Raw genomic sequence first — 57671 nt, 5'->3', positions numbered from 1 at the left:
GCCGCAGTGCGACTTTGCCACGCACGACCAAGGCGCGATTCCGCCCGACGAAACGCATGATTAGACACCAGCGTCAGCACCAGATAACAGGCGCCGCCGATCAGATAGAAAGTGAAGTAATCGCGTGTGGATCCGGCCGCAACCTGGCTGGCGCGCATCAGCTCGACGATGCCGGTGACCGACACCAGCGCCGAATCTTTCAGGCTCATCTGCCACACGTTCGACATGCCCGGCAGCGCATAACGCACCACCTGCGGCAGCAGAATGCGTTGCGCGATACGCCAGCGCGGCATGCCAATCGCCACCGCAGCTTCCACCTCGCCTTTCGACAGCGCCAGACGTGCCGCGCGATACACTTCACCCTGATATGAACCAGAGATGAGCCCGATAGCCAGCGCACCAATCAGGAACGGCGGCGCTTCGATAAAGCCATCCGCGCCGAACATCTGCCCAACCAGCGTAATCAGGCCGGATCCGCCGAAATAGAACAGGTAGATCACCAGCAGTTCCGGGATGCCGCGAAACACCACCGAATAGCTTTCACCCAACCAGCGCAGCCAGCGCTGAGGCGATAATTTGGCGGCCGCCACACCGGAACCGACCACCGCACCAATCATCAGCGCCACCAGCGACAGCAGCAGCGTGGTGCAGGCGGCACTCAGGATCAGGCGGCCCCAACCATCAGCACCAAAACTCAGCAGGCTCATCATCTTTCACCTCACTTACGGGGTTACGTCAGTTTTAAACCACTTCTCACTGAGCTTTTTCACCGTGCCGTCAGCCAGCGCAGCATGAATCGCCTCATCCAGCTTGGCTTTCAGATCGTTATCCGCCATGCGCACGCCCATCGCTTCGCCTTCGCCCCAGATTGGGCCGCCGAGCTGTGGACCGCTGAAGATCAGATTGTTGTTCTCTTTGCGCGCCAGCATCGATTGCGCAAAGGTCACATCATCGAACACCGCATCAATACGGCCCGATTGCAGATCGAGCATCGCGTCCGCCGACGAGGTGTATTCGCGTACGTCAGCATCGCCTTTGAAGTACTTATCGATAAATGGCGTGTAAACCGTGCCGGAGGCGATACCGATGGTTTTACCCTTTAGCGCCGCTTTCAGCGGAGCAATCGCCGCATTGATCTCTTTCTCATCGTCATGCAGCTTGATGATGTTGTGATCGGCTGGCAGCAGCGGGCTATCTTTGGTTGTAATGAAAGTGGCAGGCGTTGAGGCATATGGCGTGGTGAAGTTGACCACTTTTTTACGATCCGGCGTGATGACAATCGCATCCATGATCACGTCATATTTACCGGCGTTGAGGCCGGCGATCATGCCGTCCCAGTTCTGCACCACCAGCTTGCACTGAATGCCCATGCGCTTGCACAGGTCTTCCATCAGTTCAGGTTCAAAGCCGCCTAACTTGCCGCCCGGCAGCGTCAGGTTCCAGGGTTCATAGCTGCCTTCGGTAGCGATGGTGATCGATTTCCACTCTTTCGCCTGTACGGCAATGCCGCTCATCATCAGGCTGGCAAACAGGGTCGTGAGGCAAAAACGGCGAATCTGAACACGGTGCGTCATGCGGCTTCTCCTGGCTATTAATCGAGTTTGTCAGTCTCTGCTTGTGCAATATTTGCAGATGACCTTTCATGTATATACAAGTTAGCGTGCGGCAGATCATTGTCGGCATAAGCTTTTTGTGAGCCAGCCAGTATAAAAATTGATAATCGCTGCGTGGTCTTTACTTGTACATACAACCTAGCAAGCGCTATGCCAAATCGGCAAAGCCGCAAAATCAGGGGGATTGTCACGGGATGGACGTAATGTTGCACTGTGGTGTAGCAGAGAATGCATTGCGATGGTGCAAGGTAGGGTCGCCATTAATGGCGACCGTCTAAAATGTACTCACAGCATTAATTGGTCGCCATGAATGGCGACCCTACGAATGTGGTTTTATTGGGGTTTACCCGCTTCTAAAAAGGCCTGCATCAGCGGTTTCAGCACCTTCTGCAGCTGCGCAGCGCGATCCTGCTGCCAGGCAAATGGCGGGGTTTCATCCATATAATTAAGCTGCGCCAGCTCCAGCTGCACCGCCTGCACGCCCTGCTCCGGCTGGCCGTAGGCGCGGGTAATGTAGCCACCTTTAAAGCGCCCATTCGCGATCCAGCTGTAATCTTGCTGCTCGCTGCAAACTTGCTTAATCGCCTCGATCACCGCCGTTGAACAACTGGCACCATCGTTGGTCCCGATGTTGAGATCCGGCAAACGTCCCTCAAACAGGCGCGGGATCACCGAGGCGATTGAGTGCGCATCAAACAGCAGCGCGTAACCGTGCTGCGCTTTCAACCGCGCCAGCTCCTGCTGTAGCTGCTGATGATACGGTTGCCAGATGGTGTCCAGATAACCCTGACGCACCTCGGCGCTCGGCGTTTTACCTGCAGCAAAGGTTGGGCTGCCGTCAAACAAGGTTTCCGGATACAAACCGGTGGTCGCCGTGGTGTAGAGCGGCTGATTATCCGCCGGGCGATTGAGATCGATAACAAAACGCGAATAGTGACCAATCAACACGCTGGCACCAAGATCGCGCACAAAGTCATACAGCAGCGGCAAGTGCCAGTCGGTATCCGGCAGGCCGCGCGCGGCGTCGCTCAAACCGGCATCCACTTCCGGCGTTAATTGCGTACCGGCGTGCGGAATGCTGACCAGCAGCGGAATCTTACCAGCGGTGAAATGAAAAGGTGTCATTGCGCTTCTCCACGATAAATAACCTGGCACGGCAATTCGCCGCCCAGCCAGTAAACCAGCTCTGCCGGACGCGCCAGCGGCCAGTGAACAAAATTCGCGACCTTGCCCGCTTCCAGCGAACCGTGCGAGTGCTGTAATCCCAGCGCTTTGGCGCCCCACAAGGTCACGCCCGCCAACGCCTCTTCCGGCGTCAAACCAAATAGCGTGCAGCCCATATTCAGCATCAGACGCAGCGAAAGCGCCGGTGACGTGCCCGGATTGGCATCGCTGGCCAGCGCCATCGGCACGCCGTGTTCACGGAACAGCGCCACCGGCGGACGCTGGGTTTCGCGTAACAGATAAAACGCGCCCGGCAGCAATACAGCAACAGTGCCATGTTGTGCCATCGCCTGCGCGTCGGCTTCGGTAGCGTATTCCAGATGATCGGCGGAGAGCGCACCGTAACCGGCCGCCAGCGCCGCGCCGCCCAGCGCCGAAAGCTGCTCGGCATGCAGTTTTACCGGCATGCCCAATGCTTTGGCTGCATCAAATACCGTGCGAACTTGCTCAGGAGAAAAGGCCAAATGCTCGCAAAACGCATCGACCGCATCCGCCAAACCTTCGGCTTTCACCTGCGGCAGCAGGCGCTGGCAGATGATATCGATCCAGCCTTGCGGATTGTCTTTAAACTCCGGCGGGAAGCCGTGCGCGGCCAGGCAAGTAGCTTGCACATCGGCGGGCACCGTTTCCGCCAGCTCACGAATGGCACGCAGCATGGTGAGCTCGCTGGCTTCATCAAGACCGTAACCGGATTTGATCTCCACCGTGGTGACGCCTTCCGCCAGCAGGCGATCCAGCCGCCAGCGCGCACTCGCTACCAGCTCTTGCTGGGAAGCGGTGCGGGTGGCGCGCACCGTGGAGAGAATGCCGCCGCCCTGTGCAGCGATTTCTGCATAGCTCACGCCATTGAGACGCTGCTCAAACTCCTGGCTGCGATCGCCGCCAAACACCAGATGCGTATGGCAATCCACCAAACCAGGCGTGATGATGCCGCCGGAAAATTGGTGCTGTTCACGCGCGGCAAAAGCCGGGCATTCGCTGCGCGGCCCCACCCAAATCAGTTTTCCCTGATCGACCGCCAGCGCGCCGTTGGCAATCAGATTGTAGTGTCCGTCACGCATCGTAACGATGTCGGCCCCCAGCCACAGGCTGTCGATCTGCTCTGTTTCTGCCATCCCACTCCCCTTCGCGTTCGGCGATTTACACCAGGCTTCAAAGTATGTATATGTATATACAACCTTTCGCCATGCAGGATCAACCATGACAACCTATTTTGCCCCACGCGCGCTGCTGGCCGACGGCTGGCATGAGCGCGTGCTGATTACCACCAACGCAGCTGGACAGATTACACAACTCGCGCCCAACAGCGAGCCCGGCGAGGCCACGCGTCTTGCCGGACCGGTAATTCCAGCGATAGCGAATCTGCATTCACACGCCTTCCAGCGCGCGATGGCAGGACTGGCCGAAGTGGCGGGCGATCCGCAGGACAGCTTCTGGACATGGCGCGATCTGATGTATCGCATGGTGCAGCGCCTGTCGCCCGAGCAGGTTGGCGCCATCGCCACGCATCTCTATATCGATATGCTGAAAGGCGGCTACAGCCAGGTAGCGGAATTCCACTATTTGCACCACGATGCGCACGGCAAACCCTACGCCGATGATGCTATGCAGCTGGCGTTGATGGCGGCGGCAGATAGCGCGGGCATCGGCCAAACCTTGCTGCCGGTGCTCTACAGCTACAGCGGTTTTGGTTCGCAGCCGGCCAGCGACGGCCAGCGCCGTTTCATTCAGCAAACCGACGCCTATCTGCAACAGCAGCAGCGCGTGGCAAGCTGGAGCGCGGATAAGCCGCTGCTTAATCATGGCATCTGCTTCCATTCGCTGCGCGCGGTGAATGAAGCGCAGATGCACGAGGTCTTAGCCGCCTGCCCGCAGGATGTGCCGGTGCACATTCACGTCGCCGAGCAGGAGAAAGAGGTTAACGATAGCCTGGCGTGGAGCGGCGAGCGTCCGGTGGCGTGGCTGCTCAACCGTTTCAAGGTCGATCAGCGCTGGTGTTTAATTCACGCCACCCATCTTGATGACGATGAAATTCAGCGCATGGCGGCGAGCGGCGCGGTGGCGGGCTTGTGTCCGACCACCGAAGCCAATCTCGGCGACGGCATTTTCCCGGCGGTGGAATACATCGCGCGCGGCGGTCGCTGGGGCATTGGCTCCGACAGCCACGTGTCGCTTAGCGCATTAGAAGAGCTGCGCTGGCTGGAGTACGGTCAGCGACTGCGCGATCGTCGTCGCAACCGCATCACCTTGCCCAATCAACCTTCCGTCGGCGATCTGCTGTGGCAGCAAGCCGCACAGGGTGGTGCGCAGGCGTGTGGCTTATCGGCGGGTGAACTGGCGATTGGCAAACGTGGCGACTGGCTGGTGCTGGCAGAAGACGCGTTCCTCAGCAGCGTCAGCAGCACATCGTTGTTAAACCGCTGGCTGTTTGGCGGACAGCGCGAACAGATCCGCGACGTGTTTGTGGCGGGCAAACAGGTGATTCGTGCAGGCCATCATGCGGCAGAAGAGCACGCAGCGATCCACTTCGCTGAGGCGATGAGGGCATTACAATGAGAACCCGTTTTGCCTATGACCAGCTTCCGGTCAGCCGCTGGCGCAACGGCGGCGGTGAAACGCGGGAAATCGTCAGCTATCCGCCGGGCGACGCACAGTTTGCCTGGCGCGCCAGCATCGCCACTATCTCCGCCGACGGGCCGTTTTCGCCCTTCCCCGGCATCGATCGGGTGATTACCTTGCTGCATGGCGACAGCGTTTTACTTGAGAGTGAACAGGCTCAGCAGCACTTAACTCCGCTGCAGCCGTGGGCGTTTCCCGGTGAATGGGCAATTGAAGCTAAAATTTCGGGCAGCTGTCAGGATTTCAATATCATGACGCGGCGCGACAGCTGGCGTTCTGCGGTGAGCATCGCCCAGGAAGCGGTCAGCAGTGAAAACGGCGTGGCGTGGGTGGTAGCGGGCACATGGCAAACATCGGCCGGAGAAACGCTGGCGGTGGATCAGGGGATGTGGTGGCTGGATGAAAAGCTACAGCTGGCACCACAAACGTCGGATGCCAGACTGTTATTTGTCACGCTTAACCGTGTCCTCTAAAGCGACCCAGCAACTTATAGCGCGATCCTGGATAAAGCAGGCGCGCGTAGGTCACAATCTTGTTGTCGCTCCACGTCTGACGACGAATCAGCAAGCACGGCTCATGTTCATCCAGCGCCAGATGCTTACGCTGGCGCAGATCCGGCAGCACCGCTTCAACAATATGCTCACCGGCGGTCAGCGGGGCGACGCGCATCAAATAGGTGTACGGCGTCAGCTGATGATAATCCTGACTGAGATAATCCGGCGCCACCAGCGGATTGACCAAACGATCTTCCAGCTGCACCGGCAGATCGTTTTCGTAATGCACAATCAGCGAATGGAACAGCGTTTGCCCGGTAGATAATCCAAGCACCGCCGCCTGTTCTGGATCGGCCTTCATCTGCCCAATCGACAAAATCTTGCAGCTGTGACGATGTCCGCGCTGCGCAATCTCATCGGCGATGTTGTGCACTTCCAGCATCGCGGTGTAGCCCTTCATCTCAGCGACAAAGGTGCCTACGCCCTGCATGCGCACCAGAAAACCTTCGCTGGTGAGCTCACGCAGCGCGCGGTTAATGGTCATGCGACTGACGCCCAGCTCGTTCACCAGTTCACTTTCAGACGGCACGCGCTGATTGGCTTTCCAGTGGCCTTCACGGATCTGGCTAACGATCGCCTGCTTCACCCGCTGGTAAATCGGCGCAGGCTCATCGCCCATCGCCGCAGCCAGCTGTGCTACTGCTGTTTGCTCCGCCATTTCCTGTTCCTTTAAAGAATAATGCCCAAAGTTTACTGTCTCAGCCGGTAAATGTATATACATCTAATTGTGCAATCCGCCCAGCATTGGTGCAGCATTCGTGCCATTCCGGTGCAATCACGCTGCGGTTGCGCCTCTTTCACCGCTTTGCGCCGCATTTCACAGAACAAGAACAATCTGGCATAGCGCTTGCTACTTGTATAGACAAGATTAGACACTTATGCTTCACTCATCGCAATCCACGGCAAATCGGACAGCCACATCGCAAAATATCGGCGTCCAATTCATGCCAGATCACTTGTATAGACAGGAGTAGACTATGTCAGGTTCGGTTCAGGAAATTCGCCTCGTTCCCGGTGAAGTGGACCTCGCGACCTTGCGCTGCATTTATCAAAGCAAGGTAACGCTCACGTTGGCCGATGAAGCGCGCGCAGCGATTGCCCGTGCCCATGAAACCGTTGATGCCATCGTCGCATCCGGCAAAGTGGTTTACGGCATCAACACCGGTTTCGGCAAGCTGGCGCAGACGCAGATCCCTTCGGCGCGGCTGGCAGAGCTGCAGCGCAATCTGGTGCTGTCGCACAGCGTTGGCCTGGGCGATTTACTACCGGACAATGTGGCGCGGCTGGTGGTCGCCACCAAAATTATCAGCCTGGCGCGCGGTCACTCTGGCGTGCGCATCGAACTGATTGAAGCGCTGCTGGCGCTGTTCAACGCGGGCGTGATGCCGTGCATTCCGGAGAAAGGATCGGTTGGCGCGTCAGGCGATCTGGCGCCGCTGGCACATCTTTCCTTGATGCTGCTGGGCGAAGGTCAGGTACGCGTCGAGGGCGAATTGATACCCGCGACTGAAGGCTTAGCGCGCGTTGGCCTGCAGCCGATTGTGTTGGGCCCTAAAGAAGGTCTGGCGCTGCTCAACGGCACGCAGGTCTCTAACGCGCTGGCGCTGCGCGGTCTGTTCGAAGCGGAAAACCTGTTCGCTGCCGGCCTGATGGCCGGTGCGCTGTCGCTGGAAGCCATTAAAGGTTCGGTGAAACCTTACGATGCGCGTATTCACGAAGCGCGCGGCCAGGTTGGACAGATCAACGTTGCCGCCGCCGTCTCCTCTTTATTATCCGGCAGTGAAATCCTCGGCTCGCACACCAACTGTGGTCGCGTGCAGGATCCCTACTCGATTCGCTGCGTGCCACAGGTGATGGGCGCCTGCCTGGATAACCTGACGCACGCCGCGCGCGTATTACAGATTGAAGCCAACGCCGCCTCCGATAATCCGCTGGTGTTCAGCGACAGCGGCGATGTGATTTCCGGCGGCAACTTCCACGCTGAGCCGGTGGCTTTCGCCGCCGATATTCTGGCGCTGGCGATTGCCGAAATCGGCGCGATCTCCGAGCGTCGTCTGGCGCTACTGCTGGATACCGGTCTTTCCGGTTTGCCGCCGTTCCTCGTCAATGATGGCGGCGTTAACTCCGGCTTTATGATCGCCCAGGTCACTGCGGCGGCGCTGGCGTCTGAGAACAAATCGCTGGCGCATCCCGGCAGCGTTGACAGCCTGCCGACCTCCGCCAACCAGGAAGATCACGTTTCGATGGCGACCTACGCAGCCCGCCGCCTCGGCAGCATGTGCTTCAACACCGCCGCCGTAGTGGGTATTGAAGCGATGGCCGCTGCACAAGGCATCGATTTCCATCGTCCGCTGCAGAGCTCGCCGACGCTGGAACAGGAGATGAGCCGCATCCGCGAGAACGTGGCCTTCCTCGATCACGACCGTTTACTGGCGCCGGATATCGAATCCATGCGTCTGTGGGCCAGCGCATCCGCATGGCCTGAATCCCTTACCGCGCTGCTGCCAAGCCAGCGTAAGACTGTTAATTAAGGAATCGATGATGAGCGAAACTTTGACTCAGGCTGTAGCCCGTGAAATCCGTGCGCCGCGCGGTAATGAATTACACTGCGCCAACTGGTTGATTGAAGCGGCTTACCGCATGATCCAGAACAACCTCGATCCTGACGTGGCAGAGCGCCCGGAAGATCTGGTGGTATACGGCGGCATCGGTAAAGCCGCGCGTAACTGGGAGTGCTTTGAGCAAATCCTGCGTTCCCTGCGCGCGCTGCAGCCGGAAGAGACGCTGCTGATCCAGTCCGGCAAACCGGTGGGCGTGTTCCGCACTCATGCCGATGCACCGCGCGTGCTGCTGGCTAACTCGAATCTGGTGCCACATTGGGCCAACTGGGATCACTTCCACGAGCTGGATCAAAAGGGCCTGATGATGTACGGCCAGATGACCGCCGGTTCGTGGATCTACATCGGTGCGCAGGGCATCGTGCAAGGTACTTTTGAAACCTTCGCCGAAGCCGGTCGCCAGCATTACGACAGCAATCTCAGCGGCCGCTGGATCCTCACCGCCGGTTTAGGTGGCATGGGCGGCGCACAACCGCTGGCTGGCGTGTTGGCCGGTGCCAGCGTGCTGGCGATTGAGTGCCAGGAATCACGCATCGATTTCCGTATCCGTACTCGCTACGTTGACCACAAAGCCTACACGCTGGACGAAGCGCTGGCGCTGATTGACCAGGCAAACAAAGAGAAGCGCGCCATTTCTGTTGGCTTGCTGGGTAACGCCGCTGAAATCGTGCCGGAGCTGGTGAAACGCGCCAAAGCGGGCGGCATGAAGCCGGACATCGTCACCGATCAGACTTCGGCGCACGATCCGATTAACGGTTATCTGCCGGTCGGTTGGGATGTGGCGCGCTGGGAAGCCGAGCGTGTCAGCAACCCGAAAGCGGTGGAGAAAGCCGCGCGCGCCTCAATGGCGGTGCATGTGCAGGCGATGCTGGACTTCCATCACATGGGCGTGCCGACCGTGGATTACGGCAACAACATCCGTCAGGTGGCGCTGGATGAAGGCGTGAAAAATGCCTTTGATTTCCCTGGCTTTGTGCCAGCCTATATTCGTCCTCTGTTCTGCGAAGGCAAAGGCCCGTTCCGCTGGGTGGCGCTTTCAGGCGATCCGGAAGATATCTACAAAACCGATGCCAAGCTGAAAGAGCTGTTCCCGGATCATCAGAATCTGCACCGCTGGCTCGACATGGCGCAAGAGCGCATCGCCTTCCAGGGCTTACCAGCGCGTATCTGCTGGCTGGGTCTCGGCGAGCGTCACAAAGCGGCGCTGGCGTTCAACGAGATGGTGCGTAACGGCGAGCTAAAAGCGCCGATCGTCATTGGTCGCGATCATCTGGATTGCGGTTCCGTGGCGTCACCGAACCGTGAAACCGAAGCGATGAAGGATGGCTCGGATGCCGTATCCGATTGGCCGCTGCTGAATGCCCTGCTGAACACCGCCGGCGGCGCGACCTGGGTGAGTCTGCATCATGGCGGCGGCGTCGGTATGGGCTTCTCGCAGCACTCAGGTGTAGTGATCGTGTGTGACGGCACTAAAGAAGCCGATGCGCGCTTAGGCCGCGTGCTGTGGAACGATCCGGCCACTGGCGTAATGCGTCACGCGGATGCCGGTTATGAACTAGCGCAAAGCTGCGCACAGGAACACGGCTTAAACCTGCCGATGCAGAAATAACGTTCACCTCGCGCATTATCATTGTAGGGTCGCCATTCATGGCGACCTCTTTTATTAAAACCCGCATATTCCATTCCGCTATACCCTATAGCCAAATTATTCCGTTCCGCGATAGACGCCGCCATGCGCTTGCCACTACAGTAAATACATTATTTTGCAGCTCACGCTGCTAATGGAGAGCCTTACTTTATGAGCCTGCCTGCTGCACTGCTGGAAAACGCCCTCGACTGGCGTCGTCAGTTACACCAACATCCTGAACTGGGTTACCAGGAGCAGCAGACCAGCGAGCTCGTTGCAAAGGTACTCACCGATGCCGGATTACAGGTATTTCGTGGCTTAGCCGGCACCGGCGTGATCGGCACCTTAGAGAACGGTCCCGGACCGGTTATTGGCCTGCGCGCGGATATGGATGCGCTGCCGATCACCGAAAAAGGCGCGCCAAAGTGGAAGTCGCAAAAAGCCGGCGTTATGCACGCTTGCGGCCATGATGGTCACACTTCTATGCTGCTGGCTGCGGCCTGTCAGCTGGCGGCCACGCGCAACTTCAGCGGTACCATTCACTTCATCTTCCAGCCCGCCGAGGAGAATCTGGGTGGCGCGCGCAAGATGGTAGAAGAAGGTCTGTTCCAGCGCTTCCCGATGGATGCGGTGTACGCCATGCACAACTGGCCGGGCATGCCGGTGGGCACGCTGGCGGTGAACCCGGATGCGATGATGGCATCTCTCGATTCGTTCGAAATTACGTTGCACGGTAAAAGCTGCCATGCGGCGATGCCGGAGAGCGGTGCCGATCCAATGGTGGTAGCCGCCGAACTGATTCTGGCGCTGCAAACCATTCCGTCGCGTCGTCTGTCGCCGCTGGCTTCGGCGGTGGTGAGCGTGACGCAGATTCACGGCGGTGAAGCGATTAACGTTATTCCTGAGCAGATTGTGTTGCGCGGCACGGTGCGATGTTTGCAGACCGACGTGCGCAATCGCGTGCGCGGTCTGATTGAGGATTTTGTCACTACGTTGCCGCGCCCGTTTGGCGTTAGCGGCGAGATTCACTGGTATCCCGGTTATCCGGTCACCGCCAACCATGCAGAGCAAGCCGAACAGGTGCGTACGGTGGCGGTTGATGTGCTCGGCGAGTCGCAGGTGCATTGGCAGGTGAACCCTTCAATGGCTTCGGAAGATTTTGCCTGCATGATGGAAGCCTGTCCCGGCGCCTATTTCTGGCTCGGTGCCGATGGCGCAACGCCTTCCGCCCCGCTGCATAACGCCCATTACGATTTTAATGATGAGCTGCTGCCGATCGGTATTACCTTCTGGCAGCGGTTGGTGGAGAGCGTGTTAGCGAAAGCGTGATTACGTGTTTGCGGTCGCCATAAATGGCGACCCTACGAAAACCTTGCGATGCGCCTGACAGAACTCAGATTCCCGCCTGTTTTAACCGCCCTTCCGCGTCCGCCATGCTGGCAGATTCCCCGGTCGCCACCAAACAACACGCCAGCTGCAAACGCAGCGCCTGTGGGACCGCGCGTTCCCCGACTAACACCTGATTGATCCACACAGCGGTATCCTGCGCGCTTTTGCTTTCCGGCAGTTCCACACTCACTTCCGGCTGGCGCTCAACCCATACTTCCGCTTCTGCACCCGCACCGCGAATGTAGTTAATCGCCGGGCAGCGCTGCGGATTGGCATACACCTCGCCTTCGGTACCGTTGAGCAGAATTGCCGGTGCATCGATATCCTGGAAGAATTTCCCCACGCGCGGCACATATTCCGGATGCGAGACGCTGGCCAGGCGCAGCGCGGCGCGTTCGGCAAACGGCGTCGCCAGTTTCGCCAGCGTATGCGCGCTGTTACGCACGCCCATGCGCCAGCGCAGCGACAGCTGTTGCGCCATCGGCGCACACAGATGATCAATGGTGATAAATGCCAGCTCGCCGTTATCCAGCTTCGCCTGCGCCTGTGCGGCGGAGGTCACGGGCGCGATGTCCAGCGCCGCCAGCACCGCTTCGGTGGTGATGCGCGTGGGATCGTCGCTAACGCCGTGCAGCAGCACCGGGAAGCCAAGTTTCACCAGCAGCAGCGCCAGCAGCGGCGTCAGATTGCCCTGACGACGCGCACCGTTGTAGCTGGGGATAACAATCGGCATCGGACGATGAGCCGGTGCCTGCAACTGCATCATCTGCTGCTGCATCGCGTGGTAAAAACCGCGCATCTCCTCTTCGCCTTCACCCTTGATGCGCAGCGCAATCAGCACGCCACCCAATTCCAGCTCCGGCACTTCACCGGCCAGCATCGCGCTGTAGAGCGCCTGCGCAGTGTCGAAATCGATATCGCGCGCGTGATTTTTACCGCGCCCAATCTCTTTAATGATTTTATTCAGTTCCATCAGGCATTCCCGCTTCCAGGGCGCGCCGCCGTGCGGCTGCCAAAGTTAGATTTTCTTACTGCGACTTTTTTTCGGCTTGTCACTGCTGGCTTCCGGCATCGGCGGTTGCTCAATCGGGAACACCGGTAATGCGGCCAGCAGTCGGCTGCCATAAGCTTTGTTGAGCAGGCGGCGATCGTAAATCACAATTTCGCCAAAGCAGCTGTGGCTGCGAATCAAACGTCCTACCTGTTGAATCAAGGTAAAGGAGGCGCTCGGCAAGCTCTGCACCTCGAACGGATAACGTTTCAGGCTCTTCAGCCATTCGCCCTCGGTCAAAATTACCGGACTGTCCACCGGTGGAAAAGCGATTTTATGGATATGCACCTGCGACAGCAGATCGCCTTTCAGATCCAGCCCTTCGGCGAACGATTGCAGCCCGACCAGGATACTGGTTTTACCAGCTTCAACGCGTTCCCGGTGCAGCGCCACGAGGCGCGAACGTGGCTGGTCACCTTGCACCAGCATTGATAAACGCAGCTCCGGAATGTGCGCGACAAACTGCTGCATCGCGCGGCCGCTGGCGAACAGCACCAGCACGCCTTTGTGCTTCTCTTCGGCTATCTGCTGACGGAAGAAGCGCGCCATCTCCGCAATGTGTTCCGCTTCCTGCGCCATCTGCGGCTCAAACTGCATCTGCGGAATCACCAGCTTGCCCTGATCGATATGGTTAAACGGTGAATCCAGCGCCACAAAGCGGTCGCCGGCTTTCTCGCTCAACCCCGACATCTCTTGTAGCCGGTTGAAGCTGTTAAGCGATCGCAAAGTGGCGGAGGTCACCACCACATGCGGGATTTTACGCCACAGGATTTTTTCCAGCTGATCGCTCACGCGAATGCCCGCGCAGTGGAACAGCAGATGCGCCTGGCCTTCACGGATCTCACGCGTAATCCACTTCGACACCGGCGCATTCGAGGCTTTCTCCATCGCCGCCAGCCGCCACAATTTACTGATTGATTCGAACCAGCCAAAATGGCGATTGAGCTGAATAATCGCTTTATGCAGCCGCATGATGTCAGCTTTACCGGTTTGATCGCCCAACTCATTGAGCAGGCCTTCGCTCAGGCCACGCAGCGCATCGCTCAATTTGAACAGCCGCGCGCACAGGCTCAGCAGCTCTTCCGGCAATTCGCCCAGCACAAAGCGGAACTCGCCCGGCTGATTATGGCCAGGCAGCAGCGGATTGAGCGCATCGCAGAGAATCTGCAGCAGCTCGCGCATTTCATCGCAGTGGCTTTTCAGGCGTTCTGGATTGGTGAGCGGCGGCGGCGATTTCGGGCGGAACTGCGCCATGATGGTTTCCACCAGCCGCACAAACAGATCGAGTTGTAAGCTGCTCCAGCCAGGCGTGATCTCTGCGCTCATCTCCAGCGCATCGCGCGCCACTTCCGGCAGATGATGGCCTTCGTCCAGCACCAGCATCAGGTTTTTCGCCGGTGGCAGCACCGATTCATTCTCCATCGCCGCCATCACCAGCGCATGGTTGGCGACCACCACATCCGCCTGCTCAATTTCTCGACGCGCGACAAAGAACGGGCATTCACGATACCAGCGGCAGTGATGGCCGAGGCAATTGGCTTTGTCGGTGGAGAGGCGTTGCCACAAGCTGTCGTCAATGTTGACATCGGTGTGATCGCGCAAGCCATCCCAGCGGTAGCTGCTGAGCTGCTTCTCCAGTTTGGCGCAGAATTTCTGCTCCTCTTTCGAGCCGGTGACCGCCTCTTCATCAAGATAGAGCAGCAAATCGCCCTGCTGATCTTCGGTCGCCGCCAGCGCCGCAAGGTTGCGCGGACAGACATAACGTCCACGGCCAAAGGCGGCGGTAAAAGTAAGATCGGGGATGATTTTCTTCAGCAGCGGCAGATCCTTGGTGAAGATCTGATCCTGCAACGCCACGTTGGCGGTGCTGATCACCAACCGCTTCTCCTCGGCGCGGCTCACCGCAATGCCGGGAATCAAATAAGAGAGGGTTTTGCCGACGCCGGTTGGCGCTTCAATCGCCAGATGACGCCCTTCGTCACCGGCCAGACTTTTCGCCACTTCGGCAATCATCTGGCGCTGCGGCGCGCGCGGGATAAAGTCAGGAACCTGCTGCTGCAGCGCCTTATACCATTGCGCAATCTGGCTTTTTATCGCTGCTGTCAGGGCCATTTTCGTTACTGTTTGCTGAATTGGCCTGTATTTTTACACAGTATTGGCGCAGCGTCAGCTTTCGCTGCTATTTTTTCGCGCTGGATTCAGAATTTCACGCATCGCGCGGATCAAGGTTTCGCGCGCGCGCCCACGGCGAAACGCAAAAGAGAAAGGCGCGCGGAAGTGGAAATGGTGCGGCAGCAGACGGCGCAGCGCGCCCTGCTGTTCCCAGCTGCGCGCATAGTGTTCGGGTAAATAGCCAATGAAGCGGCCGGAGAGAATCAGCGTCAGCTGCGCTTCGATGCTCTCAACCGATGCGTTGCTCTGGCGGAAGCCGCGCTTGTTCAGCTCCTGCTGATTCCAGTAGCGCCGCGTCACCATGCCGGTTTGCTGCACGGTGCGCACATCCGGATGACCTTCAGCCAGCGGATGTTCCGGGCTGCAATAGAGCCAATGCTGCTCTTCATACAGTGGAATGGTCACCAGATTGCTGGCGCGCAGCGGGAAGTGACCAATCGCCAAATCGAGCCGATCCTCCAGCAACTGCTGCTGCAACTCATTGGGATCGCGCACGCTCAGATTAAAAAACACCGCTGGAAAGCGCTGATTAAAACGCGCGATGGCAGCGGGCAGATCCAGCGTGCTGTCGGTGACGGTGGCGTCCACCACGCCAAGCGAAAAAGTGCCGCCCTGCGCGCTTTTCAAGGTTTCCACCTGCTCCTGCCAACCCGCCAGCGTCGCCAGCATCTCCTGACTGTAGCGATAAAACTGCTCGCCTTTGCTGGTCAGGGTAAAGCCGCCGCGTCCGCGTTGACAGAGGATAAAACCGAGCTGAGTTTCCAGCTCGCTCATGTAGGCGCTGATGGCGGGCGTGGTCATGTTCAGCGCCTGCTGCGCGCGCGAATAGCCCTGATTTTCCACCACGCTGGCGAACACCTGCAGCAGTTTAAGGTTGGGAAGCGTCTGCACCGATTTTCCTTCAGTGATTGCTGACTAAAGTTAAGTAATCTCTGAAGTGATTATCTGCTGTCAAGGATTTTTCCGGCGCGCGTGCTGGGTAATGATGGGTTTCACCTGACTGAAGGAGTGCGTGATGACCGATTTCCCCCAGCCGCAAGGCGGCAACGAGATGCCCCGTTTTGCCGGACGCGGCACCATGATGCGTTTGCCCGCCGCTGACACACCGGCCAATTTGGATGTGGCGTTCGTCGGCATTCCGCTGGATATTGGTACTTCGCAGCGCAGCGGCACGCGCTATGGCCCGCGCGCCATTCGCGCCGATTCAGTGATGATCCGCCCGTACAACATGGCCACCGGCGCCGCGCCCTTTGATTCGCTGCGCGTCGGCGATCTCGGTGATGTGCCGATCAACACTTACAGCCTGCTGAAATCGGTTGATATCATCGAAAACTATTATACCGAGCTGAATACCTGGCCGATTATCCCGTTAACGCTAGGCGGCGATCACACGCTGACGCTGCCGATTTTGCGCGCGCTGGCGAAGAAGCATGGGCCTATGGGGCTGATTCACATTGATGCGCACACCGATACCAACGACGAGATGTTTGGCGAGAAGATCGCGCATGGCACCACGTTCCGCCGCGCGGTGGAAGAAGGCCTGCTTGACTGCCAGCGCGTGGTGCAGATTGGGCAACGTGCGCAAGGCTACGCCGCCGATGATTTTCAGTGGGGCGTCGATCAGGGCTTCCATCTGGTGCCCGCCGAGCAGTGCTGGTATCGATCCATGACGCCGCTGATGGCCGAGGTGCGCGCGCGTATCGGCAACGGTCCGGTGTATCTCTCTTACGACATCGACAGCTTCGATCCCGCATGGGCGCCCGGCACCGGTACGCCGGAAGTGGGCGGTTTGACGTCGATGCAAGGGCTGGAGATCGTGCGCGGCTGCCGTGGACTCAATCTGGTGGGCGGCGATCTGGTAGAAGTCTCGCCGCCGTATGACATCAGCGGCATGACCTCACAGCTGGCGGCCAATATCCTTTATGAGATGCTGTGCGTGTTGCCCGGCGTCCGTTACACAGAGAACAAGTGATGACACAACAGAATCTGGTGTTCCCGGCGCGCGTGCTGCGCGGTGCGGGCGTGATCAATCAATTAGGCGCGATCTGCGCCGGACTGGGCCAGCGTGCGCTGCTGATTGGCGGCCATCAGGCGTTGCAGGCGGTTGAAGCGCAGGTTCGCGCGCAGCTGCTGGCAGCCAACGTCACGCTGCTGGCGCAGGAGTGGTTTGGCGGCGAAACCTCGATCAATCACATCAACCGTTTAGCGGCGCTGGCAACCGAACTGCACGCCGAGGTGCTGATTGGCGTCGGCGGTGGTAAATCGCTGGATACGGTGAAAGCGGTTGGCGCACAGCTCGGCTTGCCGGTGGTGACGCTGCCGACCATTGCCGCCACCTGTTCAGCGGTAACGCCGCTGAGTATTCGTTATGACGACAACGGCAATTTCTTCGATATCTTCCCACTGCCGCAGGCACCAGCAGCAGTAATTATCGACAGCGAGCTGCTGGCAAAAGCGCCCGCCCGCTGGCTGGCCGCCGGGCTGGGCGATACGCTGGCGAAGTGGTACGAATTCCGTGCGGTCAGCGCACACCATCCGGCACGCGACGGCAATGCGCTCTCGTCACTGGCGCACAGCCAGATTTGTTATGACGTGATTGCCGAACACGGCCCGGCGGCCTACGCCGCAGTGCTGCGCGGTGAGAGCAGCGCGTCGCTCGATCAAGTGCTGGATGCGATTTTCACCTGGGCAGGATTAACCTCGCTGATGAGCAACGGCGCACACGCGGCAGCTTCGCACGCGATTTATGAAGGTTTTACCTTCTGCGATAAAACTCGCGAGTTTGGTCATGGCTTGCTGGTCGGCTTCGGCAACCTCTGTTTGCTGGCGCTGGAGAACCGCGCCGATGAAGAAGTGCTGGATGAGATGCGCCTGGCGCGCGACTGCGGCGTGCCGCTGACGCTGAGCGAGATTGCCGAGCTGGATGAGCATGAGCTGGCGCTGATTGTGCGTGAATCGGTGCATGCGCCGGATATGGAGAACATGGCCGAAGCGGTGACCGAAGCGCGATTGCTGGCGGCGATGGCGCGGATCGAGGGTTTGGCGGGCAGGGTTTAATCGCGGTCGCCATTAATGGCGACCCTACGCTGAAATGTGCGGATTTTGTAGTGTAGGCATTCATGCCGACCTGACTGAGCGTGAGCTTGCGGCGATGGCGCGGATCAAGAGGTTGGCGGGCAGGATTTAAAGCGGTCGCCATTAATGGCGACCCTACGCCGAAATTGCGTGGATTTTGTAGGGTCGGCATTCATGCCGACCTGACTGAGCGTGAGCTGGCGGCGATGGCGCGGGTTGAAGGGTTGGCGGGCAGGGTTTAATAGCGGTCGCCATAAATGGCGACCCTACGCCGAAATGCATAGATTTTGTAGGGTCGGCATTCATGCCGACCTGGTTTTACCTCAGCGCCAACAACCCCACCACTTCCCTTACATCCGCCACTTCATCCAGCTCCAGACACACCGCCTCGAGCCGTTCGACCTGATCCAGCGGCAACACGCGCGCGGCCAAACTGCGGTACTTCGCCAACAGCGCATCCAGCGTGAGCGGATTGGTCGGCGCGCCTGACGGCACCGGCACGTGCTGCTGCCACTGCGCGCCCTGCTCGGTTTCCAGCCGCACCCACGGCTCGTCGTCGCGGCCCTGCTGCGCATCGATCACCAGCTCAATACGCGCCAGCAACGCTTCCACATCAGGATGCAGCCGTTTGGCGTCGTCATAACTCGCCAGCTCGGCCGAGCCGTAAAGCGCACGTGCCGCCAGCGCATATGGCAGGCTCATCTGCGCCGCCGCCAGGCTGTGTAACTCACGTCCGCCACACATCTCCAGCAGGAACGGATTCACGCCCACCACGATGCGCGCGATCTGCTCTGCGCGCACATCATGCTGTTGCAGCATTATTCCCAGCGCATCAATCGCCGCGTGGGTGCCACGGCATGAAGCGTAAGGTTTGATCGAGCAGCGCGCCAGTTTCCACACGTCGCCGAGATCCGCCGTTAAGGCCTGCGGCTGCTGAGTATCTGCCGCTAAGGTTTGCAGGAAGCCGCCCCAGCGCGGTTCAAACACCTCAGAAGGACCGCTGATACCGCGTTGTGCCAGCAATGCGGCTTGCACGCCACCTTCTGCGGCGCGCGCGGCATGCAGTTTTTTGGTGTGCGAGCCGTCGTGGATAAAGCCCCACAAACCGCCGCTAAAGCTGGCGGCTATGCCCAGCGCAGACGCGCATTGTGCGCGATCCAACTGCAGCAGTGAACACACCGCCGCCGCCGCACCAAACACGCCGCAGCTGGCGGTAGAGTGCCAGCCTGCGCCGTTGTGCGCCGAGTAACCGCCGCAGGCTTCTAACACGCGGCGGCCGACGTCATAGCCGATCACCATCGCCACCAGCAGCGCTTGTCCGTCCACCGGCTGCGTCGCCAGTGGCAAAGCCGCCAGCAGCGACGGGATCACCACTGCGCCGGAGTGATCGCAGCCGCCAGTGTCGTCGAGTTCATACATATGCGCCGCCACGCCGTTCAGCCACGCCGCCTGGCGCGGATTGGCCTGTTGCGCGCTGCCCCAAATCTGCGCCTGCTCGCGTCCACCTTCGGCCTGCACCAGCGCCAGACATTCGCGCCAAATCGGGCTGTCGCAGCCCGCCAGCGAAGCACCGAGCGTATCAAGCAAATGACGTTTCGCCTGCTCCACCAGCGGCGCAGGCAGTTGTGCAAAACGCGTCTCGGCGATAAAGGCCGCCAGTTGATCAAGCGTGCTCGCCATGCGCACCTCCGATGATGCGAGTAAACACTTCCGCCGGATGGGAGACATCGTTATCCGGCTGCGTCTGCCAATGCGCCGCCGCCTGCTCAGCGGTGGCGATCCACACGTTGTGCTGTTGCAGCGTGTCGAGCAGCGCCCGCAGCAGGCCAATACGTCCGGCGGTGCCAATAATTTCCGGATGCAGGCGCAGCAAGTAGCACAGACCAAAGCGGTGGAAGCCGTGGAAATCCTGCGTCATATTCGCCAGCGTTTCCGCATAAGGCGCGATACGCGATTGCCCTGGCGGAATCGCCGGGCTGAGGTTGAAGGCGAAATAAGGCTCATCTTCCAGCGTGTAGTGCATTGGCAGTTCCACCAGGCGCGTGCCGGGATGGAAGTACGGCAAATCGTCGCCGCGCCAGCTGGATGACCAGCGAATACCGCGTTCTATCAGCGCCTCGGCCAATCCCGGTTTCCACTGCCCGGCGGGCGTGCGGAAGCCGATAATTTTGCGCCCAGTAATTTGCGCCAGTTTGTCGCAGCCGCGCGTCACGCTGGCAATTTGTTGCTCCAGCGTGAGCAGCGAGAAATCTTCATGGGTATCGCCGCTGCAGGCAATTTCATGGCCGTCGGCCACCATACGCTGCACCAATTCCGGCTGCTCTTCGGCGACAATCGCCGGCATACACCAACTGGCTTTGAGCTGTTTTTCCGCCAGCAGCGCCAGCAAGCGATCAACGCCGCGCAGCGTGCCGTAGCGCCATACCGATAGCGTTTTATCGCGCCCCGCCACCGCCGGCGCCTGAGTGAGAATGCCGTGAATGTCGTTGAAGTCGATGGTGAGGATCGCCGCCGACTGGAAGCCCAGCGGCCAGCGTGAAGGTTCAGTCATGCTGTTGCTCCTGCAAATACCACTGCGCCACTGCATCGCAGCGCGCGAACCACACGTCGTCGCGCGCCGTCATATGTTCAAACAGCTGTTCGAGCAGCAAAATGCGTCCCGGCTGGCCGGAGATTTTCGGGTGGAACAACGTGGTGAGGCACAAGCCTTCATCCATCGCGCCATCGAACTCGCGCTGCCAGTTATCGCGCGTGTGCGCATAGCTGGCGATGCGGTCGCCGCCTTTGGGGAAATCGGGCTGGCGCGTGTAGGCCAGCGAGGCGTAATCATCCATCTCCCATTTACCGGGGATCTCCACCAGCGGCGTATGACCCGCCACCGGAATGCTGTAAGGACGATCGTCGCCGCGCATGCTGCTGGAGTAGATCACGCCCGCATCGCGCAGGATTTGTGGCGTTTCGGCATGCCAGTCGCCCGACGGCGTGCGAAAACCGCAGGCGGTGATGCCAAGATGTTGTTTAAAGATTTCAGCGGATTTCTCCATCACCGCACGCTGTTCATCCGGTGAAATCGCCCAGAAGGATTCGTGGCGATAGCCGTGATAGGCCACTTCGTGGCCCTGTTCGATAATCGCCTGACACTGCTGCGGCCACTGCTCCACCACCCACGCCGGCACAAAGAAAGTGGCGGGAATATTGAAGGCGCGCAGCAGGTCAAGCAGACGCCCGAGCGCACGGTACGGCCCGTAGGCCCCAAAGGTAAAATACTCTGGCGTTGACCACAGGCTGCCATTCAGCATGGCATCGCCGGTGGGACCGTCGAGGTCAAACGCCAGCGCCATACAGCCGCGTTTACCCTGCGGCCAGCGCACTGCACCCGGTTGTTGCATCTGCGCGCTCCTTAGCCCTGGTTAACGGTAGCCTTCGCCACGCCGTTGTCTGCCAGGCCCCATTTGCCGAGGATTTTCTGGTAAGAGCCATCAGCAATCATCGCGTCGATCGCCGCCTGAATCGCCGTGGTCAGTTCGCCCGCATCTTTACCAATCGCCATGCCGGTGTACTGGAAGGAGAAGGCTTTATCCAGCGCCTTATATTTGCCCTTTTCCAGATCCATGATGTACGGCAGGGTTTCGCTGCCCTGCACCACGCCATCCAGACGGTTCTGGCGCAGCTGAGTACGCGCATCGGCGGTGCCTTCGGCGCCTACCACAATGATCGCCGGCTTACCGGCCGCTTCACAGTGCGCTTTTGACCAGTTGGCAATTTCCAGTGGGAAGGTGGTGCGACGGCTGGTGCCAACTTTCTTGCCGCACAGATCCATCGCGCTGTTGATATCGCTGCGCGCGGATTGGGTGTAGAACTGCGGGCCGGTTTTGAAGTAGTCGATAAAGTTAACCACCTGCTGGCGCTCTTTGGTGTCCGTCATGCCGGACATCACCAGATCGACGCGCTTGGTCACCACCGCGTTCACCATCTGCTCGAAGGCGATCTCCTGCCAGTTGATCTTCACGCCGAGCTTTTCACCAATCGCCTGGCCGAGATCGTAATCCACGCCGGTCAGCTGGTTAGTGGCCGGATCTTTGAAATCCATTGGCGGATAGTTCGGCATGATCGCCACGGTCAGTCCTTTCTCTTTGATCGCAGCAGGTACGGCGATATCTGCCCAGGCAGAGGATTGCAGCAAAACGGCGGCACTGATGGCACTCAATAACAGCTTTTTCATATTCACCCCGGTAATGTTAAAGAAGAATCGCGTTAATAAAGTTTTTCATCCGTGGATTTTGCGGGTTCAGCAGAATGTCTTCCGGTGCGCCCTGCTCGATAATGCGTCCCTCGTCCATAAACACCACCTGATTGGCCACCTCACGGGCAAAGCCCATTTCGTGCGTGACCACCAGCATGGTGGTGCCCTCTTTTGCCAGCTGACGCATCACCGCCAGCACTTCGCCCACCATCTCCGGATCCAGCGCCGAAGTGGGTTCGTCAAACAGCATCAGTTTGGGTTTCATTGCTAACGCGCGGGCAATCGCCACGCGCTGCTGCTGGCCGCCGGAGAGCGACTGCGGATAGTCGTGCGCTTTGTGCGCCAGACCGACGCGATCGAGCAGCGCCATGGCTTCTTCGCTGGCTTCGCGCCTTGGACGCAGCAGCACGCGACACGGCCCTTCGATGATGTTCTCCAGCGCAGTTTTGTGTGGGAACAGGTTAAAGCGCTGGAATACCATGCCGGTTTGCAGGCGCTGACGCGCAATCTGCTTGTCGCTCAGCGCGTGCAGTTTGTTACCGGCGATGCGATAGCCCGCCAGCTCGTTGTCGACCCAAATTCCGCCTTTATCGACCTTCTCCAGCTGATTAATGCAGCGCAAAAAGGTGCTTTTGCCGGAACCAGATGGACCGAGGATGCACATCACCTCGCCGTAGTTAACTTCGAGGCTGACATCCTTCAGGGCGTGGAACTGGTCGAAATATTTGTTCACCTTGACGGCGCGCACGATGTTTCTCATGTTGGGCTCCTGATTACTGACGCTGACGATGGCCGCGTGAGAAATAACGTTCCAGTCGGCTCTGTCCAAACGACAACACCGTGACCACAATCAGGTACCAAATGCCTGCCACGAACAGCAGTTCCATTACGCGCGCGTTGGCGAAGTAGATGGTTTGTGTGTTGTAGAGCAGTTCGGAGTACTGAATCATGCTGGCGAGACTGGTGGTTTTGATCATGCTGATAAATTCGTTGCCGACCGGCGGCAGAATCACGCGCATCGCCTGCGGCAGAATGATGCGATGCAACGCCTGCAGACGCGGCATGCCGATGGCTTTCGCCGCTTCGTACTGTCCGGTATCCACCGACAGCAAGCCCGCGCGCACCACTTCCGAGGTGTACGCGCCCTGATTGATGCTCAAACCGAGCAGCGCGGCGAGGAACGGCGTCATGATGGTGACGGTTTGCACGCTGAACACGCCGGGAATGCTGATGGTGGGAAACACCAGCGCGAGGTTAAACCACAGCAGCAGCTGCAGAATCAGCGGCGTGCCGCGAAAAATCCACGCATAGCCCACGGCGATGTAGTGCAGCACCGGATTGGGCGACATGTACATGATGGCGGTGATGACGCCAAACAGCACGCCAAGCCCCATAGCCAGCACCGACATGATTAGCGTGTTGACCACGCCGTTAAGAATCGCCTGAGCGGTAAAGAACTGGCCGACAAACGACCATTCGATATTGCCGTGGGCAAAGGCGTTCACCAGCAGCGCCAGCAGCACCAGAATCACCGCCGACGCGGTAATGCGGCCATAATAACGGCGCGGCACCACCTGATAACGATCGAGATCGTAATGCGTCTGCTCGCGGCTGTTGTTCAAACCCGGCTCAATCGGCGTTGATTGCGACATAGAGCTCTCCTCAGGCGCGTGGGCCAGCGTAATCTTCGGTCCAGCGCTGCTGGTCCTGCATCAGGGTTTGCAGACGTGCCAACTGCTCACGCACGCGTGCCGGTGCGGTACCGCCGTAGCCGCTGCGGGCCGCCAGCGCCGCTTCCAGCGTCAGGGCGCTGCGTACGTCCGGCGTTAAGCGGGCATCCACCGCGTGCAGCTGCGCATCGCTGAGATCCGACAGACCGCAGTTTTCGCGCTCGCACAGCTGCACCAGCTGGCCGGTGATCTCATGCGCCTCGCGGAACGGCACGCCGCGCATCGCCAGCCAGTCGGCCACTTCGGTCGCCAGCGTGAAGCCATCCGGCGCCTGCTCGCGCATCACGTCGGTGTTGAATTTCAGCGTCGCCATCATGCCCGCCATCGCTGGCAGCACCAGCAGCAGCGTATCCACCGCATCAATCACGTTGCGTTTGTCGTCGCTGAGATCGCGGTTGTAGGAGAGCGGCATCGCTTTCATGGTGGTGAGCAGCGCCATCAGGTTGCCGACCAGGCGACCAGAGCGACCGCGCGTCAGTTCGGCGATGTCCGGGTTTTTCTTCTGCGGCATGATGGAACTGCCGGTGGCGTAGCTGTCGTGCAGCTCAACCCAGCGGAACTGGCGGGACGCCCACATGCACACCTCTTCGCACAGGCGTGACAGGTTGATGCCGATCATGCTGGTGACGAACAGGAATTCAGCGGCGTAGTCGCGGCTGGCAACGGCATCGATGGAGTTCTCACACGGCGCGAGATAAGCGAGATCGGCGGCGGCTTGCTCCGGCTGACGCGCAATGGCAGAGCCGGCCATCGCCGCCGCACCGAGCGGACAGCGTGCGCTGCGGCGATCCCAATCCTGCATGCGTTCAATATCGCGGGCAAAAGATTGCGCATGGGCCAGCAACTGATGGCCGAACACAATCGGCTGCGCCTGCTGCAAATGTGTGAAACCGGGCGCGACGCTTTCGGTGTGCTGCGCCGCCTGCTCGACCAGCGCCTGCTGCAGCGTCAGCAAGGCGCTGACCACCTTGCGTCCGTTGTCGCGCAGATAGAGACGCAGGTCGTTAACGGTTTGATCGTTGCGCGAACGCCCGGCGCGCAACTTGCCGCCCAGCGGGCCTAAACGCTCGGTCAGCGCGCGTTCGATAAACGTGTGCACATCTTCGTCGGCGGCAATTGGATGCAGCTGACCGGCGCGATAATCGGCGTCTAACGCGTCAATGGCGTCCAGCATGGTGCTGAGCTCTTCGGCGCTCAGCAGTTCGCCGCGCGCCAGTTCACGGGCATGCGCCCGGCAGCCCGCCAGATCGTAAGGTGCCAATGCAAAGTAATAATCCGGGCTACGAGACAGCGCGGTTAAACTCGCCGCCGGTGCCGCTTTGAAACGCGCGCCCCATAACAGTTCGGCATTATCAGACATGCTATTTCCCCTTACAGATAATCATCAGCGATATGAAAAAGATATGGTTGAGCCAGTTGAGATAATAAAAACTTATTTTATGGCTACACTGGTAAATAGGGCCTATTTCAGGTTCACTGTACTTTCACCGCAATTATTCCGGAGTTGAATAGCAAAAATGGAAAGTAAAGTTTCCCAGTCCGGAAACAATGCAAATAATCGCAGCGATAATGCGGTTCTGGCACTGAGTAATATCGATTTAAAATTACTGCGGGTATTTAAATGCGTGGTGGAAGCCGGCGGATTAACCGCTGCCAGTCACGAACTCAATATTGGTTTGGCGGCGATCAGTAAACAGGTTTCCGATCTGGAAATTCGTCTCGGCATGACGTTGTGCAGCCGTGGACGCGAAGGTTTTGAGCTGACGCAATACGGCATCAACGTCTATCAGGCCACGCTGGAGCTGTTCGTCTCGCTGAATCTGTTTCGCGAGCGGTTGCATAACAGCCGCAACGAACTGCTGGGCGACATTGCGATTTGCGTGGTGGATAACACTATTTCGGATCCGCAATCACCGGTCACCGCGGCGGTGCAACAGCTGCACCAGAAAGCGCCAAAGGTACAAATTCGACTGCAAACCGCGCAATTAGATGATATTGAACGTGGCATCAGTGAAGGCCGTTTTCATTGTGGCATTGCACCGGTTTATGAAATGAAAAGTGATTTTGATTACTTCCCGCTTTATAAGGAATATTCAAAATTATATTGCTCCATGTCACATCCTTTATATTCCGGCTCGTGTGATAAAAATATCTCACTGGAAATATTACGTGAGCAGAAAATCATTAATCATTTATATGTGACGCCACGCGACGATCGTCGCATCATTCCGTTGCAGGACAGCGGTGCGCAGGCAGTTCAGGTTGAATCTGTCGCCATGTTGATTTTAACCGGCCATTTTATTGGTTATTTACCGGATCATTATGCCGCCGCGTTTATTGCGCGTGGTCAGCTGTGTGAGTTGGGCGATGATTCGATTCGCCGTGAAAACCCGTTTTGTTTGATGATGAAGAAAGGCCGCAAAATAAACCCGATTATCCGGCTGTTTATGCAGGCGCTGGGCGTGGCAGAGGGAGAGGCGGCGCACTGATTTGGTGCAGAGTTTTGCAGAGGTCGCCATTAATGGCGACCCTACGTAGGGGCGGCATTTATGCCGACCTGGTCAACGCAGCAGCTTAAACATCACCGTGGTCGCATCCAGCACACCTTCAGTTGACTCGGCATACATTGGAATCGACCCCGCAATCTGCCAATCCATCGACAAATACAAATCCGTCGCCACGTCGCCGCTGCGCGTGTCCAGCACCAGCAAGGTTTTGCCCTGCTCTGCCGCCAGTTGTTCGGCCTGCTGCATCAGGCGGCGCGCAATGCCCTGCCGTCTGGCGCGCGGATGCACCAGCAGCTTGCTGATCTCCGCCCGATGGCGACCGTTCGGCATCGCGCTGAATCCCACCATTACCGTCGCCACAATCACGCCCTGCTGATACGCCACCAGCAACTGATTGTCGCCGCTCGCCAGACTGTAAATTTTGTCCTGCCAGAAACGCTCAATGGCCGCGCGATCGCTGGCATCAATAAAGCCCACGCTGGCGCCGTCGGCGACGCAGCCCTGCAGCACATCACACAATGCCGCCAACAGCGGCTGCGCCTGGGTGGCGCTGAGACGTTCGATGTCAATCATGGTTTGCATACCACCAAAATGTAGCGCGCGCCGCCTTCGGCATGGGCGGCAAACGCGGATTTACCGGTGAGATGGAAGCGCAGACAGTCACCCGCCTGCAGGGTCCAGTGTTGATCGTCCATGCTGATAGTCAGCTCGCCCGATTGCAGCCAGATGTGCTGCTCCAGTCCCTGAATCGGCGGCGCGTCGTAATCAATGCGCGCGCCGGGACGCAGCACGCCTTCCACCACTTCCGCTTTAAAGTGGCTGGCGGGCGGTGATACGTTGCGGCGCTGGAAACCGCTGGCGTCGTCGCGCCACACCGGCTGTTGCTCTGCTTTTAGCAGCAGCGCGGCCTCCTCTTCCACCTCGCTGAGCAGGCGCGACATGGTCAATCCATAAGCAACACACAGCCGGTTAAGCAAAGCGGCTGTGGGGCTCGTTTCAGCGCGTTCAATGCGCGACAATGACGCCCGACTGATGCCGGTCGCCATCGCCAAATCATCTAATGACCAACCGCGCTGTACGCGTAATTCGGCCAGTCGTGCCGCCAGTCGATCGTCAGTATCAGAAGCAGACATCTTCACCTCTCATTTATGGGAAATAAATCTCATATATGAGATAACACTACGAATCCTAAACAAGGTCAAGTTGTACAACTAAAAAATCGTTGTACAACCCAAGCGTGGGGGTTAAGGTGTTGTTATGCAGGTCAGTATTTTCGAGGAGTCTATGGCCTTATACAGTATCGGGGATGTGGCCGAACGCTGTGGAATCAACCCGGTAACGCTTCGCGCCTGGCAGCGACGTTACGGTCTGTTAAAACCCCAGCGCACCGAAGGTGGTCATCGGCAGTTTGATGATGAAGATGTTCAGCGTATCGAAGAGATAAAACGCTGGATAGAGAGCGGCGTGCCCGTCGGCAAAGTAAAAGCGTTGCTGGAAGGCGCCACCGTCAATGTACATGACGGTTGGTCGGCGCTGCAGGAAGAGTTGATGAGCGTGCTGCGTCACGTTCGCCCGGCGAAACTGCGCGTCAAAATTGCCACCATTGGCCGGGAACATCCGGTAGATGCGCTGATCGATCACGTGTTCGTGCCGGTTCGTCAGCGTCTCGGTTTAGATCAAAATACTGCGCGCACCATGTGCAGCCTGCTTGATGGCGCGCTGATTGATTATGTGGCGTTTTGTCTGGCCGGTGGGCGTAAAAAAGCCGGTAAAGATGCGCTGATGATTGGCTGGGCGGTGGAAGATCGTACCCGCATCTGGCTGGAAGCCTGGCGTTTGTCGCAGCAAGGCTGGCGCATGGATGTGTTGGCAGAGCCGCTGGATATGCCGCGCCCTGAGTTATTCCCCGGACAAAACCTGTTTATCTGGACCGGAAAAAAGCCGACGCGTCGTCAGGTCGAGCAGTTTGAGCACTGGCAGGCACAAGGTTTTGCCATTCACCTGCACGATCCCGCGTAACTAAAAATCGCACACACGGCCTTTGCCTGGCGTGGTGTGCGCGTTATCATGCCGCCCTAAATTTCTTTTCTCAGGTCTTCACATGAACTGGAATAAACTCCTCATCGGTTCCCTGTTTGCCATCATGGCGCTTGGCGGCATGGGCGGCATGATGCTGGTCGGCTACAGCCTCATTGTGCATACCAACTAAGTTTGCGCTGCACGCGCTCTAACAGGCGATCGCAGATCAACGCCAGCAGCGCCACCAGCAGCGCGCCCTGAATCACATAGGCGGTGTTAAAGCCGCTCAAACCGATAATCACCGGCGATCCCAGACTCTCCGCGCCCACCGTGGAAGCGATGGTTGCCGTGCCGATGTTGATCATCACTGAGGTTCGCACGCCCGCCATAATCACCGGTGCCGCCAGCGCCAGCTCAATCTGCCACAAGCGTCGCCACGGCCCCATGCCAAGGCCGACCGCGATTTCACGATTGCTGGCCGGTACGCTATCTAAGCCCGCCAGCGTGCCCTGTAAAATCGGCAGCAAGCCGTAGAGAAACAGCGCCATCACCGCGGGCGTCGCACCAAATCCCATCACCGGCACTGCAATAGCCAGCACCGCTACTGGCGGAAAAGTCTGCCCGGCCGCAGCCACCGTTTCCAGCAGCGGACGAAAGGCGCGACCGGCGTGACGCGTAGCAAACACCGCACAGCCAACGCCAACCAGCAACGCCAACAGGCTGCCGCTGACCACTAACGCCAGATGCGCCAGCGCCAGCCGCCAGAAACTCTCCTGCTGATAGAGCGGACGCTCCAGCTGCGGAAACCAGTGGGCAAACAGCGGACCGCTGTGCGGCAAGCCCCACAGCAGCAGCAGAAAAGCCGCCAACAGCCAGTAAAGCGGATCGCGTAACAGCCGCATCAGCTCGCCTCCCGCTGGCGCAGCAGATCGCTGAAGTGCAGCACGCCGAGCGGCTGCTGATGCTGATCGATCACCGGTAATTTGTCGGTGCGGCGCGCAATAAACTGCGACAGCGCTTCACGCAGCGTCAGCGATGCGGCAATTGGTTCGGCGTCAAGCCATTCACCGCGCCGCGCCGCACTGCCCGCACGCCCCAGCGCCAGCAAACGCACGCCCAGCTCGCTGCGACCAAAGAACTCGCGGGCAAAATCATTCACCGGCTGCGTCAACAGATCGATCGGCCTGCCCTGCTGCACGATTTCGCCGCCGTCCATCAGCACCAGTTGATCGGCCAGCGTCAGCGCTTCGTCGATGTCGTGCGTCACCAGCACCACGGTGCGGCCGGACATTTTCTGGATGCGCAGCATCTCGTGTTGCAGCGCCAGACGGTTAACCGGATCGAGCGCGCCGAAGGGTTCATCCATCAGCAGCAATTCGGGATCGGCCGCCAGCGCACGCGCCACGCCGACGCGCTGCTGCTGTCCGCCCGACAGCTGATGCGGCATGCGCGTCGCCAGATGGCTATCGAGATTGAGCAGCGCCAGCAGCTCCTCGACGCGTTGGTTGATCTTCGCCTGCGGCCAGCCGAGCAGTGACGGCACCGTGCCGATGTTCTTCGCCACGTTCCAGTGTGGAAACAGGCCAATCGACTGAATGGCGTAGCCGATGCGGCGGCGCAGCGCGCGCGCATCCATGGTTTCGATGGCTTCTCCGGCAAAGCGGATTTCGCCGCTGTCGTGTTCGACAAGCCGATTGATCATCTTCAACGTGGTCGATTTGCCGGAACCGGACGTGCCGATTAGCACGGTAAAACTGCCCTTCTCAATCTTCAGCGACAGGTTACGTATCGCCTCTTTGCCGGCGAACACTTTGCTCACCTGGTGAAATTCAATCATGACGTCTCTCCAGCAGTGCCGACAGTAGACGCAGCAGTGCATCAAAAATCACCGCCAGCGCCACCACCGGAATCACACCCAGCAGCACCAGATCCAGCGCGCTGCTCAGTAATCCCTGAAAAACAATGGCGCCGAATCCGCCTGCCCCAATCAGCGCTGCGACCACCGCCAGGCCAACGGTTTGTACCACCACCACGCGCAGCCCGGAGAGCCACACCGGCAGCGCCAGCGGCAGCTCGGCGTGCCAGAACTGTTGCCACGCGCTCATGCCCATGCCGCGCGCGGTTTCACGCACTTCCTGCGGCACCTGCTGCAAACCGGCCACCACGCTGCGCACCAGCGGCAATAACGCATAGAGCACCAGCGCAATCAAGGCCGGTGCGATGCCGATGCCGCTGATGCCCCAACGGGCCAAAACCGGGAAATGCGCCACTAATCCCGCCAGCGGCGCTATCAGTAAACCGAACAGCGCCACCGACGGCACGGTTTGGATCAGATTGAGCACGCTAAACGCGGCGTTTTGCCAGCGCGGACGGCGTGCAATCGCCAGGCCGAGCGGCAAACCGATGATTACCGTCGGCAGCAGCGTGCCGCCCAGCAGCCACAAATGCTGCGTGAAGGCCGCGTCAAACACCGCCGTGCGATTGGCGTACTCTTTCATAAGCGAGAGACGATCAAGATGACCGCTGAGTAACAGCGCCAGCGGCAATAGCCAGATTTGTAGATTGAGCACAATGCGCCACGGCGTACTGCGCGTGATTTGCCGTATCGCTTCCGCCGCCAGCAGCAGCGCCAGCGCCGCCGCGCACCACAAGCCGCTACCAAACGCGGTACGTGCCAGCGGGCTGCCGCTGTTCGCCAGTTCGCTTGCTTGCTGTCCGGCCAGCCAGATGAGCAAGGCCAGCAGCAACTCCGCCGCCAGCAGCACCGTTATCGCGTGGATGCGGCGCGGCGACCACCACAAGCTCTGCCAAAGCCACAGCAGGGGAATCAACAGCAGTGCGCTGTTCGTCACCTGCCAGAACGTTAGCGGCTGGCCGGAGACCAACCGATTGGCAGCAAAGCTCAGCAGCGGTAAGGCAAACAGCGCCAGCGTAATAAGCGTGATTAACACCAGCAGCACCGGCTGCTGGCGCGGTCTGAGTAACAACGACGACACTGCTTACAGCAACTTATTGGTCTGTAACCACTGTTTCGCGACCTGGCTGGCATCCTGACCATCCACCGCGATCTGCGCATTTAGCTGCTGCAGGGTTTTCTCATCCAGCTTGCTGAAGACCGGCTGCAGCCAGTTGCCGATGTCAGGATATTGCTTGAGCACGCTTTCGCGGATTACCGGCGCAGGCGCATAAATCGGCTGCACGCCTTTCGGATCGCTCAGCGTTTGCAGGCCTAGCGCCGCCACCGGACCGTCGGTGCCATACGCCATCGCCGCGTTCACGCCAGAGGTTTGCTGCGCCGCCGCTTTAATGGTCACGGCGGTGTCGCCACCGGCCAGCGACAGCAGCTGCGCCTGCTCCAGCTTGAAGTTGTAGGCTTTTTCAAACGCCGGTAAGGCATCGCTACGTTCGATAAATTCCGCCGAGGCGGCCAGCTTGAAGGTGCCACCTTTTTTCAGGTAGGCGCTGAGATCGTCCAGCGAGTTGAGGTTGTTCTTCTGCGCTACGTCGCCGCGCACCGCAATGGTCCAGGTATTGTTGGCCGGCGCGGGCGTCAGCCACACCAGATGATTTTTCTCGGCGTCGAGTTTCTTCACTTTCTCGTAGCCCTGCTGGGCGTTTTTCCACGCGGTATCTTTCTCATCGTTGAAGAAGAACGCGCCGTTGCCGGTGTATTCCGGGTAGATATCCAGCTCGCCAGCGGTGATCGCACCGCGTACCACTTGCGTAGTACCGAGCTGGATTTTATTGACGGTTTTTACCCCGTGTTTGTCCAGCACCTGCAGGATGATGTTGCCGAGTAGCGAGCCTTCGGTATCAATCTTGGAACCGACTTTGACCGGTTCCGCCGCCTGCGCTGCACCCACGCTCATTGCCAATGCAATCATTCCCAATAAACCCTGCTTTATCATCTCGCTTCCCTCATTTGTTTTCATTGTGTGACTATCAAGCGTAGCCTGGCGAATCGGGATGGGCGCGGTCAAGCGGCTTACTTCGTGCTTTTTTTGCTATCAATATCGCAACGGTTATAACCAAAACGCAGCACATATAATTAAATGGAATTTTCGATGCTTCGGTGGCGGCTTATGCTCACAGTCCCACTCATTACAATAAATTACAAAACATCATGACCGACTTAGCTTCTCCGGCGCACGTCGCGCAGGCAGGGAATACACCAACCGGCGAGACCAAATGGATCCGCAGCGCGGCCGATGTCTCCGGGCTAGTGAATAACAGCGACGAATCGCGCAGCAACGCGCGTATCGTCATCGCCATTGCGCTGGGCGGCGTGTTCCTCGACGCCTACGATCTCGGCGCATTAGCCTTTGGCATCAAAGACGTGACGCGTGAGTTCCAGCTTACGCCAGCGGGCACCGGCATGGTGGCATCGGCGATTACCTTTGGTGCGATTGTCGGGGCGCTGATTGGCGGCTATCTCACCGACAAAATCGGCCGCTATCGTGTGTTTATGGCCGATATGTTCTTCTTCGTGGTGGCGGCGTTAGCCTGTGCGTTTGCGCCAAACGAGTATGTGCTGGCCGGTGCGCGCTTTGTGATGGGCCTCGGCGTTGGGATCGATTTGCCGGTGGCGATGGCGTTTCTCGCCGAGTTTTCCAAGCTGCGCGGGCAAGGTAATAAGGCTGCCAGCGTGGCGATGTGGTGTCCGACGTGGTACGCGGCGATCAGTATTTCCTATCTGCTGGTCCTGCTGCTGTATGCGGTGTTGCCCGAAAGCCACACCGATTGGCTGTGGCGTTTGATTCTGGGTTTTGGTGCGGTGCCTGCGCTGCTGATCATCGCCATTCGCAGCCGCTATATGAGTGAATCGCCGATTTGGGCGGCCAATCAGGGTAACCTGAAGGGCGCGGCGGAGATTCTGCGCAACTCTTACAACATCAACGCGCAGGTGGCGGATGACGCCGATTTGACGCCGCAGAAAGCGGTGCGCAAAGCCAGCTGGCGCAACTACGGCGCGCTGCTGCAGGGCGTTTATCGCCGTCGTACGATTCTGGCTACCGTCACTTCGATCGCCTCGTCGTTTGCCTATAACGCGGTGGCGTTTGGCCTGCCGGTGATTATCTCCAGCTTCTTTGCACAATCGATGCTGACCACCATTCTGGTGTCGCTGGCGCTGAATCTGCTGTTTGCCTTTGTCGGCGGCTTGCTGGCGGTGCGGCTGGTGCCGCGTCTTGGCGCGTGGAAGATGTCGGTGGCCGGTTACGCCTGTCAGTGCGTGGCGCTGCTGGGATTAGCGCTGATTGGTCGTCCGGAGGGCGGCGAACAGGCGGCGGTGGCGATTGCCATGCTGGCGCTGTTCCTGTTTGGTCAGGGTTTTGGTCCCGGCTCGCACACCATGACGTTTGCCTCGCTGAGCTATCCGGCTTCTCTGCGCGGTGTCGGCGTCGGCTTCAACCAGACGCTGATGCGCGGTAGCTCAACCGTGTCGCTGTTTGCTTTCCCGCTGCTGGTGGCGGCGTTTGGTACCGGCGTGTTCTGGGTGATTTTCCTTGCACCGCTGATTGGCTTACTGGCGCTGCTGGCGATTCGCTGGGAGCCGTCGGGTTACGACGTGGATGCGGAAGATTTTCAGTGATGGATTAACAGAGGTCGCCATAAATGGCGACCCTACTTATTACGCCGTCAGGCGAAACTCACCAAGCGTATGGGGGATGCGCGGGAAGGTGTGCAAAAACCACGGCGTGAACTGCGCCGGATTCTCCTGCATCTCCTGCTGAATCTGCGCTATCGAACGGTAGCACCACGCGTCTGCCTCTTCCGGATTCAGCACCGGCTGCTCGTCGCTGATGGCGAAGAACACGTGGCCATATTCATGCTCGGTTAACCCGTTGCTCAGCGGCAGGTTGTAGCTCAGCTCAAACACCGGTGTTAACGCCACATTCATGCCCATCTCTTCACGCAAACGGCGCTCGGCGGCGTCGCGTGTTGATTCCTGCGGATAGGGATGACTGCAGCAGGTATTACTCCACAAGCCACCACAGTGATATTTACTGCTGGCACGGCGTTGCAGCAGCACTTCATGGCGCGAATTGAACACGTAAACCGTCACCGCGCGATGCAGCAATCCTTTTTCATGCACTTCCAGCTTTTCCATTTTGCCGATAGGACGATCGAGGTGGTCAACGAGAATAACTTCAATGGCGGGCATGACAACTCCTTCGGAAAATTCGCAGCTATTGTACACAACCTCCACAGGGTTGATGGAGGAAATAGCGCACATTCCGTGCGTTAACGTGGGCACATTAAAGCGTAGCAGCCGGCGGGCAATTCAGCATAAAAAGGCGGGGAACGGCGTTAATGGAGGAGATGTGTGCGGAGGGTGAGAAGGTCGCCATAAATGGCGTAATGCCGATCAGTTAAGCTCAGAGCGACTTTCGTTCGCCTCGTGCTGAGGCAGTTGCAGCACCTCCGTGCGGCGACCGAGCAGAGGACGCCTGGCCGCGCCCTCTGCACTCCCGGGCCCTGCGCCAGCCCAACCCGCCGCTTCGCGGTGCCTTCACTCATTCACGATTCCTGACGGACCGGTGTCGATTCGCTCCTGCTCAGCGCCACCTCTCGCCGCATCCATGCGGCTCGCCCTGGAATCCCTCATTCCCTCAGCGGTTTAGGATGTCGCCTCTACACCCGTGCTGCAGCAGTCGTGTGTATTCTTAACTCAAAATCGCTATAAATCCCGTAGGGTTGCCATTCATGGCAACCTGGTGCGCATGAATGCGCACCCTACGAAAAAACCAATTCGGGCACGGTTATCATAGGCGGCGGTGTTGAGCGCCATCCGCAGCGCCGAGCGAAGAGCGACGGCCAGGATGAGCCGACAGGACGTCGGCGAAAACGCGGCATGAGCCAGGAAGGCGAATCCGCGTGGTCCGTAGGACGGAGCGATAAGCGAGGGAACAGCGAGGACGGCGCAAGGCGCGGATTGCTAAGGTCCGCGCATTCGGACCTTAGCCCGGCCGCCTGCTTTTGGCATTCTGAAACTGCCAGATGCTTAGCGGGCGGAATCCCTGCGATTTCAGCGCACTGCTTATCTGACATGCATTACGCCATAAATGGCGGCCTTACGTGGGATTGGTGTAGGGGCGCCATTTATGGCGACCGCTTCCACAAAACTTACAATTTAAAGCTCTGCACCACCTGCTCCAGCTGCACGCTCTGCTGCTGCATCGACTGCGCGGCGGCGGAAACCTGCTCGACCAGCGCGGCGTTCTGCTGGGTACTGCCATCCAGCTGGGTAATCGCCACGTTCACCTGATCGATGCCCATGCTCTGCTCGCGGCTGGCCGACATGATTTCGCTCATCAGCGTGGTCACGCTGCTGACGCCCTGCATCAGCTCATCCATGGTTTGCCCGGCCTGCTCCACCAGTTGGCTGCCGGTATCGATATTCGCCACCGACTCCTCAATCAGCTTCTTAATTTCACGCGCCGAGTTAGCTGAACGCTGTGCCAGGTTGCGCACTTCCGATGCCACCACGGCAAAACCGCGACCCTGTTCACCGGCGCGCGCCGCTTCGACCGCTGCGTTCAGTGCCAGGATGTTGGTCTGGAAGGCGATGCTGTCGATGACGCTGATGATATCGACCACTTTGCGCGATGAGTGATTGATCGCGCCCATGGTGGTGACCACCTGACGTACCACTTCGGTGCCGCGTGCGGCAACCTGCGATGCGCCGTCCGCCAGCTGGTTCGCATGCGTGGCGTTGTCGGCGTTCTGCCGCACCGTGCCGGTCAGCTCTTCCATTGACGCCGCCGTTTCAACAATCGAACTGGCCTGCGATTCGGTACGCGCCGAGAGATCGGCGTTGCCGCTGGCGATTTCACGCGAAGCCGCCGTAATCGCCAGCGCGCTGTCGCCCACCTGGCGCATCAGGCCTTGCAGATAAGCAATGAACTGGTTGAAGCTCTGCGCCACGGCGTTGAACTCCGGGCTGTTGCTGGCAGGCAGACGCTGTGTCAAATCGGCGCCGCCGGTCGATAAGGCTTCAATGTTGCTGTTCAGCACGGCGAGACGTTTCATCATGGCACGCACGAAGCCAAGCAGCACCAGCAGCAGGATCACTGCCAGCGGAATCTGCACCAGACCAAGACGCGTCAACATGCTGTGGGTTTGTGCATCCAGCAAGCTCGACGGCACATCACTGGCGAGATACCACGGGCTGCCGGCAATCGCCTGCACGAACAGCGTGTGTTCGCCATCTTCACCTTCAAAGGTGATTTGCGCGGGCTGGCTGCCCGCCTGCGCCAGCAGACCTTTCAGCGCCGATGCCATCGGCAGCTGGGTATCCGCGAGGTTTTCCAGCTTCGGCGCGCCATCTACCAGCGCGGCGTTACCCACCACTTTGCCGTCAGCTTCAACGATCAGTACGCGGCCCTGAATCGCCTCACCCATCTGTTTTGCCAGCTGGTTGAAGAAGCCGAGCGTCACGTCAATGGTCGCCACGCCCCACGCGGTGCCATCGCGATAGATCGCCATTGCGCAGTTGGTACGCGGCTGCGGGCTGGCGGCATCCTGATAGGCTTTCGCCCAGGCGCACTGGCCTTTAGGCGCGGCTAAACCATCTTTGTACCAGGATTGCTCCCAGTATTTGTCGGCGGCATCCGAGTTCCAGTAGGTATTGACCTGCAGCTGGTTACTGGCGTTGCGCGCAAAGAATGAGCTGTTTTTCTCTTTGGCGGGATCGCGACGGTTTGGTAACGGCCAGATGCCGCCGCCGAACACATTGCTGTCCTGATATTGGTTAACTAAGGCGGGCAGCAAGGTATCGATGGCTGCGCTGTCCATCACGCCTGCGGCTTCGGTAATGGCGCGCTGCTGCGCCTGTACGCGGTTCATCTGCTCGACAATGCGACCGGCCAAGCCGTCCACTTCGTAACGCACCAGACGACTTTCATTTTCGGAGAGTTGCGGCGCGATGAACTGATTGATTACCAGCACGGTAACCAGCATCAGACCGGCAAAAAAGGCGACAAGCGTCGCGGTGAAACGGGATTGTGTTGTTTTGAACATTATGTGTGCCCTTACCCTGGTTGGCGAGTTGCCTGATCGAGGTTAACGGCGTGTTAATGGGGAACTTGAGGTGAGCGGGATCACAAAGCAGTGAAATAGTTGATTTGGGTGATAATTTAAAATCGTAGGGTCGGCATCGATGCCGACCTGATTTACGGTGCGGGGGTTTCCACCACTTCCTGCCGTGGCCGGAAGACATGATTATTGCCGTCCGCCAGCAAACGTTGCAGCAGCTGCTGTCCACCGCGATCGTCAGCCTGAGCAAACTGGCGTTCGGCCTCGGTAATTGGCGTGGACCACAGCAGATTCACGCGATCGCCATCGCGTTTCGGCAGGCGGAACTGCGCCGCTTCGGGCGCTAAATCATTCGCCAGCAGGAAACTTTCAAAGCCCACCGGGGCGACTTCCGACGCCAGCGTATGTCCTTCGCCTATCCAGGTCAGACGCGCCCAAGGCAGATGGGCAAACTCAGCCAGCGCGCTCGCCATCTGCACCGCGTTGGCTTCGGTCATCACTTCGCCATCCACCGCCATCGCCAGCTCGACGCGGCGATACTGCGGGGCCAGCTCGTCAAACAGATGATCCACCTGCGGCATCGGGCGGATTCCCATGCCCAAGGTGAGGAAGTACCAAACGCCATTGTGCAGGTGCTGCGAAATCGCCATCGGCGGCCAGTTGCCCTGATCGATGGAGTAATATTTTACCGACTCGCCAAACTGCGCCTGATAACACTGCATCAGCTCGCGCTGCACCACATCCCACAAATGACCGTCGTGCCAGTCGCGCCAGAAGTGGCGCTGTTGCTCTGCGCGCGCGTAGTAATCGTTGGTGGAGGCCGATCCAAGCGGCGCGGTCAGACGATTCTCTTTGATGCAGGCAGCAGAAAAACTCACCTGCTTATCCTGATACAGGCTCCAGCCGGGGATCACCGCCAGCAATTGGCCGTAATACCACAGCGCTGCGCCATCGTCGCTGGGCTCCCACAGCACCTGTAATCCCGCCGGATCGAGCATCGGCTCGGCTTCCAGCGTGCGGCAATACTCGGCACTCAGCAGCGGCGCGATGCCCTGCTCCATCGCTTCACGATCTTCCTGCGCGGGTGCAGGCAGCAGGTTACGCAGCCAGCAGCCGCGCACCGCGTATTGGCTGCGAAACAGGTCATTCGGCCAGATATAGAAATAAGCCGTACGCGCATCCTGCTCGACGATCGCGGTTAGTGTGTGTTGCTGATTCGGCACCTCAGCAATCAGAGGTTGGTGGGTCATAACGCCTCGATATTACCTGGAGGAATCCATTTTCCCCGAGAATAGAGCAGGATCGGCACTCGTGCCATGTGACACAAGGGTAAAACTCTCAAAGTGCGGTGGGAAATAGATGAGAGCGGCTTATGAATCGCCGCTTAACTGGCTGACAAGCTTCAGATTAATTTGCGATTCTTTTACAATTTCGCGTGATATTGTTTGCACATTCGCCTCTTTGGAGCTGCCATCATGGTGCTGCAAAACCTCGATCTGAACCTGCGGGATGTGGTTATTTTCGTGATGTTGGTGTGGCTGTTTATCCGCTATACGTGGGTGATGTCGTCGCTGACCTTGTTGCTAAGCGGCGTGGCATTGCTGGTGTTATTACCGATTGATATCTATTACAGCTTGTTGCCGCTGGCGCTGATTGGCCTCGGGCTTGGCATGTTGCTGCATCATTATCAGCAACGTCAGCTAGCGTTAAAACGTCAAGCGCGCACGCCGCGCACCTACACGAACAAGCAGGATGAGCTGCATCTGTAACCTTTAGCGGCCCATGCGCTGCATCGCACGAGTATAAGCGCCGCGCTGAATCGACCAGCGCAGCAGTGCGGCGATCACCGCCATTTCCCGATCGACTCGCCACTGCGTCAGCGGCGCAACCGGCTGCTGGATCTGCTGTTGCGCCCAGTTCGGCAGCAATCCCATCCCCGCTTTCAGCATTACGCGCATGGCCGGTTTTGCCTGCCAGCTGGGCGCGGGCGCGTTAATCAATAACTGCATCACCTCCAGCGTGCGCGCATCGCAGATCAACTCGGGTCGCATCATCTGAAGATACGCCTCAACCGCCTGTACGCTTTTCGGCACCCGCTGCGCACCCAGCGCTTCGGCAACTAATGCCGCTTCCTGATAGTAACGATCCTGATCGGCGAGGCTGAGCTGCGAATTTTTATAGCGCAGATGCGCCGCCAGAAAGCGGCTGGTTTCCGCGACGTGCACCCAGGTGAGCAGATGCGGATCGCTGGCGGCATACGGCTTGCCCGCGTTATCGACACCGGTGACGCGCAGGTGAATACGTTTGACGCGGTCGATCAAGATATTGGCATCCTTGGTATTACCGAAGGTGGTGACGGCGATAAACTGGCTGGTGCGGCGCAGGCGGCCCATCATGTCCTGACGGAAATTGGAGTGATCCCACACGCCCGCCAGCGCCGCCGGATGCAGCATTTGCAGCATCAACGCGCTGATGCCGCCGCACAGCATGGAGGTGAAGTCGCCGTGGACGCGCCAGATAACGTGGTCCGGGCCAAATAAGCCGGGATCGCCAGGCGGTTGCGAGATGTCGAATTCGTTGAGTGACAGGCCGTTGAGGCGGAAGACTTGCTGTTGGATGCGTTCGCGGATGTTCATGGGTTTGTGCGCTCGTTGACCTGGTCGGCATAAATGCCGACCCTACAAATCAGTGAAGCATAACATGTAGGGTCAGCGTTCATGCTGACCGAACCAAAGAGCGCAACAAGCTTACTTACAGATAATCAAACTGCGCATCCTGAGTGCGCACCGAATCCAGTCCAATCATTACATTGATTTTGCCTGGCTCGGCGATGTGCTGCATCTTCTGGTTCCAGAATTTCAGCGCATCAACGTCGATCTTAAACTTCACGGTCTGCGATTCACCGGCTTTCAGCATGATGCGCTGGAAGCCGCGCAGCTCCTGCACCGGACGGCTGATGCTGGCCACCGGATCGTTAAGATAGAGCTGCACCACGGTTGCGCCATCGCGTTTACCGCTGTTGGTGACGGTCACTGACGCTTCCACCGAGCCGTTACGCGGCATGGTGCGCGAAGACATCTTCACCGGCGATACAGTAAAGGTGGTGTAGCTCAGACCGTAACCAAACGGATAAAGCGGACCGTTCACCGCATCGTAGTAATGCGAAGTGTACTTGTTCGGTTTGGCGAAGTTGTACGGACGACCGGTTGGCAGATGGTTGTAGTAAATCGGAATCTGGCCCACGGAACGCGGGAAGGAGACCGGCAATTTGCCTGACGGGTTGTAATCGCCGAACAGCACATCAGCGATGGCGTTGCCGCCTTCGGTGCCGCTGAACCAGGTTTCCAGCATCGCATCGGCTTGCTTATCTTCATTGACAACCGTCAGAGGACGGCCATTCATCAGCACGATCACCAGCGGTTTACCGGTGGCTTTCAGCGCTGCCAGCAGCTTCTGTTGGCTAGGTGGAATAACGAGATCGCTGCGGCTGGAGGCTTCGTGCGCCATGCCTTGCGCTTCGCCGACGGCGGCCACCACCACATCGGCTTTTTTCGCCTGTGCTACCGCTTCATCAATCAGCTCCTGCGGCGAGCGCTTATCCACGCTTACCGCTTGCTCATACAGATTGAGGAAGTCCTGAATGCCTTTGTTGTCGCTGATGTTCGCGCCTTTGGCGTACAGCACCGTGCCTTTACCCGCCATCGCATTACGCATGCCTTGCAGCAGCGGAATCGATTGTTTCGCTACGCCAGCCGCCGACCAGCTGCCCATGATGTCGCGCTGGCTATCCGCCAACGGCCCCACCAACGCAATGGTGGCGTCTTTCTTCAGCGGCAGCGTTTCACGCCAGTTTTTCAGCAACACAATGCTTTTACGCGCCACATCACGCGCTTCGGCGCGGTGCAAACGGCTTTCGGCATTGGTGTCCTGCGGATCGCTCTCTTTCGGCCCTAAGTGGCTGTAAGGATCGTTAAACAGGCCCATGTCATATTTGACGTTCAGCACGTGGCGCGCGGCATCATCCACTTCCGCCATGCTCACCGCGCCGCTCTTCACCAGGCCCGGCAGGTATTTGCTGTAGTATTCGTCGCTCATGCTCATGTCGATGCCTGATTTCATCGCAATGCGCACCGCATCCTGCGGATCGCTGGCCACACCGTGTTTAATCAGTTCTTTAATCGCACCGTGATCGCTAATGGTGATGCCTTTGAACTTCCAGTCGCCGCGCAGGATATCTTTCAGCAGCCAACTGTCCGCCGTGGCCGGCGTGCCATTCAGCGAGTTGAGCGCCACCATTACGCCACCGCTGCCGGCATCCAGTGATGCTTTATACGGCGGTAGATAATCCTGGAACAGTCGCTGCGGGCTCATGTCGACGGTGTTGTAATCACGTCCACCTTCCACTGCGCCGTAGGCCGCGAAGTGCTTCACGCTGGTCATGATCGAGAAGCGATCCGCCGCGCTTTTGCCCTGCATGGCTTTTACCATGCTGCTACCCATTTGTGCGCTGAGGAAGGTGTCTTCACCGAAGCCTTCCGAGCCGCGTCCCCAACGAGGTTCGCGTGACACATCAACCATCGGTGCCCACGTCATATTCAGGCCGTCATCTGCGGCTTCATAAGCAGAGACGCGTCCCACCTCAGCGATGGCATCCAGATCCCAGCTCGCCGCCAGGCCAAGTGGAATCGGGAAGATGGTGCGCTGACCGTGCACTACGTCATAGGCGAAGAACAGCGGAATTTTCAGGCGGCTAAGCTGCATCACCTGATCCTGCATGGCGCGAATATCCTGACGCGTCACGGTGTTAAAAATTGCCCCGACCTGACCATGCTGAATCATATCGCGAACCGCCGATTTTGGCGTATCCGGTCCTACGCTGATCAAACGCATCTGCCCGATTTTTTCATCAAGGGTCATTTTGCTGAGCAGCTGATTCACAAAGGCGTCGCGCGCCTGTTCAGTCATCGGATGTGGGCCAAACAAGTCGTCCGCGAAAGCGGGCTGAATGGCTAAGGAGACAGCGAGGCTAACAGAGTAAATCCATTTCATCAGGTCGGGTTCTCTTAAGTGACTGCGCAATATCGAAATAACCGGGGCAGTTTGCCACAAGATGAGGATAGCAGGTAGCCGCCATGTCACACCGCGACCCTGTCGCTGACGCGTGCTACAGTAAATGCGCCATGTTAAAGACAAGGATAGGCCAATGAATAACAACACTTCGCACCCTACTCTGCTCGCCGAACTGCGTCGTCTGGTCGGATCGTCGAACCTGTTAACCGACGCAGAACAAACCGCGCGCTACCGCAAAGGTTTTCGCTCCGGCGAAGGCGAGGCGCTGGCGGTGATTTTTCCCGGTTCGCTGCTTGAGCTGTGGCGGGCGTTGCAGGCGCTGGTGAGCGCCGATGCGATCATTTTAATGCAGGCCGCCAACACCGGTCTGACCGAAGGTTCCACGCCGAACGGCAACGATTACGATCGTCCGGTGGTGATCATCAGTACCTTGCGTCTGGATAAATTGCAGCTGATCGACAGCGGCAAACAGATCCTCGCCTTCCCCGGCAGCACGCTGTATCAGCTGGAAAAAGCGCTTAAACCGCTTGGACGCGAACCGCATTCGGTGATTGGTTCCTCCTGCATTGGCGCCTCGGTGATGGGCGGAATTTGCAATAACTCGGGCGGATCGCTGATCAAACGCGGTCCGGCCTACAGCGAAATGGCGCTGTTTGCACAGATTGATGCCAGCGGCAAACTCAAGCTGGTAAACCATCTCGGCATCGATCTGGGTCACTCGCCGGAAGAGATGTTGGGACGGCTGGATGACGATCGCTGGCAGCAGAGTGATGTGCGCTGGGACGAGCGCCACGCCTCGGATCACGAATACGCCGAGCGCGTGCGCGATATTAATGCGGAGACGCCAGCGCGCTTCAACGCCGATGAGCGCCGCCTGTTTGAAGCTTCCGGCTGCGCCGGGAAGCTGGCGGTGTTTGCCGTGCGTCTGGATACTTTCCCTACCGAACCGCAGCAGCAGGTGTTCTATATCGGCACCAACAATCCGGCGGAGCTGGGCGATATTCGTCGCCATATTCTGGCGGAGTTTACCCATCTGCCGGTGGCGGGCGAATATATGCACCGCGACATCTTCGACATCGCCGAGGTGTACGGCAAAGATACCTTCGTGATGATCGACAAACTCGGCACCGACAAAATGCCGCTGTTTTTCACTCTCAAAGGCCGCGTGGATGCCTTGCTAGGCAAGCTGAGCTGGGTGAAACCGCATCTCAGCGATCGCCTGTTGCAGCGCGTCAGCGGCTGGCTACCGGCGCATCTGCCCAAACGCCTTAAACTTTATCGCGATAAATATGAGCATCACCTGATGCTCAAGATGTCTGGCGACGGCGTGGCCGAAGCGCAGGCTTATCTGACCGAATATTTCCGCGAAGGCGGCGGCGCGTTCTTCGCCTGCGACGCCAAAGAGGGCGCGCACGCGTTCTTGCATCGCTTTGCTGCCGCCGGTGCTGCGGTGCGCTATCACGCGGTGCATGCCGATGAAGTGGAGGACATTCTGGCGCTGGATATCGCGCTGCGTCGTAATGATGAAGAGTGGTTTGAACGCCTGCCGGCCGAGTTCGATAACGATATAAGTCATCGTCTCTATTACGGCCACTTCTTCTGCCACGTGTTCCATCAGGATTACATCGTGAAAAAAGGCGTGGATGCGCATGCGCTGAAAGAGAAGATGCTGGCGATATTAGCCGCGCGCGGTGCCGAATATCCGGCCGAACATAACGTCGGCCATCTGTATCAGGCAAAACCGCAGCTGCAGGCGTTTTATCAGCAGCTCGATCCTACCAACAGTTTTAATCCGGGGATTGGCAAAACCAGTAAACAGAAAGGTTGGGCGGTGAAGGTTTGATCCAGTGCGGTTGTGGTGAAGGTGGCCATGAATGGCCACCCTACGGATTTATGGCAATGGATCGCTTTGCTGATCTTGTGCCGCAGCCATGGCGCGGCGCTCGATGATCATGGTTTGCGGCGTTGACAGCATAATGCCCTCTTTGCGCAGACGCGTCAGAATATCAAACAGCAAATCACTCTTGGCGCCGGAAATCTGCCGCTGACCCGCCACGTTGCCGGTGACGCTCAACACGATGCCCGCCGGCGTCAAATCTTTGAACGACACTGACGGCTCTGGCGTCTCCAGAATGCGTTCATTCTCCTGATACACTTCCAGCAGAATTTCACGCACGCGCACCGGATCGATATCCAGCGGGAAGGTCAGCAAAATGGTGACCACGCCTTGTGCATTGCCCATGGTGGCGTTACGCACGTTCTGCGAGATAAACTGCGAGTTCGGCACAATCACCGTCGATTTGTCGCCCAGCTGAATTTCGGTGGCGCGCACGTTGATGCGACGAATATCCCCTTCAATGCCGCTGATGCTTACCAGATCGCCGACTTTCACCGGACGTTCGGTCAACAGAATCAGGCCGGAGATAAAGTTCTTCACAATCTCCTGCAAACCAAAACCGATACCGACCGACAAGGCGCTGACGATCCACGCCAGCTTGTTCCACTGCAGGCCCATAATCGACAGCGTCAGCAGGATAATCAGCACGTAACCGATGTTGCTGAACAGCGTCACCAGCGACACGCGCATGCCGACATCCATGGTGGTTTTTGGCAGGAAATCTTTATCCAGCCAGCGACGCACCGAACGCAGCACGTAAATGCCCACCACCAGACAGAGAATCGCATTGACCATGTGCGCCGGCACAATGTTCAGCGACTCCAGCCCTTTACCGCCCCAGAATTCAATCACCTTCTGGATCAGCTCAATCGGCGTTGATGAAGCAAAAGTGCCGTTCAGCAGCGCCAGCGCCAGAATGGCAATCAGCAGGGTTTTACCCAGCGCGCTGAGCAGCGTCGCCGCCTGTTGCAGGTAGCGCTCATCGATATTCAGCGTGGTTTGCAGGCGCTTGCCGGTAGCGTTGCTGGTGGAGAACAGGCTTTCGCAGCCGTCATTCACCAAATGGCTGAGGAAGTAGAACGAACCAAACAAGATGCCGCACCAAATCACTTCATAACTGAGGAAGCGCGCCAGCGTGACGTAACCGATAATCAGCGAAACCAGAATGCCCAGCGCCGTCAGCATCAGCGCCAGCTGCACCAATCCCACCAGCGTCGAGCGCGCTTCAGGCTGATGACCTTCCTGCACCATGCGGCGGCGTACGCGGTTGATGCGCATGCCGATCGCCAGTCCGGTGCTGCCGATCAGCAGCGCGGTCAAGCCATTAGCAAAAATGGTGGTGTTCAGGCTGGTGCCGACGCTGTAGTTGAAGGCTTCCACCGTCTGGAAAACGAACACCAGCGCCGCAGTGAATGGCGGGAACGGTTTTAGCGCCTGCGCCACTTCGTTGGAGATGGCCGGCAAACGCCAGCTTGGGCGACGCGTTGAGAGGAACGCGCGGCCTAAACCGGCAATCAACCCGCAATAGACGCTGAGCTGCACCAGACGCTCGACAAAATCCTGCACATCGCCAGAGACTTCGTCGCGGCGCGTAAAGGCCAGCGCGATGAAGTTGAAAGTCAGGACCACCGCCGCCAGCGTGGTGAGTGCGGTGGTGGCGGCGAGGAAGCTGCGACGTAAGCGCCCTTCCGGCATTTTATGAATGCTGATCCAGGCAAAGAACTCTTCGCTGTAGCGGCGTCCCAGCGTCATCACCAGCATCGCCGCAAACAGCCAGGCGATGGTGCCAAAACGCCAGCCCGACTCCCACGACAGCGCGGCGGTGTCCTGCAATTCGGCGATAAAATCGCTGATCTTCTCGCCATCGAGATCCTGGCTGCTCATCACCGGCGCCCAGAAACGCGGGCCGAGGATACTGCCGGAGTTCAGCGCCAGCTGGCTTTTCAGCTGGTCACGACGCAGGTTGACGATCTGCGATGACAGCACCAGCGCACCGTTTTTGATGCCATCGGCTTGTTTGATCTGATCGTCCAGCTTGGCTTTCTGGCTCTCCAGCGCCGCACGTTTGCGCGTCACTTCGGGCGTCTCTTTCACGCCGCTGTCGGCTTTCGGTGCCGGGCCGAGCACCGCTAACTGGGCATCCAGCTGCTGACGCTGCGGCACTAAGGCCTGACCGAGGGTTTCGGCATTACCGGAAAGCTCGAGCGCCATCTCATTGAGCTGGTTAAGCTGGCTTTCATTGGTATCGCCTGAGACCTGGCCTTTAATTTTGTCGAGAATTTTCTGCATCTTAGGCAGCTCGACCGAGGCGTTAACCTTGGGCGCGGCGTCTTCTGCCTGATCGTTGGGCGGAGTATCAGCGGCCACGCTCAGCGTGGGGGCTAACAGCACAAGCAGCAGTAAAAACGGGGTAAACAGATGACGAAACTTGAACATATGAATAAGATTCCAGCGCAATAACAGCCGATAAACGCAAGTGCGATAGTGAATGGCGGCTAGTTTAAGACGTTGCCGACACTGAAACTATAGGAATGAAGGTGTAAAACTTTGGCGCTAACGATAAGAGATTTTGTCGGTAACCGGGATAAATCAGGTCGCCATTAATGGCGACCCTACGACAGATTGCAGATTACCTGCGAATGATTATTCCGCCTCGCTGTTGCTGGCGGTCAAGCCGGACTTCTGCTTTTTATACGCCAGCGCAGCGGCCGGAACCGGTGCGGCTTTGCCGGTTTCCAGCCAGTCGCGCAGGCGATTAGCATCGGCGAAATGGGTGTATTTGCCAAAGGCATCCAGCACCACCAGCGCCACCGGGCGGTTGTTGATCACCGTGCGCATCACCAGGCAGTGCCCGGCTTCGTCGGTGTAACCGGTTTTGGTCAGCTGAATACGCCAGTCGTTTTTGTACACCAGATGATTGGTGTTGCGGAACGGCAGCGCGTAGTTCGGATGTTTAAATACCGCAGTATCTTCTTTGGTGGTGCTCAGTTCGCCAATCAGCGGGTACTGACGGGTGGCTTTCACCAGCTTAACCAGATCTTCCGCGCTGGAAACGTTCTGAATCGACAGGCCGGTCGGCTCTACATAGCGCGTGTGCGTCATGCCGAGTGAACGCGCTTTGGCGTTCATGGCGCGGATAAACGCATCGTAACCGCCCGGATAGTGATGCGCCAGACTGGCGGCAGCACGGTTTTCCGAGGACATCAACGCCAGCAGCAGCATGTTGCGGCGGCTGATTTCGCTGTTCAGTTTGACGCGGGAGAACACGCCGCGCATTTCAGCGGTATGGCTGATATCCACCGACAGCATTTCATCCATCGGCAGTTTGGCATCCAGGACCACCATCGCCGTCATCACTTTGGTGAGTGAAGCGATTGGACGTACGCGGTTAGGATGGCTGGAAAATAGCACTTTGCCGTTTTCCAGATCAACAATCATGGCACTGCCGGAGGCGATTTGCGGTTGAGCAATCGGTGCCAGGTTAGAGAGTGCCGCCGGCGCAGCCAGCGCGGGCGTTACAGCGGCTGGCGCGGCGACAAAAAGCGCCAGCGACAGCAAGGAAATACGCATTTTTGCAGACATCGTGTCAAAAAAATCCGGTAAGGAGTTTTGCGCTGTGTTGAGACACAGGCCGCCCGCAACAATCCAGACAGGATGCGGGCTGGCAGCAGTATCATACGCACTTACCTGAGAAATTTCTTATCGAGATTGTTTCTGGGCGTTAAAAAGGTCGCCATGAAAGACGACCTTGGGAGGTGGGTGCGTTTTATGGGAAGGTCGCCATGAATGGCGCCCCTACGGGGTGGGTGCGTTTTTTGTAGGGTCGCCATGAATGGCGACCTGGCTAACCTCAGAACAAACGCGGCCCGTAACCCCACAAAATCACCGTCAGCGCCAGCAGCACTTCAAACACCAGCACACCAATCGCCAGCGTTGAACCGGAGAAACGCAGGCTCTCTTCACGGTCGATGCTCAGGAACACCGGGATACCGACGTAAAGCAGATAACCGGTGTAAACCAGCGCCACCGCACCCGCCAGCACGCAGAGCCATACCAACGGATAGAGCGCCACCAGCCCGCTGAGGAACAGCGGCGTTGCCACATAGCCGGCAAACACCGTGCAGCGCTGCAGGCTAGGACGCTGCGGATAGTTTCGCGCCATCCAGTGGATCACACGCCCCATCACCGCCACGCCGCCGAGAATAATCAGATAGAACAGAATGCCGAGACCGATACCGGTCAGTAGATTGAGTTGTACGAATTGCCCTTCGCCCAGATTCCAGCCCAGTTGCGTGGTCCCGATAAAGGCGCAGATCACCGGGATCGCCGCCATTAGCAGAACATGATGGGTGTAATGGTGCGAAACGCTCTCATTTTCCTGTTTAATATCGCGCATTTCCTGACCTGGATGCGCCAGTAAACCCCAGACATGATTCATACATCTACTCCTTTGCTGCGATGGGCTGCCCTTACAGCTAACGGCCTGATCAACGGAGGCAGCGTTAACTCAAGTATAATCGTCAGCGCCGTTTTTGCGGGCCACCACACAAATTAAGCCGCTGGTATACACTAATAGCGATTTCACACTTTGCAGGGAGGATAATTTGCATCTCGATATCAATGGATTAATCACCCAATACGGTTATCTGGCGCTGCTGATTGGTTGTATTGCCGAAGGGGAAACGTTCACGCTGTTGGGCGGTGTGGCGGCGCATGAAGGCTTATTGCACTTCAGCGGCGTGGTGCTGGCGGCAATGGCGGGCGGCATCATTGGCGATCAGCTGCTGTTCTGGCTGGGACGTCGTTATGGCACGCGTATTTTGCGCCGTTTCAGTAAACATCAGGAAACCATCGGCAAAGCTAATCGGCTGATTCGCAAGCATCCCAGCCTGTTCGTGATTGGCGTGCGCTTTATGTATGGCTTCCGTATTGTCGGGCCAATCATCATCGGCACCAGCCATCTCAAGCCACTGCGCTTCTTTATTCTTAACGTGATTGGCGCAGCGCTGTGGTCACTGATCTTTGTTTCGCTCGGCTACTTCGCCGGACAGATCGTCGCGCCCTGGCTGCACAAGATCGATCAGCACCTCAAGCCGGTATTGTGGCTGGCGGCAGCGGTGATTTTCGGCATTGTCCTGCGCTTTGTCATTCGCCACTGGAACCGCCGCCGCGCCGGTTGATTACTGGTGGTAACCCTTAAACTGCGGATTGGCCAGCATAAAACCACCGTCGACAATAAACGATTGTCCGGTGGTATAGGTTGCCCACTCCGAACAGAGCCACGCCACTAAACTCGCCACTTCGCGCGTATCGCCGGGACGCCCAATCGGGATTTCCGGCATGCGTCGCCCTTGCTGATCATCTTTCATATCGTTCATTGCGGTGGCAATTGCGCCAGGCGCGACCGCGTTCACCAAAATGTGGTGCGGCAACAGACTCAACGCCATCGACTTGGTCAGGCCACCAAGCGCATGTTTGGCGGCGGTATAAGCAGTGGCATCCGGTAGCGGCGTGTGTTCATGCACCGACGTAATGTTGATGATGCGTCCGCCGTCGCCCTGATCCACCATATGGCGCGCGGCAATCTGCCCGCACAGAAACGCGCCATCGACATCCACATTGAACACTTTGCGCCAATCCTCAAAGGTGACGTCGAGAAAGTCGGCTTTGGTCATCACGCCGGCGTTGCTCACCAGCACGTCGATGCGTCCCAGCGAGTTGATCAGCTGCGCCAGTTGCTGTGCGCCAGCTTGCGGATCGGAGAGATCGACCTGCCGCACCTGCGCCTGCTGTCCACGGCTCTCCACCATGCGTGCGGTTTCCTGGGCGCTTTCTTCATCCGAACTCCAGGTGATGCCAAGCGTATAGCCCGCTTCGGCCAGCATCACCGCACAACTGCGACCAATGCCAGAACTGGATCCGGTGACCACAGCGACTTTCTGTTTTCCTGAGCTCATAACATTCTCCTGATTGAGGGTGTCTTTACAGTATAGAAGTTATCCTTCTGTGCCTCGGAGCCGCCGAATCTGCCGTTTCGTCTATAGTTAACAATTACATACGCATTAGGGGGCACGATGAGCGAGATAAAACGAAGAATAGACGACCACGGTGTGATTGGTGATTTACGCACCTGCGCCCTGATCGCGAATGACGGCACCATCGATTATTTGTGCTGGCCGGAGCTCGATAGCCCGTCGGTTTTCGCCGCCCTGCTCGACAGCGATGAGGCTGGACTTTTCTCCCTCGCGCCGGACTGGAAACATGCCCGCCAGCAGCAGCTTTACCTGCCGGATACCAATATTCTGCAAACCCGCTGGCTGGATGACGCTGGCGTGGCAGAGATCACCGATTACATGCCGATTTGCGATGAACACAGCAAAGTGCCGCGTATCGTGCGTCGTGTGAAGATGGTACGCGGCACGGCAAAATTTCATCTGCTGTGCGCTCCGCGCCATGACTATGCACGCGCCGAAACCACCACCGAAGTGCGGCCCGGCGGCATTGCGTTTTTGGCGCCCGGACAACCCACGTTGCGCCTGAGCGCTACGGTGGTGATGACGCGCGAAAATCATAGCGCGGTGGCGGAATTCACCCTGAAAGCCGGTGAAACCGCTGAATTTGTCTTTGGCAACGATGACGATGCCAACGTGGCCGTGATCGCCACCGAGCAGTGTTTCCATGACACGCTGCAGTACTGGCGACGCTGGAGCAGCCACAGTTCCTATCGCGGTCGCTGGCAGGAGATGGTGACGCGTTCGGCGCTGGCGCTGAAGCTGCTAACCTCGCATCAGCACGGTTCAATCGCCGCTGCCGCTACCTTTGGCTTACCGGAAGAGTTGGGCGGCGAGCGTAACTGGGATTATCGCGCCTCGTGGATCCGCGATGCCTCATTCAGCATGTACGCGCTGATGCGCCTCGGCTACACCGAAGAAGCGCGTGACTTCACCAAATGGGTCGGCCGCTGCGTCGAGCACAGCCACGACGACACGCCGCACTTACAGGTGATGTATCGCCTCGACAGCGGCACTGAACTGCACGAAACCGAGCTGCTCAATCTCTCTGGCTACGCCAATTCACGCCCGGTGCGCATCGGCAATGATGCCTGGCGTCAGACGCAGCTCGATATTTACGGCGAGCTGATGGATGCCATTTATCTCGCCAACAAATATGGCGAAGCGATTTCACATCGCGGCTGGAAGTACGTCTCCGATATGATCGATTACGTCTGCGTTAACTGGAATCAGCCCGATGCTGGGATTTGGGAGATGCGCGGTGAGCCGGAGCATTTTCTGCATTCACGCCTGATGTGTTGGGTCGCGCTCGATCGTGCGCTGCGATTAGGTATGAAGCGTTCATTGCCGATGCCGTACGAACGCTGGGATAAGGTGCGCAGCGAGATCCGCGATGATATCTGGCAGAACTTCTGGAACCCGGAACTGGGCCATTTCACCGCCACGCGCGGCGGAACCTTCCTTGATGCGTCGATGCTGCTGATGCCGCTGGTGCGCTTTGTCAGCTCCACCGATCCCGACTGGATTTCGACGCTGGACGCGATTAAAACGCATCTGGTGAGCGACGGTTTAGTTCGACGCTATAACATTCATGAGACGCCTGCCGATGCTTTAACCGGTGGCGAAGGATCTTTTGCCGCCTGTTCATTCTGGTATGTGGAGTGTCTGGCGCGTGCGGGTCGCGTACATGAGGCGCATTTTGAGTTTGAAAAGCTGCTGAGTTACGCCAATCCGCTCGGTCTGTATGCCGAAGAGTTTACTTCGCACGGCGAAGCATTGGGTAACATGCCGCAGGCGTTGACGCATCTGGCATTAATCAGTGCCGCTTTTTTCCTCAATCGTAAACTGAGTAATGAAGTGACGCTGTGGCAGCCGTGAAAATTCACATTTTGGGCTGCGGATCCAAGAGAATTGTCTGGTAAAGACAAGGAATTGCGTAAAGTATCTGCAGCCAGTAAAAATCCTGATTTCCATCAATGCGTCAATGCACATATAATGCGCAGCGGGTCATACTGACCACGATGGATTCGACACACTGACAAGCCTGAAACATGGCCATAACGACTTGAAAAACATGAAAATGAGCATTCGCGCGTTCGCTTCACTCGCCCTCGCACTGGCGGCGTTCAGCCAGTCGGCATTTGCAGTAGTCTATCCGCTGCCGCCGGCTAACAGCCGTCTGATCGGCGAAAACATTGAAATCACCGTACCTGATGACAGCAAACTTCCGCTGGAAGCCTTTGCTGCTCAGTATCAGATGGGCCTCAGCAACATGCTGGAAGCCAATCCGGGCGTTGACGTTTATCTGCCGAAAGCTGGCACTAAAATGATCATCCCACAGCAGCTGATTCTGCCTGACGCGCCGCGTGAAGGCATCGTGATCAACAGCGCTGAGATGCGTCTTTATTACTACCCGAAAGGCACCAAGACTGTAGTCGTGCTGCCAATCGGTATCGGCGAGCTGGGTAAAGATACGCCGATCAACTGGACTACTGCGGTTGAGCGTAAGAAAGATGGCCCAACCTGGACGCCAACCAAAGCGATGCACGCAGAATATGCGGCACGCGGCGAGAGCATTCCTGCGGTGTTCCCGGCTGGCCCGGATAACCCGATGGGCCTGCACGCGCTCTATATCGGCCGCCTGTATGCGATTCACGGCACTAACGCCAACTTCGGTATCGGTCTGCGCGTGAGCCACGGCTGTGTGCGTCTGCGTGCTGACGACATCAAGTGGCTGTTCGACAACGTGCCGGTTGGCACGCGCGTTCAGTTCATCGATCAGCCGGTGAAAGCCACCGTTGAGCCAGATGGTTCGCGCTATGTGGAAGTGCACAATCCGCTGTCGACCACCGAAGAGCAGTTCAACTCACGTGAAGTGGTGCCGATCAACCTGACTTCCGCTGTGACCAAAGTGATTGCCGATGCCAGCACTAACCAGGATGCGGTCAACAACGCTATCCAGGCGCGTAACGGTATGCCGATCAAGATTAACGGCCCAGCAGGCGAAGTTCAGCCAGCACCGGTTCCGGTTCAGGAGTCTTCTGACGCATTGCCTAAAGAAGAGCCAATGACACCGCAAGGTATCAACGGTGCAGCGCCAGCGGCGCAGCCAACCACCAGCCTGTAATCGCGGTTTAAGATGTGAAGAGCCAGCCTGCGGGCTGGTTTTTTTGTGCGCGCGTTAAGAAGGTCGCCATTAATGGCGACCCTACGTAAACGGCAAGATCGCCATTCATGGCGACAGCGTCCGTTCCGGGTTTTGTAGGGTCGCCATTTATGGCGACCTTGCCAAATCAATCACGCGGTCGTCGAAAAGCCAGCCAACCCGCCACCAGCGTAAACGCCAGCACCACCAACACCAGCAGCAAAAAACCGTGCGGATTATTCGCCAGCGGAATCCCGCCCACGTTCATACCAAAAAATCCCGCCACGATATTGATCGGCAGCGCCAGCACGGTAATCACCGTCAGCAAAAACAGCGTGCGGTTGCTCTGCTCCATCAATCTTGCGGCGATCTCTTCCTGCAACAAACGAATACGCTCCATCAAACTCGCCAGGTCATTCAGCGCCACGCTGAACTCTTCGGTGAAAATCCGCAGCTCGCCTAATGGTTCACGCTTCAGCCATTTGGGCGGACGATTCAACAGGCGAAACAGCGCCGCCGGTTCCGGTGCCAGTAAACGCTGCACGCGCAACAGCATACGTCGCAGCTGCCCCAGCTCGCGGCGATTGGTTTTGATCGCCGCACTCAGCAACCGCTCTTCAATCGCATCCACCGCCTGACTGGATCGCCGCACCACCTGCTCCAGCTGCGCTTCCTGCTCACCAAGCAGCCACAGCAGCATCGCATCCGGCTCGGCGAACTTCAGCCGATCCATCTGCTGATGCATGCGCTCAATCATGCCAACCGGGCGAAAACGCGCGGTGACCACCACACGCGGGCAGCACCACATCCACAATGTGGCGTTCTGCGTGCTGCGCTCCTCTTTACTGAAAGTCACGTCATTGAGCACCGCCAGCAGCGCATCGTTTTGATGGGCTAAACGGGTGCGCGGCGAAGCCGAATGTATCTCGTCGAAAAAATCGTGGTCTACGCCAAAGTGGTCCTGAACCCAACGCTCCGCACGTGCGTGATTAAGGTTGATGTGCAGCCAGATAAAGTACGACTCCGGCAGCTGCTGCTGCGCCAGCTGGGCCGCTTCACGCGCATTGAGGCGCTGGGGCGGCGACGTGGGGGTAAACAGATAACCATGAATCAATCCGGCGACTTCGTTGTTGAAGTCCGGCAGCGAGGCGAGTGGTAGTACGGGCTGGAGCATTAGCAGGTCATTCCGCAGCGGTCAGATCCACAGCGTGCGACAGCTTTGTTGCAGCACGATGACACAGCGTGATCGCCATCATCATTCTGTCATACAAACCACGTATCACACTGCCAGTAACGGGTGCCGTTCGAGCATCGTGATTTAACACTGAGGTGTTTTATGGCTGAAAACAGTTTACCTGCATCGACCTCCTCGTCCCACAGCGGACGCCCGAACCTTAACCGCGGCAACGGTCCAGCCTCACGCCTGATCTTTGTACTGTTGCTGATTGCTGGCCTGATGTATGCCGGCATTAACCTGTTTAATGATGTTGAAGAGACTGGAGCGCCGGTCACCAGTTATACGCCATTCGTACTGCTTGGCGTGGCGCTGATCATCGCGCTCGGCTTTGAATTTGTTAACGGTTTCCACGATACCGCCAACGCCGTTGCTACGGTGATCTACACCCATTCGCTGTCGCCGGGCGTGGCGGTGATATGGTCCGGCTTCTGTAACTTTTTGGGCGTGCTGCTCTCCAGCGGCGTGGTGGCGTTCGGCATCATCTCGCTGTTGCCGGTGGAGTTGATTCTGCAAGCGGGCAGCGGCCACGGCTTTGCCATGGTGTATGCGCTGCTGTTCTCGGCGATTATCTGGAACCTCGGCACCTGGTATTTCGGTTTGCCGGCCTCCTCTTCGCATACGCTGATCGGTTCGATCATCGGCGTCGGCGTGGCGAACGCCTTACTGCATGGTCGCAGCGGCACCAGCGGTGTGGACTGGGATCAGGCGATCAAGGTCGGTTACGCATTGCTGCTATCGCCGATTGTTGGCTTCGTCTGTGCCGCGCTGCTGCTGCTGGCGATGAAAGCCTTTATCCGCAATCGCCAGCTGTATGAAGCGCCAAAAGGCAATCAGCCGCCGCCGGTATGGATTCGCGGCTTGCTGATCCTCACCTGCACCGGCGTCTCTTTCGCGCATGGCTCGAATGACGGCCAAAAAGGCATGGGCTTAATCATGCTGATTCTGGTCGGCACCATGCCGATTGCCTACGCGCTGAACCGCTCGCTGCCGCCGGAGCAGATTCCGCGCGTCGCCGCCTTAACTCAGGTGACGGAACAGCAGCTGCTGACGCTGCAACCGGCGCCCGCTGCCATGCCCGCGCCGCGTGAAGTGCTGACCGAATTCGTGCGCACCAACCAAAATCGCCCGCAAGTGTTGCCGGCGCTTGGCATGATGCTCGGCGATATTGGCGATCAGATTCGCCGCTACGGCGCGGTGGAGAATATCCCGGCGCAGGCGGTGACCAACACGCGAAACGACATGTATCTGGCATCGGAAACCATCAAGCATCTGCAAAATGCCAAGGTGACGCTGCCGGAAGAGACCGCGCGCAACCTGGCGGCGGTGAAGAAAGAGCTGGATGCCGCCACGCGCTTTATCCCGATGTGGGTGAAAGTGGTGGTGGCGATAGCGCTGGGTCTCGGCACCATGGTCGGCTGGCGTCGCATTGTGGTGACGGTGGGTGAACGCATCGGTAAAACCCATCTCACCTATGCGCAAGGGGCCAGCGCCGAGCTGGTGGCGATGGCGACCATTGGCGCGGCGGATGTGTTTGGCCTGCCGGTTTCCACCACGCATGTGCTCTCTTCGGGCGTCGCCGGTTCGATGGCCGCCAACCGTTCAGGTTTGCAACTTTCCACCATCCGCAATCTGGCGATGGCGTGGGTGCTGACGCTGCCGGTTTCTGTATTACTTTCGGGGCTCCTTTACGCCCTGTTTATCCACCTGTAACGGGAGAAAATAATGGCGACACACGACAATAGCTTCCACAGCGAGACCTTTAATCAGCGTCTGCTGCAGGAGTTTTACGACAGCTACGACGAAGAGCTGGAGATGGAGCTGGATGACCTGCGTTTTAACGACAGCGGCGAGCCGCAGGCTGATGACGATAAAGCCTTTCGTCGTCGTTATTTCCGCGAACTGCTGCATCTGCAAGGCGAGCTGGTCAAGCTGCAGGATTGGGTGATGCGCACCGGACATCGCGTGGTAATCCTGTTTGAAGGGCGCGATGCGGCGGGTAAAGGCGGCGTGATCAAACGTATCACCCAGCGCCTCAATCCGCGCACCTGTCGCGTAGCCGCCCTGCCCGCGCCCAACGATCGCGAGAAAACGCAGTGGTATTTTCAGCGCTATATCGCCCATCTGCCGGCCGCCGGTGAGATCGTGATGTTTGACCGAAGCTGGTACAACCGCGCGGGTGTCGAGCGCGTAATGGGTTTCTGCAACGAAGATGAAGTGGAAGAGTTTTACCGCAGCGTGCCTGAGTTTGAAAAAATGCTGACGCGCAGCGGTATCCAGATCATCAAATACTGGTTCTCGATCACCGATGAAGAGCAGGAGCTGCGCTTCCTCAGCCGCATTCACGATCCGCTTAAACAGTGGAAGCTGAGCCCGATGGATCTCGAAAGCCGTCGTCGCTGGGAAGATTACACCGAGGCGAAAGAGGAGATGCTGGAGCGCACCAATATTCCCGAAGCGCCGTGGTGGGTGGTGCAAGGCGTGGATAAGAAGCGTGCGCGACTCAACTGCATCAGCCATTTGCTGCAGCAGATGCCATACGAAGAGAGCGAAGCCAAACCGATTATGTTACCGCCGCGCGAACGTTCTGAAGACTATCGCCGCGCGCCGGTACCCGAGCACATGGTGGTGCCGGAGAAATACTAAAGCGCTTGCGCGGACGTCTGGCGGCCGTGCTGTTGGTGCAGGCGCAGCGTGATGACAAACGCGCCGAGTACCATCAGCGCCGCCGCCAGATAGACCGATTGCATGCCCCAATGACCAATCAGCAAGCCCGCCACCGGACCGGTTAATCCCAGCCCTAAATCGAGAAACGCCGAATAGGTGCCAAGCGCCGA

Annotated in this window: 49 protein-coding genes (2 of these 49 running past the window's edge); 17 read left to right on the top strand and 32 right to left on the bottom strand. The window is 58.3% G+C overall.

What is annotated here, in order from left to right; all coding sequences use genetic code 11:
- The 4 genes from VIJ98_RS06250 to hutI all read right to left on the bottom strand — a co-directional run.
- Nucleotides 1-710 carry the 5' portion of an ABC transporter permease gene (locus tag VIJ98_RS06250; protein WP_036647922.1) on the bottom strand. It extends 10 nt beyond the left edge of the window, so 710 of the gene's 720 nt are visible here — the first part of the coding sequence; its start codon is at nt 708-710; its stop codon lies beyond the left edge, outside the window.
- A gap of 12 nt (nt 711-722) precedes the next feature.
- Nucleotides 723-1574 (bottom strand): transporter substrate-binding domain-containing protein, encoded by an 852-nt coding sequence (locus VIJ98_RS06245; RefSeq protein WP_256696020.1) that lies wholly within the window; start codon nt 1572-1574, stop codon nt 723-725.
- 372 nt (nt 1575-1946) lie between these two features.
- Nucleotides 1947-2738, bottom strand: coding sequence for an N-formylglutamate deformylase (hutG, locus tag VIJ98_RS06240; RefSeq protein WP_154153174.1), 792 nt, complete (start codon nt 2736-2738; stop codon nt 1947-1949).
- Entirely contained in the window at nt 2735-3952 is a 1218-nt protein-coding gene (gene hutI / locus VIJ98_RS06235) for an imidazolonepropionase (RefSeq protein WP_323272796.1), read from the bottom strand. Before hutI ends, hutG begins: the two co-directional genes overlap by 4 nt.
- Nucleotides 3953-4037: 85 nt before the next feature.
- Here hutI and VIJ98_RS06230 point away from each other — a divergent pair, with 85 nt between their 5' ends.
- Together VIJ98_RS06230 and VIJ98_RS06225 are read left to right on the top strand one after the other, a co-directional pair.
- Nucleotides 4038-5393, top strand: coding sequence for a formimidoylglutamate deiminase (locus tag VIJ98_RS06230; RefSeq protein WP_323272794.1), 1356 nt, complete (start codon nt 4038-4040; stop codon nt 5391-5393).
- On the top strand, nt 5390-5929 hold the full coding sequence (locus tag VIJ98_RS06225; RefSeq protein WP_323272792.1) for a HutD family protein: 540 nt from the start codon (nt 5390-5392) through the stop codon (nt 5927-5929). The genes VIJ98_RS06230 and VIJ98_RS06225 overlap by 4 nt, the downstream gene beginning before the upstream one ends.
- Here VIJ98_RS06225 and hutC read toward each other — a convergent pair.
- Nucleotides 5913-6668: a histidine utilization repressor gene (hutC, locus tag VIJ98_RS06220; RefSeq protein ID WP_008102577.1), complete on the bottom strand. Its 756-nt coding sequence runs from the start codon at nt 6666-6668 to the stop codon at nt 5913-5915. The genes VIJ98_RS06225 and hutC overlap by 17 nt on opposite strands.
- A gap of 319 nt (nt 6669-6987) precedes the next feature.
- Here hutC and hutH point away from each other — a divergent pair, with 319 nt between their 5' ends.
- The 3 genes from hutH to VIJ98_RS06205 all read left to right on the top strand — a co-directional run bounded on the left by hutH (nt 6988) and on the right by VIJ98_RS06205 (nt 11584).
- Complete coding sequence (hutH, locus tag VIJ98_RS06215; RefSeq protein ID WP_323272789.1) at nt 6988-8541, top strand: histidine ammonia-lyase; 1554 nt, start codon at nt 6988-6990, stop codon at nt 8539-8541.
- A gap of 10 nt (nt 8542-8551) precedes the next feature.
- Nucleotides 8552-10237, top strand: a complete 1686-nt coding sequence (gene hutU, locus VIJ98_RS06210; RefSeq protein ID WP_061717257.1) for a urocanate hydratase — start codon at nt 8552-8554, stop codon at nt 10235-10237.
- Nucleotides 10238-10426: 189 nt separating this feature from the next.
- Nucleotides 10427-11584: a M20 aminoacylase family protein gene (locus VIJ98_RS06205; protein ID WP_323272786.1), complete on the top strand. Its 1158-nt coding sequence runs from the start codon at nt 10427-10429 to the stop codon at nt 11582-11584.
- A gap of 64 nt (nt 11585-11648) precedes the next feature.
- On the opposite strand, the gene ybiB is transcribed toward VIJ98_RS06205, so the two are convergent.
- The 3 genes from ybiB to VIJ98_RS06190 are packed head-to-tail and all read right to left on the bottom strand — an operon-like array spanning nt 11649 to nt 15758.
- Nucleotides 11649-12617, bottom strand: a complete 969-nt coding sequence (ybiB, locus tag VIJ98_RS06200) for a DNA-binding protein YbiB (protein ID WP_323272784.1) — start codon at nt 12615-12617, stop codon at nt 11649-11651.
- Between the two features lie 45 nt (nt 12618-12662).
- Nucleotides 12663-14807 carry an ATP-dependent DNA helicase DinG gene (gene dinG / locus VIJ98_RS06195; RefSeq protein WP_323272783.1) on the bottom strand — a complete coding sequence of 715 codons (2145 nt, stop codon included), beginning with the start codon at nt 14805-14807 and terminating at the stop codon, nt 12663-12665.
- A gap of 54 nt (nt 14808-14861) precedes the next feature.
- Nucleotides 14862-15758 (bottom strand): LysR family transcriptional regulator, encoded by an 897-nt coding sequence (locus VIJ98_RS06190; protein ID WP_008102589.1) that lies wholly within the window; start codon nt 15756-15758, stop codon nt 14862-14864.
- A gap of 124 nt (nt 15759-15882) precedes the next feature.
- Here VIJ98_RS06190 and speB point away from each other — a divergent pair, with 124 nt between their 5' ends.
- Nucleotides 15883-16839: an agmatinase gene (gene speB / locus VIJ98_RS06185; protein WP_407330293.1), complete on the top strand. Its 957-nt coding sequence runs from the start codon at nt 15883-15885 to the stop codon at nt 16837-16839.
- Nucleotides 16839-17924 (top strand): iron-containing alcohol dehydrogenase family protein, encoded by a 1086-nt coding sequence (locus VIJ98_RS06180; protein WP_323272779.1) that lies wholly within the window; start codon nt 16839-16841, stop codon nt 17922-17924. Before speB ends, VIJ98_RS06180 begins: the two co-directional genes overlap by 1 nt.
- Before the next feature lie 336 nt (nt 17925-18260).
- On the opposite strand, the gene VIJ98_RS06175 is transcribed toward VIJ98_RS06180, so the two are convergent.
- From VIJ98_RS06175 to argH, 7 genes are read right to left on the bottom strand one after another with little or no spacing between them, the layout of a single operon-like run.
- Nucleotides 18261-19622: an MmgE/PrpD family protein gene (locus VIJ98_RS06175; protein ID WP_323272777.1), complete on the bottom strand. Its 1362-nt coding sequence runs from the start codon at nt 19620-19622 to the stop codon at nt 18261-18263.
- Complete coding sequence (locus VIJ98_RS06170; protein WP_154153201.1) at nt 19606-20493, bottom strand: polysaccharide deacetylase; 888 nt, start codon at nt 20491-20493, stop codon at nt 19606-19608. Before VIJ98_RS06170 ends, VIJ98_RS06175 begins: the two co-directional genes overlap by 17 nt.
- A complete protein-coding gene (locus VIJ98_RS06165) occupies nt 20486-21331 on the bottom strand; it encodes a polysaccharide deacetylase (RefSeq protein ID WP_323272774.1) in 846 nt (281 codons plus the stop codon). The genes VIJ98_RS06170 and VIJ98_RS06165 overlap by 8 nt, the downstream gene beginning before the upstream one ends.
- 11 nt (nt 21332-21342) lie before the next feature.
- The gene (locus tag VIJ98_RS06160; RefSeq protein WP_008102602.1) at nt 21343-22164 is read right to left on the bottom strand and encodes an ABC transporter substrate-binding protein; all 822 of its coding nucleotides are present in this window, start codon (nt 22162-22164) and stop codon (nt 21343-21345) included.
- A 16-nt stretch (nt 22165-22180) separates the two neighbouring features.
- Nucleotides 22181-22945 carry an amino acid ABC transporter ATP-binding protein gene (locus tag VIJ98_RS06155; RefSeq protein WP_008102604.1) on the bottom strand — a complete coding sequence of 255 codons (765 nt, stop codon included), beginning with the start codon at nt 22943-22945 and terminating at the stop codon, nt 22181-22183.
- 13 nt (nt 22946-22958) lie between these two features.
- Nucleotides 22959-23837: an amino acid ABC transporter permease gene (locus tag VIJ98_RS06150; RefSeq protein ID WP_008102605.1), complete on the bottom strand. Its 879-nt coding sequence runs from the start codon at nt 23835-23837 to the stop codon at nt 22959-22961.
- Between the two features lie 10 nt (nt 23838-23847).
- Nucleotides 23848-25275: an argininosuccinate lyase gene (argH, locus tag VIJ98_RS06145; protein ID WP_323272769.1), complete on the bottom strand. Its 1428-nt coding sequence runs from the start codon at nt 25273-25275 to the stop codon at nt 23848-23850.
- A 157-nt stretch (nt 25276-25432) separates the two neighbouring features.
- On the opposite strand from argH, the gene VIJ98_RS06140 reads away from it, so the two are divergent.
- A complete protein-coding gene (locus tag VIJ98_RS06140; protein WP_154153209.1) occupies nt 25433-26404 on the top strand; it encodes a LysR family transcriptional regulator in 972 nt (323 codons plus the stop codon).
- 72 nt (nt 26405-26476) lie between these two features.
- Here VIJ98_RS06140 and VIJ98_RS06135 read toward each other — a convergent pair whose 3' ends face one another.
- Entirely contained in the window at nt 26477-26995 is a 519-nt protein-coding gene (locus VIJ98_RS06135; protein ID WP_258144809.1) for a GNAT family N-acetyltransferase, read from the bottom strand.
- Nucleotides 26992-27555: a helix-turn-helix domain-containing protein gene (locus VIJ98_RS06130; RefSeq protein WP_179451485.1), complete on the bottom strand. Its 564-nt coding sequence runs from the start codon at nt 27553-27555 to the stop codon at nt 26992-26994. Before VIJ98_RS06130 ends, VIJ98_RS06135 begins: the two co-directional genes overlap by 4 nt.
- 151 nt (nt 27556-27706) lie before the next feature.
- On the opposite strand from VIJ98_RS06130, the gene VIJ98_RS06125 reads away from it, so the two are divergent.
- Nucleotides 27707-28441: a MerR family transcriptional regulator gene (locus VIJ98_RS06125; protein ID WP_008102616.1), complete on the top strand. Its 735-nt coding sequence runs from the start codon at nt 27707-27709 to the stop codon at nt 28439-28441.
- Between the two features lie 170 nt (nt 28442-28611).
- Here VIJ98_RS06125 and VIJ98_RS06120 read toward each other — a convergent pair whose 3' ends face one another.
- From VIJ98_RS06120 to VIJ98_RS06105, 4 genes are read right to left on the bottom strand one after another with little or no spacing between them, the layout of a single operon-like run.
- On the bottom strand, nt 28612-29343 hold the full coding sequence (locus VIJ98_RS06120) for an ABC transporter permease (protein ID WP_061717283.1): 732 nt from the start codon (nt 29341-29343) through the stop codon (nt 28612-28614).
- Nucleotides 29343-30278: an ABC transporter ATP-binding protein gene (locus VIJ98_RS06115; protein ID WP_154153219.1), complete on the bottom strand. Its 936-nt coding sequence runs from the start codon at nt 30276-30278 to the stop codon at nt 29343-29345. The genes VIJ98_RS06120 and VIJ98_RS06115 overlap by 1 nt, the downstream gene beginning before the upstream one ends.
- On the bottom strand, nt 30271-31437 hold the full coding sequence (locus VIJ98_RS06110; protein WP_323272764.1) for an ABC transporter permease: 1167 nt from the start codon (nt 31435-31437) through the stop codon (nt 30271-30273). The genes VIJ98_RS06115 and VIJ98_RS06110 overlap by 8 nt, the downstream gene beginning before the upstream one ends.
- Nucleotides 31438-31440: 3 nt before the next feature.
- Nucleotides 31441-32349 (bottom strand): ABC transporter substrate-binding protein, encoded by a 909-nt coding sequence (locus tag VIJ98_RS06105; protein ID WP_323272762.1) that lies wholly within the window; start codon nt 32347-32349, stop codon nt 31441-31443.
- Between the two features lie 215 nt (nt 32350-32564).
- On the opposite strand from VIJ98_RS06105, the gene VIJ98_RS06100 reads away from it, so the two are divergent.
- Complete coding sequence (locus VIJ98_RS06100; RefSeq protein WP_154181421.1) at nt 32565-34031, top strand: MFS transporter; 1467 nt, start codon at nt 32565-32567, stop codon at nt 34029-34031.
- A 39-nt stretch (nt 34032-34070) separates the two neighbouring features.
- Here VIJ98_RS06100 and idi read toward each other — a convergent pair whose 3' ends face one another.
- The 3 genes from idi to VIJ98_RS06085 form a co-directional block, all read right to left on the bottom strand.
- Nucleotides 34071-34604: an isopentenyl-diphosphate Delta-isomerase gene (gene idi / locus VIJ98_RS06095; protein ID WP_061717291.1), complete on the bottom strand. Its 534-nt coding sequence runs from the start codon at nt 34602-34604 to the stop codon at nt 34071-34073.
- A gap of 962 nt (nt 34605-35566) precedes the next feature.
- Nucleotides 35567-37462: a methyl-accepting chemotaxis protein gene (locus tag VIJ98_RS06090; protein ID WP_323272756.1), complete on the bottom strand. Its 1896-nt coding sequence runs from the start codon at nt 37460-37462 to the stop codon at nt 35567-35569.
- A 152-nt stretch (nt 37463-37614) separates the two neighbouring features.
- Nucleotides 37615-38727 carry a suppressor of fused domain protein gene (locus tag VIJ98_RS06085; protein WP_008102641.1) on the bottom strand — a complete coding sequence of 371 codons (1113 nt, stop codon included), beginning with the start codon at nt 38725-38727 and terminating at the stop codon, nt 37615-37617.
- A gap of 225 nt (nt 38728-38952) precedes the next feature.
- On the opposite strand from VIJ98_RS06085, the gene VIJ98_RS06080 reads away from it, so the two are divergent.
- Nucleotides 38953-39246: a hypothetical protein gene (locus VIJ98_RS06080; RefSeq protein ID WP_008102643.1), complete on the top strand. Its 294-nt coding sequence runs from the start codon at nt 38953-38955 to the stop codon at nt 39244-39246.
- A 3-nt stretch (nt 39247-39249) separates the two neighbouring features.
- On the opposite strand, the gene VIJ98_RS06075 is transcribed toward VIJ98_RS06080, so the two are convergent.
- Both VIJ98_RS06075 and bglX read right to left on the bottom strand, forming a co-directional pair.
- On the bottom strand, nt 39250-40113 hold the full coding sequence (locus VIJ98_RS06075) for an oxygenase MpaB family protein (RefSeq protein WP_154153236.1): 864 nt from the start codon (nt 40111-40113) through the stop codon (nt 39250-39252).
- A gap of 115 nt (nt 40114-40228) precedes the next feature.
- On the bottom strand, nt 40229-42526 hold the full coding sequence (gene bglX, locus VIJ98_RS06070) for a beta-glucosidase BglX (protein ID WP_323272752.1): 2298 nt from the start codon (nt 42524-42526) through the stop codon (nt 40229-40231).
- A gap of 154 nt (nt 42527-42680) precedes the next feature.
- Here bglX and dld point away from each other — a divergent pair, with 154 nt between their 5' ends.
- Nucleotides 42681-44390: a D-lactate dehydrogenase gene (gene dld / locus VIJ98_RS06065; RefSeq protein WP_154153241.1), complete on the top strand. Its 1710-nt coding sequence runs from the start codon at nt 42681-42683 to the stop codon at nt 44388-44390.
- Between the two features lie 48 nt (nt 44391-44438).
- Here dld and VIJ98_RS06060 read toward each other — a convergent pair whose 3' ends face one another.
- The 3 genes from VIJ98_RS06060 to VIJ98_RS06050 form a co-directional block, all read right to left on the bottom strand.
- Nucleotides 44439-46880, bottom strand: coding sequence for a DUF3772 domain-containing protein (locus VIJ98_RS06060; protein ID WP_154153244.1), 2442 nt, complete (start codon nt 46878-46880; stop codon nt 44439-44441).
- A 207-nt stretch (nt 46881-47087) separates the two neighbouring features.
- Nucleotides 47088-48026, bottom strand: coding sequence for a D-alanyl-D-alanine endopeptidase (pbpG, locus tag VIJ98_RS06055; RefSeq protein WP_154153247.1), 939 nt, complete (start codon nt 48024-48026; stop codon nt 47088-47090).
- A 268-nt stretch (nt 48027-48294) separates the two neighbouring features.
- On the bottom strand, nt 48295-48882 hold the full coding sequence (locus VIJ98_RS06050; RefSeq protein WP_008102656.1) for a Yip1 family protein: 588 nt from the start codon (nt 48880-48882) through the stop codon (nt 48295-48297).
- A 166-nt stretch (nt 48883-49048) separates the two neighbouring features.
- Between VIJ98_RS06050 and VIJ98_RS06045 the strand changes: the two genes are divergently transcribed.
- Nucleotides 49049-49624: a DedA family protein gene (locus VIJ98_RS06045; RefSeq protein ID WP_323272747.1), complete on the top strand. Its 576-nt coding sequence runs from the start codon at nt 49049-49051 to the stop codon at nt 49622-49624.
- Here the strand turns inward: VIJ98_RS06045 and VIJ98_RS06040 are convergent, their stop codons facing one another.
- Entirely contained in the window at nt 49625-50401 is a 777-nt protein-coding gene (locus tag VIJ98_RS06040; RefSeq protein WP_323272745.1) for an SDR family oxidoreductase, read from the bottom strand.
- 117 nt (nt 50402-50518) lie between these two features.
- Between VIJ98_RS06040 and VIJ98_RS06035 the strand changes: the two genes are divergently transcribed.
- Complete coding sequence (locus VIJ98_RS06035) at nt 50519-52333, top strand: glycoside hydrolase family 15 protein (protein ID WP_323272743.1); 1815 nt, start codon at nt 50519-50521, stop codon at nt 52331-52333.
- Between the two features lie 196 nt (nt 52334-52529).
- Entirely contained in the window at nt 52530-53582 is a 1053-nt protein-coding gene (locus tag VIJ98_RS06030; protein WP_008102664.1) for a L,D-transpeptidase family protein, read from the top strand.
- A 166-nt stretch (nt 53583-53748) separates the two neighbouring features.
- Here VIJ98_RS06030 and VIJ98_RS06025 read toward each other — a convergent pair whose 3' ends face one another.
- Nucleotides 53749-54774 carry a transporter gene (locus tag VIJ98_RS06025; protein ID WP_061717311.1) on the bottom strand — a complete coding sequence of 342 codons (1026 nt, stop codon included), beginning with the start codon at nt 54772-54774 and terminating at the stop codon, nt 53749-53751.
- A 162-nt stretch (nt 54775-54936) separates the two neighbouring features.
- Between VIJ98_RS06025 and VIJ98_RS06020 the strand changes: the two genes are divergently transcribed.
- Together VIJ98_RS06020 and ppk2 are read left to right on the top strand one after the other, a co-directional pair.
- Nucleotides 54937-56547: an inorganic phosphate transporter gene (locus tag VIJ98_RS06020; RefSeq protein WP_323272739.1), complete on the top strand. Its 1611-nt coding sequence runs from the start codon at nt 54937-54939 to the stop codon at nt 56545-56547.
- A 12-nt stretch (nt 56548-56559) separates the two neighbouring features.
- Nucleotides 56560-57480 carry a polyphosphate kinase 2 gene (ppk2, locus tag VIJ98_RS06015; RefSeq protein ID WP_008102671.1) on the top strand — a complete coding sequence of 307 codons (921 nt, stop codon included), beginning with the start codon at nt 56560-56562 and terminating at the stop codon, nt 57478-57480.
- On the opposite strand, the gene VIJ98_RS06010 is transcribed toward ppk2, so the two are convergent.
- Nucleotides 57477-57671, bottom strand: partial view of an MFS transporter gene (locus VIJ98_RS06010; protein ID WP_323272736.1) — the end only. The gene runs 1008 nt beyond the window's last position; 195 of the gene's 1203 nt are visible here — the last part of the coding sequence; the start codon falls outside the window, past its right edge; the stop codon is at nt 57477-57479. The genes ppk2 and VIJ98_RS06010 overlap by 4 nt on opposite strands.

Origin of the sequence: Pantoea sp. S18 (genome assembly GCF_045689705.1) — a bacterium.
GTDB classification, from domain to species: Bacteria; Pseudomonadota; Gammaproteobacteria; order Enterobacterales; family Enterobacteriaceae; genus Pantoea; species Pantoea symbiotica.
This window is presented reverse-complemented; position numbering and strand designations above follow the sequence as displayed.

Excerpts from the sequence above, each read along its gene's own strand:
- VIJ98_RS06100 (WP_154181421.1), top strand. The coding sequence starts at position 32,565 with ATGACCGACTTAGCTTCTCCGGCGCACGTCGCGCAGGCAGGGAATACA.
- VIJ98_RS06075 (WP_154153236.1), bottom strand. The coding sequence starts at position 40,113 with ATGAACATCCGCGAACGCATCCAACAGCAAGTCTTCCGCCTCAACGGC.
- hutG (WP_154153174.1), bottom strand. The coding sequence starts at position 2,738 with ATGACACCTTTTCATTTCACCGCTGGTAAGATTCCGCTGCTGGTCAGC.
- VIJ98_RS06120 (WP_061717283.1), bottom strand. The coding sequence starts at position 29,343 with ATGCGGCTGTTACGCGATCCGCTTTACTGGCTGTTGGCGGCTTTTCTG.
- VIJ98_RS06135 (WP_258144809.1), bottom strand. The coding sequence starts at position 26,995 with ATGATTGACATCGAACGTCTCAGCGCCACCCAGGCGCAGCCGCTGTTG.
- dinG (WP_323272783.1), bottom strand. The coding sequence starts at position 14,807 with ATGGCCCTGACAGCAGCGATAAAAAGCCAGATTGCGCAATGGTATAAG.
- VIJ98_RS06140 (WP_154153209.1), top strand. The coding sequence starts at position 25,433 with ATGGAAAGTAAAGTTTCCCAGTCCGGAAACAATGCAAATAATCGCAGC.
- hutC (WP_008102577.1), bottom strand. The coding sequence starts at position 6,668 with ATGGCGGAGCAAACAGCAGTAGCACAGCTGGCTGCGGCGATGGGCGAT.
- argH (WP_323272769.1), bottom strand. The coding sequence starts at position 25,275 with ATGTCTGATAATGCCGAACTGTTATGGGGCGCGCGTTTCAAAGCGGCA.
- VIJ98_RS06020 (WP_323272739.1), top strand. The coding sequence starts at position 54,937 with ATGGCTGAAAACAGTTTACCTGCATCGACCTCCTCGTCCCACAGCGGA.
- VIJ98_RS06150 (WP_008102605.1), bottom strand. The coding sequence starts at position 23,837 with ATGTCGCAATCAACGCCGATTGAGCCGGGTTTGAACAACAGCCGCGAG.
- hutH (WP_323272789.1), top strand. The coding sequence starts at position 6,988 with ATGTCAGGTTCGGTTCAGGAAATTCGCCTCGTTCCCGGTGAAGTGGAC.
- VIJ98_RS06180 (WP_323272779.1), top strand. The coding sequence starts at position 16,839 with ATGACACAACAGAATCTGGTGTTCCCGGCGCGCGTGCTGCGCGGTGCG.
- VIJ98_RS06090 (WP_323272756.1), bottom strand. The coding sequence starts at position 37,462 with ATGTTCAAAACAACACAATCCCGTTTCACCGCGACGCTTGTCGCCTTT.
- ppk2 (WP_008102671.1), top strand. The coding sequence starts at position 56,560 with ATGGCGACACACGACAATAGCTTCCACAGCGAGACCTTTAATCAGCGT.
- VIJ98_RS06080 (WP_008102643.1), top strand. The coding sequence starts at position 38,953 with ATGGTGCTGCAAAACCTCGATCTGAACCTGCGGGATGTGGTTATTTTC.
- hutU (WP_061717257.1), top strand. The coding sequence starts at position 8,552 with ATGAGCGAAACTTTGACTCAGGCTGTAGCCCGTGAAATCCGTGCGCCG.
- VIJ98_RS06245 (WP_256696020.1), bottom strand. The coding sequence starts at position 1,574 with ATGACGCACCGTGTTCAGATTCGCCGTTTTTGCCTCACGACCCTGTTT.
- VIJ98_RS06050 (WP_008102656.1), bottom strand. The coding sequence starts at position 48,882 with ATGAATCATGTCTGGGGTTTACTGGCGCATCCAGGTCAGGAAATGCGC.
- VIJ98_RS06230 (WP_323272794.1), top strand. The coding sequence starts at position 4,038 with ATGACAACCTATTTTGCCCCACGCGCGCTGCTGGCCGACGGCTGGCAT.
- VIJ98_RS06225 (WP_323272792.1), top strand. The coding sequence starts at position 5,390 with ATGAGAACCCGTTTTGCCTATGACCAGCTTCCGGTCAGCCGCTGGCGC.
- VIJ98_RS06025 (WP_061717311.1), bottom strand. The coding sequence starts at position 54,774 with ATGCTCCAGCCCGTACTACCACTCGCCTCGCTGCCGGACTTCAACAAC.
- idi (WP_061717291.1), bottom strand. The coding sequence starts at position 34,604 with ATGCCCGCCATTGAAGTTATTCTCGTTGACCACCTCGATCGTCCTATC.
- VIJ98_RS06205 (WP_323272786.1), top strand. The coding sequence starts at position 10,427 with ATGAGCCTGCCTGCTGCACTGCTGGAAAACGCCCTCGACTGGCGTCGT.
- VIJ98_RS06040 (WP_323272745.1), bottom strand. The coding sequence starts at position 50,401 with ATGAGCTCAGGAAAACAGAAAGTCGCTGTGGTCACCGGATCCAGTTCT.
- VIJ98_RS06030 (WP_008102664.1), top strand. The coding sequence starts at position 52,530 with ATGAAAATGAGCATTCGCGCGTTCGCTTCACTCGCCCTCGCACTGGCG.
- VIJ98_RS06085 (WP_008102641.1), bottom strand. The coding sequence starts at position 38,727 with ATGACCCACCAACCTCTGATTGCTGAGGTGCCGAATCAGCAACACACA.
- VIJ98_RS06130 (WP_179451485.1), bottom strand. The coding sequence starts at position 27,555 with ATGTCTGCTTCTGATACTGACGATCGACTGGCGGCACGACTGGCCGAA.
- pbpG (WP_154153247.1), bottom strand. The coding sequence starts at position 48,026 with ATGTCTGCAAAAATGCGTATTTCCTTGCTGTCGCTGGCGCTTTTTGTC.
- VIJ98_RS06125 (WP_008102616.1), top strand. The coding sequence starts at position 27,707 with ATGGCCTTATACAGTATCGGGGATGTGGCCGAACGCTGTGGAATCAAC.
- VIJ98_RS06170 (WP_154153201.1), bottom strand. The coding sequence starts at position 20,493 with ATGACTGAACCTTCACGCTGGCCGCTGGGCTTCCAGTCGGCGGCGATC.
- VIJ98_RS06155 (WP_008102604.1), bottom strand. The coding sequence starts at position 22,945 with ATGAGAAACATCGTGCGCGCCGTCAAGGTGAACAAATATTTCGACCAG.
- ybiB (WP_323272784.1), bottom strand. The coding sequence starts at position 12,617 with ATGGAACTGAATAAAATCATTAAAGAGATTGGGCGCGGTAAAAATCAC.
- VIJ98_RS06105 (WP_323272762.1), bottom strand. The coding sequence starts at position 32,349 with ATGATAAAGCAGGGTTTATTGGGAATGATTGCATTGGCAATGAGCGTG.
- hutI (WP_323272796.1), bottom strand. The coding sequence starts at position 3,952 with ATGGCAGAAACAGAGCAGATCGACAGCCTGTGGCTGGGGGCCGACATC.
- VIJ98_RS06035 (WP_323272743.1), top strand. The coding sequence starts at position 50,519 with ATGAGCGAGATAAAACGAAGAATAGACGACCACGGTGTGATTGGTGAT.
- VIJ98_RS06165 (WP_323272774.1), bottom strand. The coding sequence starts at position 21,331 with ATGCAACAACCGGGTGCAGTGCGCTGGCCGCAGGGTAAACGCGGCTGT.
- speB (WP_407330293.1), top strand. The coding sequence starts at position 15,883 with ATGACCGATTTCCCCCAGCCGCAAGGCGGCAACGAGATGCCCCGTTTT.
- VIJ98_RS06160 (WP_008102602.1), bottom strand. The coding sequence starts at position 22,164 with ATGAAAAAGCTGTTATTGAGTGCCATCAGTGCCGCCGTTTTGCTGCAA.
- bglX (WP_323272752.1), bottom strand. The coding sequence starts at position 42,526 with ATGAAATGGATTTACTCTGTTAGCCTCGCTGTCTCCTTAGCCATTCAG.
- VIJ98_RS06115 (WP_154153219.1), bottom strand. The coding sequence starts at position 30,278 with ATGATTGAATTTCACCAGGTGAGCAAAGTGTTCGCCGGCAAAGAGGCG.
- VIJ98_RS06175 (WP_323272777.1), bottom strand. The coding sequence starts at position 19,622 with ATGGCGAGCACGCTTGATCAACTGGCGGCCTTTATCGCCGAGACGCGT.
- VIJ98_RS06060 (WP_154153244.1), bottom strand. The coding sequence starts at position 46,880 with ATGTTCAAGTTTCGTCATCTGTTTACCCCGTTTTTACTGCTGCTTGTG.
- dld (WP_154153241.1), top strand. The coding sequence starts at position 42,681 with ATGAATAACAACACTTCGCACCCTACTCTGCTCGCCGAACTGCGTCGT.